Genomic DNA, 57,671 nt, shown 5'->3' on the forward strand with positions numbered 1-57,671 from the left:
GCGGGAGTTCGAGGGGCGCGGCGTGTGGTATTGGGCCTCGCCCATCGAAGCGCGCCTGTGCCGGAACGAGGAGGTTGCCCTTGTGGGCGGCGGCAACTCTGCCGGGCAAGCGGCGGTGTTTCTAAGGGACTTTGCCGCGAAGGTGTGGATGTTGGTCCGTGGACCCAATCTCGCTGAGAGCATGTCGCAATACCTGATTGACAGGATTGCGGCTGCGGACAATATCGAAGTGCTGACCGAAACCGAGATCACCGTCCTCTCGGGTTCGCCCGAAGGGCAACTTGAGTGCATCCGGTGGCGCAACCGCGTCACCGGCGCGGAGACGGAGAAGCCAATCCGCAACGTTTTCATCTTCATCGGCGCAGATCCGGCAACGGGCTGGCTCAAGGGCTGCGGCGTGGGCTTGGACGCCAACGGCTTCGTTCGCACAGGTGCGGCTCTCCCGGCCACCGGCATGATGGAAAAAAGCGGTCCAAGACGCCCCTTTCCGCTGGAAGCGGAAGTCGCCAATGTGTTCGCGGTCGGTGATGTTCGGGCGGGATCAGTTAAGCGCGTCGGTGCCGCAATTGGTGAGGGAGCGGCGGCGGTAGCTCAGATCCACACCGTTCTCTCAAATGCATCTGTGCCGCCGCCTGCGGCAAGGGAGCGGAGAGCGCGAAGCTGATGAACGCCAGCTTGCCCCAGCTAATCACACAGGCACACTTGCCGGGCCCTTGTGAATATGTCCAAAGGCCTCAAACGAGACCATTGCGGCGCGTTTTATGGCGCTCCTCGATCAGGGGACGGCAAGTCTGCTCGATGGCCTTCACCGCCAGATCAAGCCGCCTCCTGAGAGTGTCACCGTCCCCTTCGCCCCAGCCAATCGCCGCTTCCCATTGGTTGCGCCTCGCTTTCTCCGAGCCCGTCGGCTCCTGGCCGTAGGTGCGGATCAGGTTGTGGGCCGAGTCGATGACCTCGCTGTGAATGGCCCGGATCTCCTCGAAGGGCCGGGCGGCCTCCTCCCCAAAATAGGCCATGAAGCGGTACCGACTCGCTTGGAGCTCGGAAAACACTTGGCTCTCCTTGGTCAGGCGGTCGACGGGCGTGAAGATCTCGCCCAGTTCAAGCTCCTCGTCCGGTCCCGCTCCGGGTCGATCATCCTCCCCACCGTCGTTGTCATCCGAAGCGGGAAAGCGCGCCCATGTTAGGATGTCCCTGGCCCGGTAGAACCCCGCTAGCACCTCCTCGGCGAGCTCAGTCTTGCGCCGGCCGACCATCTCGGTCCGCCAGGCATTGAGCCCGCGGACGCCGGCCCAACCGGCGACGACGGCTGCTAGGCCTGTCATGAGATTGGCCAGCGCCGAGATCCAGTCAGGCGACAAGATCGCCTCCGTCAGGGACGAGAAAGAGGTGGCTCCGAAGCCGCTTCGGCGCGACACCTCCAGTTGCCCCAGAGCTAGATGGCGTGGGATGGGAGCCGGGCAAGCCGCCAGACTGCCGGAGACCGCGAAAGCAACAACGTCACAGGACGGTCTGCCGGCCTCTTCTGAGTGAAGCACCAGCTTGCAAAAGAATCACTTTTGCTTCTTGAGCCTGCGGAATTCACTTGGGAGAACACCGTACGCCGTTTTGAAACGGCGGCCGAAGTGGGTCATGTCCGAAAAGCCCCAGCCGGCTGCAATCTCAGTCACGGTTCGATGGGCCTGGAGCGGGTCCTTGAGAGCTCTGTGGCAGCGGTCCAGCCGTCGGGACTGGATGAGGCGCGCAATCGATGTCCCCTCTTGAGCAAGGAGCGCGTTCGCGTACCGCACGCTCACGCCGGCGGCGGCGGCAACTATTTCGGCATCGAGCCGGGGATCGGCGAGACGCGCCTCTATGGCGGTACGCACATTCATCAGGGCCGATGCCTTGGCCGACGAGAGATACGGCCTTGGCCTCTCCTGCATCTTTGCCAGCGAAATGGCCACCAAGTCGAGCGTCTGGTCTTTAACCGTCTCCGTAGCTGCCTTGCCTAATTTACCCGCGTAATCCGGCAGCATCGCCAAGAACCCTGAGGCCAGGCTGTGTTCCGCCTCGATTGGTTTCATGGATCGAATGATCATATCTGCTGTTTTGCCGACACGCGCCTCCAAGGCTCGTCTAGGTGTCTTAAGAACCAGCAACTTCGCGCCCGTGGAAAACGATCCTTCATAGGGCAAGAGCGGGTCGAGCAGCGTCAGATCGCCGGCCTCCATGACAACCTCGCGGCCAGCCTGCTCCAACACGAGTTGCCCTGACATCAAGCGGCAGACAAAAAGCTCATCCGTCCGCATCTGATCACAATGGCGCCGCGTGTGAAAGACCTTCATGGGCGAGCTCTCGAAACGGACAAGCCCAAGCTCCGCCAGGGAACCCGATTGCATTTCGGCTTGGAAGCTGTAGCGGCACTCGGGCTTGGAGTCATGGGCGATGAGATTTCTGCACGCAACGCTGTGCCAATAATCAAATCGGTCGCGCGGGTGAACTGCGTTCGTCGAGAACAGCGTTTCCATCATCTAAATCCCAGCGTCGTGTTGAATTGGCCGAGAGGTTGTTCCTGTCCAGCCGATCCTTGCAGTGCGCCCACAAGTATAAGCCAACGCTGCTATCATCCTACACCAAGGGTAAGTTGAAAAGCCATGAATAGCCGCAGTTTCACCCTTTTCGATCCGTCTCCCCGTGCCGTCATGAAACATAGAACCTTGTGAATCGATCCACCCATGTCTTCCCGTTACTATTTCAATCTGACCGACGGGAATCAGATTATCTGTGACGACGAGGGTCTCCAGCTCGCAGACATCAATACAGCCGTCGGCTATGCCACCAAGGCGATCGAGGAACTCAGGGCAGAGGCCCCGTCGCCTTCGGAAGAGTGGCTCGGCTGGAGAATGGAGATCACCAACGGCACCGGTGAGGTGGTCTGGGTGATTCCCTTGGAACCATGGCCCTTGAGGGCGTGCTCTTTGCATTAGAAGAGCCGCCCTCACTCCCGTGCGGTATCAAGGGCGTCTCGGATGCCCCTGCTTTCAACTTGCTGGTTGCTACAGAGACATACTGCTCAATCAGGCTCCGAAAACTTAAGGCGCCAGGCTGCCAAAGCTCAGGCCCCAAAGCAATATCCAGTCAGCAATACGATATGAAAAGAATCGCTTTGGCTCTTTCGGCAGCCCCTATCCTAGGAGCGTGTACTGATAATGGGCAGTCTTATTATTTGGAGTCTCTCCACTTAGAAAAAGACTACGTCGCCTGCAAAAGCCGCGACCTCATCAAATTGATTGCCCGCAACTATGGAAAGCCCAAGGAGTTCGATGAACTCGTAAGGATGGGCTTGGAAGACAAAAACTGCCGTGTATTTAGAGCTGGAGAGAAGGTTATGGTTTCCATCAACAAACAGTTTGGACGAATAGAAACAATCAATGATCATGCTTCCGGAGAACATTACGCTACATTTGACCCGGTTGATTAGAATTTTCCGTCTGAATTATCGGGCTATTCTGGTTCCAGTGAACTAAGCCCCGCAACGGAGGCGTAATACTCATCAGATTTCACCGAAGATGCTGCTGGGAATGCCTTTTCGACACTGCTCCTAACCTTCCGGTCAACAAAGTAATGGCCCTTGATCCCCGCACCTTAGGCGCTGCATTCGTGCTGCTTTCGGCCATGCTCGGAGTGCTTTTGCTCTTCGCTTGGATGCATAACCGGAAGGTCCATTCGCTGGCATGGTGGGGGGCCACCTTCAGCCTGTTTGCTATCGGGATTGGTATGGCAAACCTCGGACGAGGGGCACCGGGCTATTTCGCGTTGCTCGTTGCGAATGCTTTGGTGGCGCTCGCCTATGGCGTTCTGTACGCGGGCTGCCGGACCTTCAATGTCCGCACAAGCTGGCCTTCCGCCATCATCTGTGGCGCTGTCGCCTGGATTGCTGTTTTCCCCATCATTCACGAGACGGCAAATGCCAGGCTTCTGCTTCTGTCGCTGATTGCCGGCGGGTACGCGGCCCTGTCTGCCTGGGAGCTTTGGAGGCATGCTCCGCAGCGTCTGACGTCACAAAAGGTGGCCGTCATCCTTCTGTTCGCCTTGGCTGCCTTCAATCTCGTTCGCGGACTGCTTGGGCCGAAACTGACCTCGATCGTCTGGATAGATGCGTTTGCCAACAGATGGTCAGCGGAGATGGCGCTGGTGCTGGTGGTCTATGCCCCTGCCCTGGCCTTTGTCTTCCTGTCCATGGCCAAGGAGCGCATCGAGTTCGACTACAAGAAGGCTGAACAGGCCTTGCGCGAGAGCGAGGAGCATTACCGCTATTTGGTCGAGCTGAGTCCCCATATCCCCTGGGCTGCCGACTCACACGGACACATTATTGATGCATCCACACGGTGGTTCGAGCTGACGGGCACGCCTGTAGAAGAGGCGCTTGGTTCGGGTTGGATCAGGTTGCTCCATCCCGACGACTTCGTGCATGCGCGGCAACGATGGCAACATTCCGTAGCGACCGGCGAGCCTTTTGATACGGAATACCGGGTACGCCGGGCCGAGGGGAGTTATCGCTGGTTCCGGGCCCGGGCGGCCGCCCGGCACAACCCGGACGGAACTGTGCTTCGCTGGTATGGAACCCTGGAGGACATCCACGACAGGAAACTCGCGGAGGAGCATCTCCGCTGGGTAGCCTATCACGACGATCTGACTGGATTGCCCAACCGCAGGCTCTTTCGGGAGCGCCTCCAGCAAGCGCTCGACCATGCCGATCGGACGGGAGATCAGGTCGGCCTGCTGATCCTAGATCTGGATGATTTCAAGCAGATCAACGACCGGTTTGGGCACGATGCCGGTGACAGGCTTCTGAGAGCATTTGGCGAACGGCTGGCTCGCCTCGTGCCTCCGGGGTCCACCGTTACCCGCTTAGGCGGCGACGAGTTCGCCGTCATCGTAACCGACATCGGCGGCGAGGCGGAGGTCGCGGCGACGGCCGGAGCCATTCAGACCGGCATGCTGGAACCTCTCAGGCTCAGCACCGGAGCACAAGAGTGCCGCACCAGCATCGGAGGCGCTGTCTCCGGCGGACCTAGTACCAGTGCGGAAGACTTACTGAAACGGGCAGATCTGGCGCTCTATAGCTGTAAGGTGGCGGGACCTGGCGCAGCCATGATGTTCAGACCGGTCATGCGCGAAGAGGCCCAGAAAACCGCGTCGGCTATGGAAGTCGCCCGCAAAGCGCTGGCGCTCGACTGGATCGTGCCGTTCTACCAGCCGAAGGTGGCGCTGGGGTCGGGCGCCCTGGTCGGTTTCGAAGCGCTCCTGCGCTGGCACCACCCTCGCCTGGGCCTCCAAACTCCCGAGACGCTGGCACCCGCCTTCGGCGACACGGAGCTCGGCACGGCGATAGGCGAGCACATGCTCTCTCGTGTGCTCGCCGACATGCGCCGCTGGCTCGATGCGGGGCTCGATTGCAGGCGGATTGCGATCAATGCCTCGCCCGCCGAGTTCCGCCGCGACACCTATGCCGAACGGGTACTCGAGCTTCTCCACCAGGCAGATGTGCCACCGCGCTATCTTGAGGTTGAGGTGATCGAAAGTGTGCTCCTCGACCGCAGCGCCGCGAATGTCGAACGGACGCTCCGCACCTTGAGCACAGCAGGCGTGACAATTGCATTGGACGACTTCGGCACGGGCTATGCCTCGCTTACACATCTCAAGCGGTTTCCGGTAGACGTGATCAAGATTGACCGCTCATTCATCAGCGACATGGAGAGCGATGCGGACAATGCCGCGATTGTCCAAGCGGTGCAAAGCCTCGGTCACAATCTCGGCATCGCGGTGGTGGCTGAAGGGGTGGAGAACGCTGCCCAAGCATCGCTCCTGCGATTGTCTGGCTGTGATGTCGGGCAAGGCTATCACTTCGGACGCCCCATGCCTGCCAGAGACATCCCGCAGTTCGTCGCTGCATGGACGCCCGGTACTCTCCCTTAGAGCCGCCGGCATGCGCGGATGCACCGATTGCGGTGCATTGCTGGGCACCATGTCGGCCTTGTGCAGCCTGAGCAGCCCCCGCTCCTCGCCAGCCGGACAATGGGGGATCCTCCTCAGGTAGATGAAGACCTGCTCGCTTGTGGATCTCGCGGGCAATCTGCTTGATTGTTTTACCGCGCACGAAGAGCTCGCGCCGGATCCGTGCAATCGTGTCCGCGCCCTTCATCCCCTGCCACCCATCCTGACCCAGGACAGGCAGCTTGCGTGCCTGACAGCCGCAGGGGTCAATTTGGGGTACGCCGAAACACAATCTCGTTCCAGGACATGCCGTGGGCGCGGTCCTTGACCCTTCCGATCACTAATTCCACCGTATCGTGAGCACAGATTCAGAGGATGGTGAGCAGCCGTTTCAGGTGATCTTGAGCGCCTTTCACGAGCACTGGGACGCTTCGGCCGACAATCCCCTCTGGTCTTCGCCCCAGAATGCTATCTGGTTTCCCGAAGAACGCGGGAGCCGACGCGGTTGTCCACCGGCCTCACCATCTCCATTGGGTCCCCGCGGGTCGGCGCCTTCGCCACGTTGTCGGCAACAAGCTTTAGCTGCTGATACCAGTCCAACAGGTTGATCAAAGGATGCTGGTTCACGATCGCGGCCATGTCGCCGGAAATGGTTGTCTTGCCGGCGAGCCGGAACTGGCGCGCCAGCCGCTCCGCCGTGTCGAACAGGTGCTCGTGCCCTTTCCTGGTTCCGAAAATCGCGGCGACTTCCTTGAAGAGCTGACGCCTGCGGCGGGAGCGCTCCTCAGGCGCCAGGGGCCAATCGTCATAGTAGCCTTGCTCGATCCGTTTCCGAACCTCCCAATAGAGACCAAGCCTTGGCTCAGTGGGGGCGAGCCCGTAGATGTTGTACGGGTTGGCGCCGAGAACGCTGGTGCCGGACGGGAAATCATACTGGACAGCGGCGACGAACTCGGCCTCCTCGCGCGTGCCAGCTTCAACGACTACCGACGACGTACCGCAGTTCTTCGGCAGGAGAAAGTGGACACGGAATTCCAACCTGGTCTCCACACGTGTGAGCACAGCTTCAAAACCAGACTTCGTTCGCCCCTTTGCCACCGTCTGCCGCTCCGATCCTGCCGCCCATGGATTGGCGGCGGCAAGCCGGCGGCGCGGCAGGATGCAAGGTCATGAGAAGATGCCGCTGCGACGCCCCTTTACGCCAGGACGAGCACCTTGTTGAGCGAGTCTCCTTCCGTGTCTCCCGACCAATCGCAGAGTCCTAGTGATCACTCTGCGACGGCTCCAGGCCTGCGGAACCCTGACCACAGTGTCTCTCAGCCGGATGATTGGGAGTTTCCTCTCCGACCAGGTGTTCTCTCCGGGGCCCGCATTCTCGCCCGCTCGGCCATAGGTCGTGATCCGCCGCATCTCGGTTGAGCCACTCTGCTTTCACGGGAATACCTACTAGGAGCTCCTGTATTGAGCCGTCATGTCCGCAGCTTCGCGGCCTGCTCGGGCTGCGCCGTGGCAGGCTGTAGCAGTGTCGGATCGTAATTCTGTTCTCCCAGACTGCGATCATGGGTCCAAAGCGCTCGGACATCCTCGGGAAGAGCATCCCGCACTTTTCCAAGCTGACCTTCCGGAACATGATGAGACAGCACACTGAATACGGCTTGTGCGGCATCGCGAGGATTGACGGGCCGAACGGGCCCAATGTTCTCGGCAACACGCGTGAGGAACTCGTCTTCGGAGCGATAGCGCTCGGGTTGCACCTCGGGCCGCCATTGATCGTAGTAGATTCCGCGCACTAAAATCGGCAGTTCTGCTCCGAGATGGACGGCGAGCTCCAGCGGAATACGATCGCGCACGGCTCGCAGCACCCCACCCAGCACATGCCAGGCAACCTGCTTGTCGGGCCCCACGAACTCAGTGATCTCGTTCAGCCAGAGATGGGTGATCTGAAGGGTCTTGTCGAAGACATCGAGTCCGTTCGCACTCATGATGAACCTTCCCTGTTCAAATAATCGCGGGCAGTAAAACGCCCTGATCTGTGAGGGCCCCGCCGGCATAGAACTGAATGACAAGCGCCGGGATGACGTTCCTACGGGCTGTCCCTGAGGAAGCACCCGGTCTGCCCAGAAGGTCGTCTCCAGTCCAGGGGCCGGAACAAGATCAGCACTCAAACGATGGGGTGGATGGCTCCCGCTCCCAACGGTGCCAAGATGAGCCCGTTTAAGGTGGACGAGAGGGAGCGGAGATTATGGGAGAGATCACAACAGTTGGCTTGGACTGTAAATCGGCTTGGAAACATTGACCCCTGTCAGAACGAGCGCAACCTGTAGAGGATGCGAAACAAGCGCCAACAACAGAAGGGTCACAGTCGGCGCCGGTCGCGACCCTCCCGATCTGAGCAAAAACCTAAAGCAGCTCAGAAGTTTAGACCGAGCAAGAGATGGGGTCTCGGTTCCAGGCCGAATTACATGTAGCCACCACCTCAGGTGCCGTTTTGGCGCTGTTGCATGCTCCTTAAGTAGTTGATTTCTCAGTCGCTGACCTTCGAAACTTTGTTGCCAATGACGAGTAAAAAGCGAGTTTGCAACAGATCCACAGAGCCTGCATGCCTTCCCTGCCGCCACCACGGTCAGCCGTCGTCCATGTGCCCCTAGTGCCAATCCGGGCCCGCCCTACTGGGTTGGTTGCGATCTGAGCTCCGCCTGACCTCGACCGAAGATGCGAGCGGTTTGGTCTTCTCCGTCTGCGCCGCCTCCTGTGCGTTGGGGCCATCGACAATGAGGCGGGCACCTCGCTGATACGTCAGATAGTTCCAGAACCAGTTGAGGGCGACGACGGCGCGGTTGCGCAGGCCAATTAGGAAGTAGACGTGTGCAAAGCCCCAGAACAACCAGCCCAAGAAGCCCGTCAGGTGCATGTGATCGAGCCTCACCACCGCAGCCTTGCGGCCGATCGTGGCGAGGTCGCCTTGATGACGGTACCGGAACGGCCCGAGGTTGGGTCTTCCTGTGATCCTTGCCGCAATGACATCCGCTACGTAACGGCCCATCTGCTTCGCCGCCGGAGCAATGCCGGGCACCATCCGTCCGGTCTCGTCGGCCGCCGCCGCGGTGTCGCCGACCACAAATATCTCAGGTCGGCCAGGAACCGTGAGATCCGGGCTGACCTTCACCCGCCCGGCCCGATCTCTCTCCGCCCCGATCCACTCGGCCGCCGGCGAGGCGACGACACCCGCAGCCCACACGATTGTACCGGCCTCAATCCGCGATTCCTCCAGATCGACCCCACGTTCGTCGCAGTGCGTCACCCGGGCCTGGGTCATGACCTCCACCCCCATCCGCTCCAAGGCCTCCCGCGCATAGGCCGAAAGATCTTCGGGAAAGGTGGGTAGCAGGCGCGGACCGGCTTCGATCAGGATCACGCGGGTGGCGTGCGGGTCGATGCGCCGGAACTCGGCGGGCAAAGCATGATGCGCCACCTCGGCGATGGCCCCGGCCATCTCGACGCCCGTGGGACCGCCGCCAACCACCACAAACGTGAGCAGCCCCCGCCGTTCCTCGACATCTTCGATCAGTTCAGCTTGCTCGAAGGCTGTCAGGATCCTGCGGCGGATGGCAGTCGCGTCCTGAATCTGCTTCAAGCCTGGAGCAACGGACGCCCACTCCGGGTGGCCGAAGTAGGAGTGCGTGGCACCCGTGGCAAGAACCAGGTAGTCGTAAGGCACGGTCACGGGCCCGGCATGAACAAGCCGTTGCTCCGTATCGATGGCGGTCACGTTCGCCATCAGGACGGTTGTATTCGTCTGCCGCTTGAGGATGCCGCGGATCGGCCAGGCGATGTCGGCCGGCGACAGGGCGGCTGTCGCGACCTGGTAGAGCAAGGGCTGGAAATAGTGGAAGTTATGACGGTCGATCACGGTCACCTCGACCGGGAGCCGCGCCAGGGACTGGGCGACCGTCAGCCCGCCGAACCCTGCTCCAACGATCACGACCTTCGGCACAGTGTTGGTCATGGTGCTCCCGTTGTCTGTCGAGGTCCACCGGACGGGCGGATCCTCGCACTGCCAACCGAGGCACGGTCCCGATGTTCCCTCCACGACGGCAACGGTAGCTGCCCCCTTCAACCACTCTCCAGGTTACTTGGCCATCCGTTCATCGGGGATCTCGCCGGTGGCGGCGGAATTCGCTTCTACCACGGTAACGGGCGGAGCATCCTCCACCGTCGCCTCGGAGCGCTCCTGGCCCTGATCAGCCAGTTCACGTTCGGCTCTGAACCAATGGTCCTCGGGATTGCCGGCGCGGCCCTCACTTTCCCAGATCTCATAGGCCCGTTGTCGGATCCTGTCATCTTGGCTGGTAACGATAGCTGCGGCAGACACTATGTCGGACATGATCGTCTCCCTTGTCCTGGCACCCGTTAATGATCAGGCCAGGGGGATGTTCACCGCTTGCCGTTATGGATGTGGCTGCCGCACGCGAGGCTTACCTGCGAACCCATGAACGACGGGGAGCCACCCCCATGAACAACGGGGAGCCACCGGGGCTTTCCGGCTGGACCTTGTCTTCCGCAGCGTATCGTCTGCCCTGAAAGTCTATTTTGGTTCGCTTTTTGAAGTTCAGAATGTGGTGAGCGATGTCCGGTAATCCCTACTTATCGGACATTGCCATTGCTCCGCTGACATTTAACCCGGAGCTCACGTCGGGTGATCTATCACGAGTTGCAGTGGTTTCTCTATGCGCCTAATTGAGATTCCGGTCAGTTTAGACCCACATCACTGGCAGCATGTTAGTAGCGGCTTACTGCTCAAAATGATCGATGACATGCATTCGTGAGACGATGCAAACTTTCGTAGAGTAACCTTCGATAAACTCATTCGTGTAAATCATCGAATATGGAGCGGGCGCCTCTTGCAGATGAGGGCGATGGCGCGACCGTATAGTCATCGTCTTCCGGTGCCCATGGATTATTCTTACGATCCTCAATGAAGCTCTCGATTCTGCTCTGCGCCTCATCTATTGCTTCTCTCCCTTCCTCAAATAAGAAGCAGCGATCAAGTGCTTTGAGAGAATCTCTCAATAGACTAAGAGCCTCAGCAGCATCCTCATGATAACTGACGTTGTCTGCAGCTTCTTCAACGACACCTTCTAACTTGGGAAGCAGGTTTTCTCTAATCTGAAAACCCAATCGGACAAGCTCAAGCGGCTCAAAGAGCGAAAGGTTGAGCTCATCATCCAGAAATGTGGCGTCGCAATCATCTAAGAGAGCATCCCGCAACATGGATACACCAACTCGGCGGGCATCCTCTGGGAGCCTCCCTATCTCCTTTAACCTACGGATCAACCGGAGTAATGGGCTCCATCTAACCTGGGTGTACGACCACGTTTCCCGGCTCAGGACCTCAGGCACGTTGTCCAAGACCAAATTGAGAAACGCATTATCGGCACGTTCAGCCAGAAAATTGAAAAGCCTGCCGTTTGCGTCACGATCGCTAGGGCACCTGCGTACCCGCTCTAAGAGCAATTCATAGTACTGTGGCGGCACCCGCACGGGGAATCCGTAAACTCCTACAGATCCACATGCGACTTGCGTGAAAATATCTTCCGCTTTCGCTCCACGAAGAAAAATCTCTACTGACTCGGGATTACGAGCAACCACATCCGCATATGCATCAAAGATTGTAGGATGCTTGTAAATCCAAACAAGCTGGTCTTGATCTTGAACATTCAGGACCATGCTACCCTTCAAGTTCTGAAGAGCCGTTCTGATTTGTGGCAATTTGATATTTGTCTGCTCTTCAACCAGAGATAAAGCAGGATCGTCGCTGGAAAGCGGGGATGGCACGCGTCCGCCATGAAGGAACATCAAAGCTAGTGCTGCTCGTGCCTCAGATGGAAGTTCCTCAATGGTCCGAGCTAAGAAAGCCTTCGGCTCTGAAATGAACCGCATCAACCCACTTTTCTCGAGGCTGATCTCTCGCGTGAACGCTCGATATCCGAGCCGTCGGGCGATTTCAGGTAGAAACATATGGTGCTGGGCTACATCAGATAAAAAAGGTGCAATCCTCTTGCGCCATAATCCCGTCTGATCGCCTACCTTAATATGGTTGTAAAGGATCTGCTCTTTTTCCTCCTGAGTCAGATCAGCCAAGTTGATAGTTATTTGGCTTTCCTCACCCTCTTCTAAAGAGGGAATTGAGGAGAATCTAAGTTCTTTCCTTGCCTCATTCCAGATGTAATCACGAGTAGTAAAGACAAACCGATTGCCTTTTGACAGAGCAGTCTTCAGCTCTGGAATTCTCCTTACCCACTCATCGACATAGTCGCGACGGATTTGGTTAGCACCGAAAGCATCATCGATCCAGAAAAAGCGTTTAGTTTCATGGGGGTTCCAGCGGTCTGAAAATTCACTAGGCCTATCCACTCGGACGACATCCGCCGCTTCGTTATCCAGAGCATTTGCCGCGAGGATCGCTGCGATTGTTGATTTTCCCGATGCTGGTTCTCCAATCAGCATAACAATCCCGTGTTGATGAAGCGCTTCGACCGCCTTTCGATGAGCAGCTGTCGGAACATAGGTCGCCAGCCCATCATCACCGAGACGCTGCAGGACTGCACGAGCCTGATCAATCCGGCGGGCATCGGTTATCCATCCGAGATCCCCGAGACCATACACGCGTGGTACAAGTGCCCTGAGCTTCGGGCTCGAGCGCAGATAGAGCGTAATCGCATCTCGGCCAAGGACCGTTGGCACCCGAACGCCAAGTGACTTTAACCATTGCGAAGCCTCCGCTTCAACGGGCCCGTCAACGGTCATGTTGGTCATAAGCACGTAACCTTCTGCGAGGCCATCTCGCACGAGGTCGCGAATGCTTTCCTCTTCCCCTTTTAAATCTGACACCCGCAGTCGTCGATCTGCCTTGGAAGTGAACTTACACTGGATGGTTGAAACAGAAGGGTTATTGAGCGTCCCCGTTCCAGGCCATTGACCGAGAAATGCAGCATCTCGGCCCCCATCCTGGGCTGGACGGAAAATTGTCACCACTCGCCCGAGAACTTCGCGCGCAATTTCTGCACATAAATCCTGGAAGGCTTTCCACCCAAGTGTGTGCAGCGCAAAATCAACCTCTTGAGCCTGTGGTGTCCGGGCAACTTGGCTGCCCGCGGTATTTTCAGGTTGGCCGACGTTCATTTCTCACTCACGAGTCTAGGCTCAGTATTTATGTGCAGCTCGATCTATATCAGGCACTAGTCTCGAATAGCGGCAATTGCCTCAACTATCGAGGCAAGCGTCCCACTTTGGCGCCCTTGCTTTGCACAGGCTTCAAGAACCTCCTTCATAGCGCGGGGTGTCTTTTGGACGTCAGAACGTGCCTCCATTCCGAATTTAGCCCGGGCAGCCTCCAACTCGCCATCGAACAGATCAGACCCTATTTCCTCTCGAAGGGTAGCTTCGAGGTGCTGCTCAAAGCATGCATAACTCGCTTCTACCGCACTAAGAGCATCGGAAATCAGTGCTTCCGGCCGGCCTACGAGTCTCATAAGCGCTCGGTTGATATCTGCCTGTTTGACATTTTGCCCGTTCCGGTCGCAATCCCAGATAACGAATGTCGGAATCTCGAGTTCGGAAAATATTGCCGAAGGCTTATCTAATTTGGTCTTCCCATCAACTGGCAAAACGGCAATGCCAAGCGCCTCAAGATCAATACCTTTTAGTGATGCCGCGGCAAAGATCGCAGCACGATCACTTACGCCTTCAACAAGTACCACACCGTCTGCAAAGAATCCTTCAGCAACCTCCGTGTTTATTGTGTGAAGTCGGACTCGCAGGGTATCTGGCGAGAAGCTCCCTTCTGGACGTTGCCAGGCTTTCTCCAAACGTCTGGCAACTGACTCAAGCGTGGATGATGTAAGATGGCATTCTTTGTGGTCGTGGCCATCTACCCGGTGACGGCGCGCTAACCGGATTTCATCGAACCGATCAATCGAAACGAATAGGGCGGAGTGTGAGGCAAAGATTACCTGGGTTTGCGTTGCAACACCTGGGAGGCTGCCATCGCATAGACTTGACAAGACCTTCGCAAAATGACGCTGCTTGGTTGGATGCTGGTAGAGTTCGGGCTCCTCAACTGCGAGGATGAGTCCAGGCATGACATGAGATGGAAGTGGGACATCGCTCTTGATCTCACAATCTTCTTCGTTGCCTTGTTGCTCCGAGCCATTAAGCCTTGCTTGCTCTGCAGCTACTGCTTTTGTGAGGTGCTGAAGGAGTGTGAGGACGAACGCGCGCTGGAGCCCGTGCCCTTTTTTGTCAACTGGTCCCTCGAACCCGTCATCGTCGAGGAACACATCAGCGTTTGGCAAAGGCACTTCAAGCTCGTTCGGAGCCTGCCAGCGCAGTGTTACACCCGCCTCGGCGTAAAACACCTGCAGAGTTTTCGTAAGCTCACCGGATAATAGCCCGAGTTCCTGAAGCTTCGAGGGATCAGTTAACTCTCGGTACTGTTCACTAACTGTCCTCTGCCAAGTCTTGACATCCTCTCGCTGTAGGACCGCACTTCGGACCACTAACTCCATCAGTCGGGCGATGACTGCACCTTTCCCGTCAACTGCGTCCGCTGATGCGTCCCGAACGGCTGGGATAAAGACAAAGTTTGTTGACTTTTGCAGTGAACCTTTTGCTACGTTCGTGAATCCGAAGAATTGGCCATCATCTCGCTGCAACGTGAGGAGGTGCGGGTTTTGCGTTTCCCAGATCTGAAGTGCGCCAGGGATATCATCGGCTCTCCTAACTGCTGGTAATGTTTCATATATCGCGTCGCTCTCACGAGTTTTTCGATATGCTTCGTTACGGGCCTGAGCACCGTTCGCAGCCCGAATTTCTGCAAATCCAGCATGCTGCAGTGTCATTCCATAGTAGCGGCCGTTATTTCGCCCCGCGGCAGCTTCGAAAATCCGGACTACGGACATCTCATCGCAGTGTATATGGGAAGCAAATATTTCTCGCTCTTCCCTACTAAAATCTGAAAATGTAAGTGCGATTTCTATCGGCCCATCTGTCTTACGACCGAAAAAATCGTCCAGCTCTACAGTCGTCGACTGGCCGTAAAATCGATCTATCGCTCGGAGTAGCGTTGATTTACCTGCACCGTTGGCACCAAGAATAGCCGTTTGCTTGTTTATTTCGATAGTAGTCTCTCGGATTGAGCGGAAATTCTTCACGTTAACGCGCTTAAGTATCATTGCTCCCGCCCCCCAAGCGGTATTGGGAGGCTAAATGGCTGCTTCAAAGTTGGAAGCCCAAATTGGTCTGTTGGGCCGACTGTCCTCAGCTTTTCGAGACGCGATGAATTCAACATAGTGGCGTGTCGGTCCTACCCAATGTCGGACATTAAGTATATTTTGACAGACACCCGCCGAACGCGATCAAACCAAGCAACGAATCCACTCACGCAGTGAGCTTTTGCGTGGTGAGCGGCGTGCCCGCTCTGATAATCACGTGGCCAGGTCCGCGAGGGACTCTTGGCTCCTCTGTGAAGTTGGGTGCGCAGGGACAGATTGACGCGGTGATTCGAAGCAGTCGAGGCAGGGTTGTTGTATCAGCGTTGTATCACGCAGTTCCTTGAAGGCTGCGCCCCAGAGCCAATCGCTACTAAATTCTTGAATCTCATCAGAAAATTTTGGAGCGGGCGATGGGAATCGAACCCACGACATTCAGCTTGGGAAGCTAGCATACAGGCCCGCGATCCGCGCGAGCCTGTACATGTATTTGTCCGATCAAAGGTATCGGATATCGAAACGTGTCTTCAGCCGCTCAAACGAATCTCGCCTGCGAACAAGTCCGGTTAGGGTACTGATCAACTGATCTGGCCCCACCTGAAGGGCCTCTGATAGCTGATCAATGGCATCGACCAAATCTTTGATTCTCCTCCTCTGGTTGAGATCATTGTACTCGGTCAGCTCATCCTCGATCCTAAACATGACGCCCCCCATTCTTCACGTTGCGGATGTCCTTCTTGGCGGAATCTGTTCGGCCAGCTTCCGCCTCCATCAGGGAAGCAACCTCCTCTCCAGACAAGAAGCCCAACCGCTCAAGGGCGTCAGCCACCCTGTTCAGAGCGCCAAGGCGCTCGGTCAGGATCACGGTGGCCCGTTCGGCGGCTTCATCAAGCCGCTCTTTCACAGACGCTATCACGCCCGGAATTGCCGCGAAGTTGTCGGCTGCGGTCTGCTCAATGTACACGCTTCCAATCGTGCCGAGGCCATAATGCAGTTCGATCGCTCGGGCGATGGCGGTCGCCCGTGCCAGATCGGAGTCTGGGATGGCTCCTGCCCCAATGCTGACGTCGCCGATGATCAGCCGCTCGGCAACCCGTCCCGCCAATAGCAACGTCATAGCGTCCTCGAGCTTCTGCAGAGTGGCGGAACCGTCAAGATCGCCCTCAAGTTCGGTAATGCCGCCGCCATCATGAAGCGAAACCCTGATCAGGGATCCAACTCCGAGTTCCCGGCTGATGACTGCATGGCCCGCTTCATGTACCGCAACACGGCGCCTAACCTCCTTTTTCATCGGCTGCCGCTTGGCCCTGATTTCGGCAAGCACATCATCAATCGAGAGCAGGCGCTTGGCGCGTCGGGCCGTCCCCTTGGCTCGGCGAACGAATGCCTCAACGTCCGCGCCGGTCGCTCCCCGGGCTGCCAGCGCCAATGGCATCAGATCGGTATACGCGGGCAAGTCAGTCCCGATGTGATGGCGGAAGATTTTGGCCAACGTCGGCGTGTCGGGTTTGCCAATGGCAATTTCCCGATCAAGGCGCCCCGCCCGCTTGATGGCAGCGTCAATCTTGTCAGGGAAGTTCGTCGCCCCAAGCACGACGACCCCGGGCCGCTCGTCGATCCCGGCCAAAAGTTCGAGGAGCAGGTTCACGATCTGCGTCCAGTATTCGACGTAGTCGCCTTGCAAGCGGGCGCGATCGGATATGCCGTCGAGCTCGTCGATGAACAGGATGCACGGTGCCAGACGCCTTGCCTGACCAAACGCATTCCGGATTGCCTGGAGTGTTCCGGACAAATAGCTGGCCGCATTCCAGTCAGCAACGCTGGTTGCGACCAGCGGTACCCGTGCGGTCTTGGCAAGAGCCCGGGCATATTGGGTCTTCCCTACCCCTGGTGGCCCAGAGAGGAGCAGCCCCTTATGGTCGACAAGCGACCAGTCGATCCGCCCTGCCTTCAGATCGGCAAGGTCGGCCGCCAGCTCCAGCCCCCAGGTTTTGGCCTCACCGTAGCCATCGAGCTCCTCCAGCGATGGCCCCTCACCAAGATAGTCGGCCTTCTTCGCCACCGCGGCCTCAAGGAGAGCGATGCAGGCGTCGGCGGATCGGTCAGACCGGAGAGCCAGGGGAAGGTCGGAAATGTCGAGGATGCGGAGGACATCGGGATCGATGTGCCGGGTTGGAGTCTCGCCTGTGACCGCCTCGACAACAAGGCGCAATGCGCTCTCGTCGAGCTGGGGCATCGCGAGTTGGTATTCGGCCGCACGCATCAGGTCACGAGGCAGGTGACGCCGCGGGTCAGGCGCCACCCCGAGGATCGGTAGCCGCATGTGCAACGCGAGCGCAACCAGATCATTGTGTTTGTCGGGCCTATCGTCTTTGTCCGTGCCGTCGCGGGCCAGCAGAAATGCCGCATTGTCTCCATTTCGATTCCTCAGGTCAGTCCCGTAAACCCTCATGTCAGCCGGTAAGGCGCAGGCCTTCAGGATCGCTTTGGTCGTGGCGACGATATCCGGCGTGTGGGTGGCGAGAACAACGACCGGAGCCTCCCGACGCAGCCGCCGCACGAGGCCGGGTTCAGCCTCGATGGCGCGAGCTGTTAAAACCGCAACCGCAGCGAGGTCGGGTCGCAGCGAGGTTTCAGCCTGCGAACTCGCTATGTCCGACAGATCGTCGAGAAGTCTCTCGATTGGGTCGTCCGGGTCCCCAACAGATCGAAGCATAGGCTTGATTTTAGCCCCCTCGTCTCGGGCCAGAATATCAATGAAGGCCCGGGCGAGCAGATCCGGAGCGTCTCTTCTCTGGGGCGATCTGATGGTGTCGGATGGTGACGATAATTGCTGCGTCTTCGTACGACGGGACATAGTGATCTCCTTGGCGCCGTTGCGCCTGCAATGTGCTTGAGATTCGGAAGGTCACGACGCGGGTTGCTGGCTAAAGCCAAGACAATCAAAGGCGCCGGTTTCGAGAGATCATGCCCGTCATGCACGATGAGCTAGTTACTAGAACAAAACAGGAACTTAAACAAGCTATCCGTAACGCGGGTGCCGATTTACCCACAGCCACAGTTCAGTCCACCTGAAGCCGAGGTTTGCGATGTGTCGATCAGCGCCGCCGTGGTCTCATCTCACCCTAGCCCTCCTCCGTGGGCCCGCGTGTGGTTTGTCCCCTACGCGCATAGGCCGCAGATCAACTGCCCTGCGGACCTCCTAAACGGTTGGCGCTACCGGCCGTACATCCAGCGAAATGATCCGCATTCACACGCTGTGTCGTCACCGGCAAGGCAGCAACCAGCATGAATTAATCTGCAGGATGCACCGGCTAATCCTGCACTCTTCCTGGATTAAAAGTCGTCGAAATTGCCTATTCCAAGGATTAAATCTAGTCTTATACCAACATCCCACTACACCACATAGAATAGCTGATTGGTCACAAAACATACCTGCCGCGCTCATGTGATACCTTGTGAGTCATTCTACGACGATTAACCATGATATAGTGGCATCGTAATCATCTGCTTGACGATCGGGCGCTATATTGCTGTGTTTTATTCAGATCGATGAAGGCGGTCTCTGGTAAGACAAATGGGGAATATTGCTGCAATCTGCCTATTCAGACGAAACCAGGCCAACTCCAATAATGTGGTCGATAGGTCCGAAGACTGCAGCGCAATTAGAGGATCCGCCCATGCGACGGATGGCGTGCAATATGTCGGGTTCGACCTTAGCCGAAAACCGCCCCGGCTTCTCATCGTTCAAGACCGGCAGCGACCCAATTCACTATCAGCACAGATGGCATCGTGATGCGCTGATCCAGTTGACCCTTGATCCCACGATCACAGCTCTTCGACGTATCTCAGATCCGGTTTCGGGCCTGCCCAGCGAAATCTCTGGTGCGCTGATCGCCTTCCATGGATCCGCCCCCGTGCTGGTTGGACTTGCGGATCAGGCCATCGAGGTGAAGCCCAGCGTCGTGAGCGGCTTGCCGTTTGTGGCCCTTACACGTCAGGAGATCCGCACGGACCCTCGGGTGACGACGGCGCGGACAATCTGGTCCACCCGGGCCATTCAGGTCGCCCCTGGCGATCGCATCCGCATCCTCCAACGGCTCACCAATCAGCCGGCCGGACTGCCGATCCTGACCTTACAGGAGGAAGTCCGATCATCTGCCGAAGATCCGATCAACTGCATCCTTGCCCTGGTCTGCGATGGCCTCCTCTCGATTGATGCGAGCAGGCATCTCACGCCAGAAACGATCGTCAGCCGCTGTGAAATGCCCTCACGAGACCACACCGGCGCCGGCCCCTGAACTCTCGAAGCCTAGAACTTTCTTGGTCTGGAACGAGCGGTTGTAGCCATTGGAAGCTAAGCATCCGATCTGCATGCACTCCACCGCTATCGCAGAGTCCAAGTGACCTAGCGTTTCAGGTTCAATCCGGCAGACAGGGGAAGAAGCAGGCTACAACCTCATCCTCTACCCGACGGCACGTGATCGCATGTTTGTCGGAGCGCTTCGAAGCCAGGAACACGGCCAGAAGGCACTTCGGTAGTGGCATACAGCTATCTTCTCCGTTGGGGTTACTGACTTGCCTTGAGCGGCGCAGCACCAGCCAGTGCCGCTCATTCAACCTACAATGCTCGATCAGTCACCACCCACGACCTGCTACGCCCACGTGCAGGCTCTATTTGCCAGGTCCCCTCCTGAATAGAACGGCATCGGCAGTAGCGTGAATCGTCTTCGCCCGGGCCGCCGTTGAAACAACTGCAGTGACTGGTAGCCAACGCCTTCTCAGACCGGTGATCGTGATTGTGCCAAGCAATGCGATGGTGCCCCGAGACGGCCTCGTAAAGCAGTTCCGCCCGACAGCACTGCGGTATGCCGCGCCGCAAATTCAGCCGGCCCAGTTAACTTCAATTTCTGTGGAAAGCGGGGTCTCGCTCTAAAAGATCTCTTAATTACCAAGAGGTTCGTCCGTCGCCTCGATGTTGAACTGTGGAGAAGTCACTTGAATGTGCGTCCGATTGGCACTCGGAGGAAAGGCTTCCTTAACGGGTCGCGAATCGAGCCATCTGCGAAAGCATTCGTGGCTGCTTCCGCAATTTCCATGAAACCCAAGGGGTTGTGCATGATCGCCCCTCCCATCTGCACTTTTGTTACGCGAGCAAGGACTCAAAATGTGGAACGAATCAAGTCCGATCCTAAGGAAATTATCCGAGCCCAGCACAGGGAAAATTAGCGAATCGATGTCACATTAACCCGACTAAGTGACTCAAAAGACTCAGCTTTTCGAATCCAACGCGAGACAGCCATTGCCCCGGCGGTGGCACACCAAGGAGAACTAGTATGCGTATGGGAAGCGCCCTTCCCCAAGGCCCATAGGACGCACAAAACAAAACGCGCGATCCTGGCAGACCGCGCGCTTGCTTTAGACTGATCCCCTCCGAAGGCCAACAGGTTCGCAGCCAAAAACCTTCGGAGAAAACCCCAATCCTTCTGGTTTGCTTAACAACCTGGAAGGGTGATGCGCGGGCATTGCTCGCGAATCCACCACAGTGTTCCACGGATCCTTGCGGCCTGCAATTGGCATCCCCGGACACGGATCGGTCTGAAGATTCCCTCCCCAATCAGAGATCGCAACACCCACTGCCGTGCGGGTGAACGACCTCGCATGCTTAGAAGTCAGACATGATCGAATTTGATACTGAATGCCGGCACCTGCCGGAACCCAGCCGTGCCACCCGCACGATTCCGGCAAGTTCAAGAGGATCCCTCGTTGGCGAATTGGTCGCCGGAACGGGCGTTGGACGTGTAATGGTGTATGAGAGCGGGCTTGAGTTGAAGACCCTGCTCCTGCTCATCACGGACCCCGATGTCGTCGATGTATGGGATCAGCCTCCTGCAGTCTCCTATGTTGACCCTGCGGGAAAGGAGCGCTCGCACACCTTCGACTTCTTGGCCACCATGATCGACGGCTCCAAGAGAGCCATCGCCGTCAAACCGTATGAGCGTGTTCAAAAGATCGACTTCGAGTCGACACTGCGCCTGATTGGGAGACAGTTGCCAGACGGCTATGCTCACCAGATTTGTCTTGTAACGGAGCAGGAGCTTGACCCGATTGCCGTCCATAATGCGGAACTGTTTCACGACTACCGCGAACCCGACAAAGAGGCCGACCAGGCAGCCCTTTCCGTGACAGCGAAGTTAGTGGGCGCTGCCCGCCTGGATGAACTCAGCGCCTTTATAGGACTCGGCCCTCGGGGTCTGCACGCCCTCATCCGTCTCATCAAAAGCCGCCGTCTTCTCCTCACCCACCACGAGCGCATCACCCCGCGCACGTTGGTCAAGCCTGTGGAGATGCACTAATGAAACTGCGCCCGGCACCCCGTTATCATTTTGATCCGGACGACCGGATCACTATTCATGACGTCCAGTACAGGCCGCTCGGCTCAAACGAAGCAGGCCATGTCCTTATGCGCCTTGTGGAACCGCTCATCGCCGAGTCACACACGCATGAAGATATCGCGCGATTGATCGACACGCCGCATTTCCATGTTGAGCACCGATACTTCAGCCCTCAAGCAGCTGAACAGCGCCTGCGTGACGATACGGCACTCTTCTCGACCCGGCCTGAGTCGGTTCAGAAGCGTGCATTCTGGCGTGAGCTTTGGGTCGACGCATTCAATCTTCTCTATGAAAGGAAGATTGTTAAGAAGACTGGGTCATCGATCGACGAGCACAAGCTTCTACTAACCGGTACAGTCGTCCAGTTGCTCAAGGAGCGTCGCGGAAGCAATAAAAGATCTCATACCTTCAATTCTCTTCAAATGCGGGACCCGCCGTCCGGCAAAAGTATCCTGGATTGGATGCGCGACTACGAGGCAGGCGGTCTGCTCGCGCTTTGCGATGACCTTCCGAGGTCAGGCAATCGCAGGGAGCGATTAGAAGATGAAGAAGCCGCCCTTCTTGCGCGCGAGGTGCGTGGTTACATGAAGCGTGGTGGGCCCGAAAAGTCGCAGATCCTGAAAAACGTCAAGAATGCCTTTAACGCTAGAAATGAGGAACGCAAAGCACAGGGACTGCCCCCACTCGCAATTCCGTCTAGAAACAAGGTCTACGCAGAGATCAACGCCCTTGATCCATTCCAAGTCTGTTGCGCCCGCTATGGCCTCGAGAAGGCTCTCAAAAAGTTTCGACCGGTGGGAAAGGGGCTAGAAGTCACCCGTCCGCTTCAGCGTGTCGAGATGGATGAGTGGCAAGTCGACCTAGTCACGCTCGCGATTGAAACCGGCGTTTATGAGATCATGTCGCCGGAGGAGAGGAAAAAGATCGAAAAAGTCCGACGGTGGCTGACGGTTGCGGTTGATTGTTGCACAGAAGTGATCCTCGCAATGCGCCTCTCGCCGACCCCTTCGGCAGCAGTTTCAATCGCTACCCTCGAAATGATCACCGAAGATAAAGGCCAATGGGCTGATGCGGTTGGAGCACTCACACCCTGGGGTCACAGTGGAACACCGATGACTGTTGTGACGGATGGCGGCGTTGGAAAATCCTATGAGTTCCGGCAAAGAGTGACGGATCTCGGTGGCCGGGTTGAGCGCCCGCCTGCGGGTCAACCCAGTCTCAGGTCACGCGTAGAGCGAACTTTCCGCACCGTCGGAACAGACTTGGTGCCTCGGCTTACTGGGCGTACCTTCTCTAACGTCATTCAACGCGATGGCTATCCTTCGGAAGACCGCGCGGGTCTCTTTGATGACGATCTCGCCTTCGCCATCATCCGGTGGGTCGTTGATATACATCACAATCGGTCCCATGAGGGGCTGAATGGAGCGACGCCTTTCAACGCTTGGCGCAAGGCGGAGGCTGAATGGGGCACTACCCCTCCACCCGATGCTACGAAGCGTAGGCTTGTTTTCGGGACGCGACTGAAGTCAACCGTCACCAACGGAGGGATCACTGTCCTAGGCGTTCAGTACCACTCTGAAGCCCTGCACCGCTGGGCTATCCATCAGCGCAAACGCGAGGTGCAGGTTCGTTGGCACCCCAATGATATTGGCGTCATCTCGGTCGAGTTCGACGGCGGCTGGCACAATGTCGGAGCCGTTCACGAGACATTCCACGGTGTCAAGGCCGACGAGTGGCTTCCTGCTATCAAGGCATTGCGTGCGAACAACAAGCTCGAAGCTGAGATCGCCGAACCGATCGTCCGCAAGGCGATCCAGGCAATTCGCGACATGAATGCCGCGGCCGAGAAGCGGGCCGACCTCTCCGTGCCGGACTGGTCTGCCGAGCGCCTTGAGCGCGAGGAGAACTCCCTCTTCATCGGGTTTCATGTGGCGAAGCTCGGCGGAGACGCCACGAGCCACGTCAGCGCTCAGCCTGCTACCGGGCTTTTCGCGAACACAATCGAGATCACGCCTCAGTCGATTACAAACTCAATTCCGAACTCCGACAATTCCCCTGAAGCAGTTCGGCCGAAGAAATCTGGCAACTGGACGCTGGAGTAAGATCTAATGACCAATTCACCTCCCCCTGTCGAAGTCATGCAGCGCGATCCCGCTGCTGTCATGGAACATCTCCGTGGTCGCTATGTCCGCACTGATTCCGACGAAACTTTACGTAAGGCATTTGACCCCCTGTTCCGCAGGAATGAGTCAGGCGCAGTGATCCCTGAACCTATGCTCTTTGGCATAGACCAAGAGACTCGCGGCATTATCGTCACAGGGGCCACCGGAGCAGGCAAATCTACGTTGCTGAAGCGGCTGCTGTCCGAGCATCCAGCCTTCCCCGGCTTTGGTGTTAAAGGTGCAGAGTGCCGTATCCTGAGTGTCAAGGTCCCTAGTCCCGCGACCTTGAAATCGCTTGGCCTTGAGATCTTGAAGGCTACGGGATGGAACACCCGGACGAACAGGCCCGAGTGGGCCATTTGGAACGATGTTCACCACCGGCTCATTGCGCTCGGGATCACCGTTCTGCACCTCGACGAGGCACAGAATGTTGGGCTGAACCGTAGCACGGACGCAATCAAGCAGATCTGTGCCAATTGGACCAGCCTCCTGCAGCAGCCGAATCCGATCGTCCTAATCCTCTCGGGGGTCGAGGAGCTCTTGGATCTCACAAGAACGGACGGCCAGACGTTCCGGCGTTTCCGTAAGATCCACCTCGGGCCGATTTCGGCAGCAGCTGACGCGAAACGTATGAGTAAGATTGTTTCTGACTATGCTAAGCTGGCCGGGATTGTCCCTCCGTCTGAGGAAGGAGATCTTATCGCTCGCCTCATTCATGCTGCCCAGTCGCAGTTTGGCGTTGCGATTGAGATCGCAATCGACGCAATCGAGCAGGCATTGTTCGATGAACAGACATTGTCTGATGAGCAAGCATTGCCCCCCGGCGACACCCAGCTTTCTGTATCTCACTTCGCTGCTGCTTATGCTCGGCGCGAGGGCTGTGAAATCAAGGACAACGTATTCCTAGCGCGGAATTGGGCGTCGATCCGCGTCAACGCCTCTCATAATGGAGGCGAAGGAAAGCCGGAAGCGAGTGCAAGCCGCTCGAATAACAAGAAGAAATCTCAATGACTCAGATGAATACTTTGCGCCTCACCCTTGCTTTGGGTGAAGACGAGTCCCCCTCTTCATTCGCATCGCGCCTCGCCGCCCTGAATACTGCTGGCGGCATGGCCAACTTCCTCCTTGATTTAGGCCTCACCTCCCGGTTCGTTGCTGATGGATATGATTGGGCGCTGGATGACTTGGCTACCCTCGCTGGGATTTCATCAGCATCGCTCGCGACACACGCCGCACGCCGGATCGGTGGCGGCGATTACATGATCCGTGAAGAGCGCGTTCCGAGAGAGTTTCTGCGCCGCTCGCGCCTTCATGTATGCCCCGCCTGCCTGCAAGACGACTTCGCCTGTGCGGCTGGACCGCAGATCATGCGTCGCCCGGAACTCCATGCATATGGGCGGATGGCTTGGTTGCTGCGTCCTATCCGGACTTGCGCCAAGCACAATCTCGGGCTCGTAGAGATGTTCAATACGACTACGACGCGGCCATCGGAGTTGTATGATTTTGCTCACGCGATACGGACGGAATGGCCGCGTATCGACACGCTTCTCGCCATTGCGCCGCGTCGAGAGCCATCGGTGCTTGAGACCTATATTCTCGATCGGATTCGAAATGGACGAGGAGCGGGATGGCTCGACACCTGCTCCCTCTACGGCGTAGTGACGATCTGTGAGTTAGTGGGAGCCGTTTCACTCCAGGGTCCGACTCCTAATCTCAAGCTCTTCAGTGAGGATGAGCGGGCGGCGGCGGGTGCCGCAGGTTACGCCATCGCGAGCCAGGGCGAGGAGGCTCTCCGACGATTCTTCTCTTCCCTTCAGGAAACGTGCCAGAGCCAAGCTGGCCAAGCTGGTCCCCAAGCTATTTATGGACGTCTTTACCAGGGGTGGGGTTACGGGGGGAAACGCTCTGAAGCTAGTCCCTTACGTGACGTCCTGAGGCAACACATAGTCGAGACCACGCCCGTTGGCCCAGGTACCAGTGTTCTTGGTATGATCGTGGAGAAGCGGAGCGTTCACTCGATCTATACGCTTTCAAGGGCTACCGGGCAGCATCCGGCGCGTTTGCGGAAAATCCTCATAGAGGCCGGGCTCGTGCCTGAAGATGCGACTGATGTTGTCGACAACCGGATCGTCTTCAACGCTGAGGAAGCCGAGCGGCTCGTGCGTCGGCTCGATACTTCGGTTCCCCTCAAGGACGTGGCAGGTTACCTGAATTGCCCGCGAGTGCATGCCCGCCTCCTCTACGAGCGCGAGTTCCTCCGCCCCGTGGTCGATGCCTCGGTATCCATGGCATCTGGCAAACACGCCTTTGCCAAGGAAGATCTCGACGATTTCCTTGAGCGTCTCCTGCGGTCCGCCACCCCGATGTCCTATCGCGAGGCTGGGTTTTCTGATCTTCCCGGTGCTGCAAAGAAGGCGTGTTGTTCGGCGATGGAGATTGTCGCATTGGTGCTAGAGGGCCGACTAAAGCGTCTGGGACGCGATTTGAATCAACAAGGCTACCTTGCCCTCCTCGTTGACGTTGAGGAAGTGCGAGCCTTAGTACGGCTCAACATCAAGGCCCAAGGAATGACCCTCCGCGAAATAGAACGTCGGATCGGGACAAACACCAAGGTCGTCGAGGCACTAATCCGAGCTGGCGACGGACCATTACCGACATTGACGGTTGTAAACCCTGTCAATCGCTGCCCACAGACGGTAGTGCCGTTCGAGGCTCTGGACGCCTTTGAGCGCGAGTACATCGGGCTCACGCATCTTGCCCGGGAGCGTGGAGTTCATCACATCGTGTTACGTAAACAACTCGATGCTGCCGGGGTCGTGCCGGCACTCAGACGAGAGAAGTTTGGTGCAACATTCTACCGAAGAATCGAGTTGCCCGTGCCGTGAAAGCAACTGAAGGCTATATCGAAAAACCCGCCTCTTATGGCGGGTTTTTCTTTGTGCGGGGTTATCAAAGCTTGGGGTGCAAGCGCAATTTCCAGAGGAAGAACTTTGGCTTGCAAAATGGAAATCCCGGGGACTCCCCTCAAAAAAGACCAATAAAATCAATGCTATTTTAAGCTAGAAAGGCAACTCTATGGCTGTCGCTACAGAAGACGTTGAGTGTAGTTCTCGAAGTTTTCAGCAACACTCAATGCCTACAAAAGATTTATGGCCGCCCTACAGGGCGGCCATTTCCTTTCCAGCAACGAACACGTTGAGATAGCGACGCAACATTACTCCAAGGCATCGGCAGTTTATCAAACCTGACCGCCTTCATAACGTTATCAATACAAACGAACCTTGACCTGATTATCCCATGAACGACGTTAATCCCTCCGAAAATATCACAGCCGATGAACTAAAAGCATACAATTCCTTCGGCCTCGATCTCATAAGAAGTATTCAGCCGCGCACAAGCGACGTCTTGCCACGAACACTCTGGCATTACACTTCAGGTGACACTTTCATCCGAATTATTGAGAGCGGCGCACTATGGTCGACGCAGATTGCTTGTTTGAACGACCACACAGAGTTTGGCTATGCCATCAACCTGTTGCGGAGCGCTATACGTGATCTTCGCACGCGTCTCTCGGATAACGAGGCGATACGTCTTTGCGAGTTGCTTGACGAGAGACTTGGCACTGCAGACACCCACTCTACAGGGTATTTTGTGGCATGCATGAGTGCCGAGGATGATGACCTAAGCCAATGGAGAGCATACGGCGGCGGAGAAGGAGGTTTCGCGATTGGGCTCGACCCGGCCCCCCTATTTAAGGCCAGCGCCGAGGGGCAGGGCTTCTTAGTACAGGTGCTTTACGATTTGAGCCATCAGAACTCCTTGATTGCGCGAATTGCGGAAGCCACGGTTCGCTTTTATTGCGAAGGGTTGAGGCGGCGCCCAGGAGTGGATCGCGAGAAGTGGCTAACTTGCTTTCTAACTACGTGGGAAGTCGTGGTCTCTCCGTTCGCTGTGATGCTAAAGCATCCGAAATTTAGTGGGGAAAAGGAATGGCGGTTTGTTCGCACGCTTCAAGCCGAAGACGTGAACAATCTCCAGTTCCTCCAGCGCAGAACACTTATGTCCCGCCATCTTCCACTCCGATTTCCTAGCGAGAGAGAACCGGGCCTTCTTCCGATAACCCATGTGAAGGTTGGTCCATGTCGCTATAAGCAGATTTCACGGATTAGCGCAGGCGACCTTCTATTGAAGAAGGGTTACGACGTGGACGGGATTCTGTTTGAAGAGTCAGAAGCACCGTTTCAGATCACGTGATCGTCGTGCGCATCTCTCAAAGAGTTTTACAAAGGTTCTCTCACTTAGCTCTATCCATTGGCTTGAACCTCCCCGTCATGGCCGGGCTTGTCCCGGCCATCTCGACCCGAAAGGCGCAACGCTCTTCAAATCGGGATCACCGGCACAAGGCCGGTGATGACGTCGAGGAAGTTGGGTTGTCTTCACTCCTCTGGCCCTCTGAACACACCGCCGATCACCTGCCCTCGCCCGATCAATTCCGGCGGGTTGGTTCGGTCGATCGGCTCTAGCCTGCGGTCATGCCGGTAGATTATCCAACGTCCGTGCTCGTCTTGGTAGACGCCATCGATCAGGTGAGCGCGCCAGGGGCGGCGCGAGGTGAGCGCGAGGATCCGGGTCAGGCCGGGCATCGCAGCCTAGGTGACGCCGAGCGCGATCGCTTCGATCCATGCTTCATACCGTCTCTTGGATGACCGGGTTAAATTCACGGGCCTGCCGAATTGCCCCTTGGTCGCCATCAGGTCGCCGTCTGTTTGCCACCGGGATTCCGTCATATCCGCTGGCGGCCGGATACGCATGGCCGCCTGCACCCATAGCACGCCGCTATGGGCCGTCATTGGTGCTGACAAAGCCGAGGAGGAACCCCATGTCCACGGCGTTTCGCGTCATTCTCGAAGGTACCCAGGAAGTCCCCCCGAACAACTCGACTGCAAGCGGCTTTGGGACTGTTATTTTCGATAGCACTGCGGTAGCCGCAAGCTACACGTTCAACATTGAGGGTGTTGATTACGGCCCGATCCTGGGCCAGCCGGCTCAGACGCCGACCGTCAACGACGACGACGTCACCAGCATGCATTTTCATAACGAGGTGAGGGGCGAGATCGGTCCCATCGTGTTCGGGCAGATCAATCCGGCTCACGACGCGGACGACTTGGCCATCGACCTGAATGCCGACGGGTCATGGACCGTGAGCGGAACCTGGGAAACGACGGACCCGGCCAATGTGCCGATCACGAATTTCGCCACGATCCTCGGTACGGCGCCCGTGGGAGCGGAAATTCCGATCTACTTCAACGTCCACACGGTCGAGTTCCCCGAAGGCGAGATCCGCGGCCAGCTGGTCGCCATTTCCGACGACAATAACAACGTGGTCACCGGCACGGCAGAGGACGATCTCCTGCCCGGGCTCGGCGGCAATGACATCGTTACCGGCCTGGAGGGTGACGATACCATCCAGGGTGGCGACGGCGACGACGTTCTCCTCGGCAACGAGGGCAACGATGACATCAACACGGGAGCCGGCAACGATTTCGTGGTTGCGGGTGACGGCAACGACACCATCGGCGGAATGGCCGGGAAAGACATCGTCTTGGCCGGTGAGGGTGACGACCAGGTCATCTGGAACGATCCGACGGGAGACGTCGTCTACGGGGATGACGGCAACGACTTTCTCCGCGGCGGGGACGCGGCCGCCGACACGATCGCCGGCGGCAATGGTAACGACTTTCTCCGCGCCGTCGCCAACCCGTCCTTGGCGACCCACGCATCGGATGCCCTCTTCGGCGAGAACGGCAACGATGTCATCAGCGGCGGCAATGCCGCCGATACGATCGAGGGTGGGGCCGGGAGTGACATTCTCTCCGGCCTCGGCGGAGCCGACCAATTCGTCTTCCGCGCCTTGCCGGGCGATCCCACGACGCCGGACAGCGATCAGATCACCGACTTCGTGACAGGCGAGGATACGGTCGTGCTGAATGGCTTCGGGGCTGACTTCGATCCGCTGGAAAACCTCAGTGCAGGGAGCACCGGCGCCGTGCTCGACCTGGGCGACAGTGGTCAGGTGGTCTTCCTTGGCAGGTTGACCAACGAGTTCACCGCGGGAGACTTCCTCGTGATCGCATGATCGGCAAGCGGGCAGGCCAGCTCCATGGCCTGCCCCGGCCCCTCGGCGCGAGAAGACGTGGATGCCCGCAACAGGCGCGGGCATGACGGAAGGGCAATGGGCCCCAAGAACCTGGCCCGTTATCGTCGCGTCCCCGCGCCTCGATTCACTCCCTGCTCTCGATCTCACGCCCGTTTAGCCTCAATCCCCGCCGGGTGAGCACGAGGTTGAAACGTCGGAAGAGCTTGAGGAATTCGTCGAGGGATACGTCCAGCTCGACATTCTTGAGGGGCAGCTGATTGGAGCGGTCCTCGATGCGTCTTGCTGCGTCGTCATAGCTGGCGGTGCACACGACCAAGGCCTTCATCGAGACCGCGTTCCCCTTGCGCGCGGAGGTCTCGGGAACGGAAAGCTCCACGCCGATGACGAATTCGCTTTTGCGATTGAGCAGACCTTTCGTCTCGAGGAAATGGATGAGGCCCTTCTCCACATTATCGGCAGCGACCGTTCCGTCCCAGTCGTTGTATTGCGCGCTTGCAGTCAATGCTCTCATCAAAGCCCCCATGGGTCTGCTGTGCAGGGGCGCATGTTTACACCAGTTTTGCAACTTTTGGTAGAAGAATTCGCGAAAGATATCTTGAACCTTAAGTTGTACCTCGTCCACTCCTCCTGTGTCGGGGCACGCCCTGGCCCCCCTGCCCTCGCCCGATCAGCTCCGTCGGCGGGTTGGTGCAACCGATCTCCTGCGGCGCGGCACAGAGTGCAGCTCGACAGGCACAAAAACGAAAAAGCCCGCCCCAGGGATGGAGCGGGCTATCGCTTCCGAAAAGAATGGATGATGGGCGGCCGCGGATCAGGCGGCCTTCACGCCCTGAAGGAAGGTCGAGACCTCCTGCCCCAGATCGTTCGAGTGGCGGGCCAGGTCCTGGGCGGCGCCCAGCACCTGGGAGGCCGCGGCCCCTGTTTCGCCAGCGCCCTTCTGGACATCCTCGATGTTGCCGGTGACCTGTTCGGTGCCGCGCGCGGCCTCCTGCACGTTGCGGGCGATCTCCGCCGTCGCCGCGCCCTGCTCCTCCATCGCGGCCGCGATGGAGATCGAGATCTGCGACATCTCCGCAATCGTCCGGGCAATCTGCTCGATCGCGCTGACCGCATGCCCTGTCGCCTGCTGCACCGCGCCGATCTGAGCCGAGATTTCCTCGGTCGCCTTGGACGTCTGGTTGGCGAGCTCCTTCACCTCCGTCGCCACCACCGCGAAGCCCTTGCCGGCCTCGCCGGCGCGCGCCGCCTCGATGGTCGCGTTGAGCGCCAGCAGGTTCGTCTGCGAGGCGATGTTGTTGATCAGCTGCACCACGTCGCCGATCCGGTCGGCGGAGGTCGCCAGGGCCTGCACGGTCTCGTTCGTGCGCTGGGCATCGGCAACCGCCCGTTCGGCGATGTGCGAGGACTGACTGGCCTGGCTCGCAATCTCGCGGATCGAGATCGACAGCTCCTCGGTGGCGGCTGCCACCGTCTGCACATTGGCCGACATCTGCTGGGCAGCCGAAGCGACCGTAACGGACTGGCCGGTGGTCTGGTCGGCTATCGCTGTCATCGACTGGGCGGTCGCCTCCATCTCGGTCGCAGCGCTCGACAGGCCTCGGGTCAGAGCGGACACGTTCGCCTCGAAGCGTCTGGTGAGATCGTCGAGCAGCTGCGCCCGACGCATCTTGGCGTCCGCTTCGAGAGCGGCGGCTTCGTCCGCTTCCTTCTTGGCGACGAGCGCGTCCTTGAAGACCTGCACCGCATCCGCAATCGTGCCGAGTTCGGTCTTCTGGCCACGAAACGGGATCTGCGCGCCTAGGTCGCCACGCGCCAGCAGATCCATCGGGCGCGTGACGGATGCAATGCCGCTGGAGATCGAGCGGATGATGGAAAAGGCCAGAGCGACGGCGAGGATTGCGCCTGCGGCGAGCACGCTGATCGTCAGTGTCTGCGTCGTCGCGTAGGTGTCGGATGCAACCTTCTGAGCCGCCTCGGCGCCCTTGCTGTTCCATTCGCTCAGCTGCGTCAGAACCTGCCCCGTCCGCTGCGCGAGAGGGATCACCTTCTGGTTGTTGTAATCCCGGGCTGCGGCCGCTTCACCCTCATTGGACATACGAATGACTGCTTTCACCTCCTTCAGATAGGAGGCCCACAGCTGCAGAAACTCGCTGAACTGCTTGCGATCCTCGTCGAGAACGATCGTCTTTTCGTAGGCTTGCACTTTCTCCGCGATGGTCTTCTCGCGATTGACCATCTCCTGTTCGATGGCCTTGGCTTCGGCTTCTCCTGCCAGGATGTGCCGCAGGATCATGGTTCGGTACACCGCAACCTCTCGGTTGAGCCCCCCGATTTCCCGCACGGCAACGAGCCAGTTTTCGGCGATTTCGACCGTTTGCATGTTGATCTGCTGCATGCCGCGAAGACCCAGCAAGCCGAGACCCACGAGCATCAGGACAAGGAAGGAGAACGCGCCAATGAGCTTGGCGCGGATGGATAACGCTCGGATAGACATTTTCGATTTTTGCAACCTGCTCGCATGGCCGCGAGGGGCCCGCATCCCAATGATGCGATTCACCAGATCGGCGTGGGATATCGATCCAGGCTTGCCTGACGCTTTCCAAATCCGTGCCCCGTCGTGCAGCTGAGCACGTGAGGTCCCTGGGGCATCGCCCACGTGAATCCGACGGACGATCCTCGGAAGTCCCAGTAGACGGGACGCAGCGCATCGGCATCGACAAGGCCGACGTGGAGACACGAAGTTTGCGCGCAGCATCATCGCCCGCTTTTTCCGGCAGGCCGATGATGCCGCGCGTTCGGTTCGACAGCGACTGTTGCAGACGCTACTGCGTCAGCTTGCTGTACTTGCCGTCCTTCCAGACATTGATGTCGTAGCGCGGGTTCTTGACGTCACCCTTCTCGTCGAAGCTGACGGGGCCGACAACCGTATCCACGCTCGATGTGCGTAAGGCCTTCGCGACGGCGACCGGGTCCGTGCTGTTCGCCTTGGCGATGCCGCCGGCAATCGCCTGGATCACGGCGTAGGAGAACAGGGTGAAGCCCTCGGGAGTGAAGTTGATCTGCTTGAACTGCTCCAGGGCGGTCTTGGCGGCCTCGTTCTCGCGGGCATCCGGCGGGAAGGTGAACAGGGTGCCCTCGCCTGCGGGTCCGGCGACCGACCAGAATTCGGGCGTGGCGAGGCTGTCGCCCATCATGAGCTGGAATTGGTAGTTCTGGTCCGCCGCCTGCCGTTTGATCAGCCCGGCCTCGGTGTGATAGCCGCCGAAATAGAGGAATTCGACGCCCGCGCTCTTCAGGCGGTTCACCACGGCGGTGTAATCCTTCTCCCCGGCATTGATGCCCTCATAGAGCACTTCCCGGACGCCGGCCTTGTTGAGGTCTTCCTTCACCACATCGGCGAGGCCTTTGCCGTAGGCGCTCTTGTCGTGCAGGATCGCGATCTTCTTCGTGCCGTACTTCTCCTTGATCCACGGCCCGATGAAGCGCCCTTGCGCGTCGTCGCGGCCATAGAGGCGCAGGATCGTCGTGTAGCCGTTCTTCGCCGCATCGTCCGTGAGTTTCGGGGCGCTCGAGGCCGGGCTCATCATGAGGATGTTGTTCTCGCCATAGACTTCCGCCGCAGGGATGGACGAGCCCGAGCAGGCATGCCCATTGACGAACTTGATGCCCGTCGACAGGATGCGGTTGGCAATGGCGACGGCCTGTTTCGGATCGCAGGCGTCGTCCTGGATCGAGATCTTGATCGTCTTGCCGTTGACGCCGCCGTTCTTGTTGATGGCCTCGGCCGCGAGTTCGGCTCCACGCCTGATCTGCTCGCCGATCGACGCGACGGCGCCTGTCATCGGCCCCGCCACCGCAACAGTGATGTCCTCGGCGCGAGCGACCCCGGTGGCCGTCAGGAGAGACAGGGCGGACAAGGACAACAGCGGCCTGACATTCATGATATTTCTCCCGTTCGTTGAGCAGCGGCGACGGACTTCTCGATGTCCGAAGCAGCCGTCCAGTGGCGTTGGATCGAGGAGGAACTAGGATAGGGCCCCGGATCGGGAAGCCCGCGTGAGGGTGGAAAATCCACTCACCCGCTTTGGCTTTGGCTGCGGCCGGGGCTGATGCCAGACCCGGCCTGCTCTCGCATGCTCCTGGAATTCACCGAGGAATCCTGAAGCGCCTCTAGTTGTTGGGCTGAGTGGCGGCAGCGTCTCCGCCGGCAGGAGCCTGGGCAGGGTTGCCGAAGCTGCCCATCCGGCGGCTGCGGGCTTCCTCCGCCTGCTTCTGAAGCGCCTCCTGCACCTTCTTCTGCTGCTCGGCCAAGACCTTCGGGTCGATCGGCGGTCCGTCAAAGGCCTTGCCGAATCCCTCGGCCGGGATGGTAAAGGCCACTTCCCGGCCAACCTGGTTCCGGGCGCTGATCGTCAGGGTCGTGCCTTTCTTCAGGGCCGTGACGAAATCATCCTTCACCACAGCCTCGACGAAGCAGCCGTTGGCCAGGCAGCTCGCGTAGCGACCACCGACCGGCTGGCTCTTGTCGACGACGATCCGAACGCCGGGCGGCACAAGGAAGCCAAGCGGCATCATGATCCGCATGAGCTTCTGCGAGGCCTTGCCCTTGACGTCATAGAGGGCCACCGCAACGATCCGCTGCCCCTTGTCCGTGACGAAGTCGCGCGTGGTGTAGCAGACCTCCGCCTTCGCCGCCTCGTCCTTCCCGCAGGCCTTGGTCCATTCCGTCTGGGACGGCTCCGCCTTCAACGCGACGGTCACGGGTCCGGCGTTCTGGGGTTGGGTCTGCTGCGCCTGAGGCTGCTGAGGCTGGGCCTGCTGGGCTTTGGGCGCAGCCGGCTTGGGTTTGGGAGCCTGCCCGGACGTTTGAGCAAGACCCGGCCCGGCACTGAGCGCCAGCACCGTGGCAATCGCAGTGCCGGCAAGGCGGGAGGTAAATGACATCTCGGGAGCTCTCCTCTCGTTGAGACCTAAACGCATCGGGGTGGGCAAATCGGGAGTTGCTTACCCCAGTCTGGTGCCGTTGTTCGAAGCGGTGAGCTGACGCAGTACAGGTGAACAGTCGCTTAACGAAGGGGTCTATTCCCCTGCTCCTGCTCAAGCGGATGCCAGACGGAACCCGCTCTGGGGACAGACCGTCTATCAGAAGAAGGCTGCGTCATCGCTTCCATGGCCCTACCAGGAGTGCACTTGGATGTACAAGGGATTTGGCGTCACCGTGACGGTGACACATCCGGACCATCGGGCGCCGAAAATAGCCCCTCTGGTGGTCGTTGCCCGCGACGAACGCGACGCCGAGCTGATCGCGGCGCAGGCCGCTGGCCCGAGCGCATCCGCCGAAACGCTGCGTGAGCTCACGGATGACGAAGTCCTCGCCTATGGTCTCGACCTGCAGGACCACGGCAGCGCGAAGGTCTTGCCGATCCTCAACCTGTAGCGATCTCAACGCCTTGGACAGCATTATCGCCTACTCAGCATAATGGATAGACAGCGGATGCACTGCCGCCGGAATGCTTATTTTCCGTGCTGCCCGCCCAGAACTCAGGCACCCTTCGCATAGAAATAGAACATCCACCCTTGCGACATGCATCGTACGCATGGCTAACATTCGCCGACCCTTCTTTTGCAACGCACCAAAATAAGCATATTCACTTAGACGAAAGTATTAAACTGGCTTGACCAGAATTAAGGTGAAACTCGATGAGCACGTTGCAGATTAGCGCTCCCACTGCCGCCAATTCTTCCGTTGCAAACCCGCAGCGGCCCGGCCCTTTGCTCCGGGCTCTTCATGCGGTAATCGCCGCGATGGCCGAAACCAACCGCCGCAAGGCCGAGCGTGAGATTGCTCGGGTCGCCCGCATCTATAGACTCGACAACGCCGATCACGCCTGAGCTGCCGGTACGTTTCAGGTCCTCCCCAAATCGAGATCGATCCCATGCTGATGTCCATGATCCTCAACCGTCTGGCTGCTTGGCGCCGCTATCGTCAGGCCTTTCGCGAGCTGGACGGGCTCAGCGACCGCGAGCTGGCTGAACTCGGCTTTGGCCGTCGCGACATCCGCGTCCTCGCCCGCGAGACTGCCGCCCTGTGAGCTGTCCCGGGAACCTCCTGGGACAATCGGCTCCAGCTCTGCACGCTCGACACGCCTTGATCCGGCTCAAGCCCCCGTCTGCATGAAGCGGCTAAGGTGAAGCACCTCAAAAGGTGCTTCCATGCTGAAACTTGCCACCCTCATTTGGATGATCCCCGGCACCGCGCTTGCCGGAGCCTTCGTGATCCCGGTCCTCGCTGTCCCCTCCCTTGCCGATCAGGGCATGACACTCATTCCCTATGCCGCCGGAGACGGGTCCCTGCTTGCCTTTCCGCTTGCCATCCTGGCCGCGCGGAAGATCTATGCGGCGACAGCAGCACGACGCACAGCCTGAGATAAACCGAGGAACAGCGCCGTCCGCGTGTGTGTTCCGCCCGTGAGACTCCACGGTCGGTCCGGATGGCGTAAACCTAGCCCCATCTCTCATCATGGCGGTTCCTGGACGTGATCCGGGATCAGCCTTGGCCCGCTAAGCGTGTTCGCCCATCAGCCCCCTTGTCATGGCCGGCTTTGTGCCGGCCATCCCCGTCCTTTTGCCCTGTGCCGTCTTGCTGTGTCCCGTCTCTACCTCATCATGGCCGTCCCCGGACGTGATCCGGGGATCAGACCCGGCCATCCCGTCTGCTTGCATCGCCAACGACACCCTCCGCGTCATGGCCGCACCTGTTGCGGCCATCCACGTCTTCGGAGTCTTCGGAACCGCAGTGGTTCGAAGCCGTGGATCCCCGGCACAAGCCCGGGCATGACGGCGGAGGGTGCTCCTAATCGCGGAGGATAGTTCCCACTTTGTTCTTGACAATGTTCCTAAGCTGGGCCATGGTCAGGCTGTCCTGCCGAGGGGCGCGCTCGCGAGGCGTCGTGACTGCGGGGTCGGGAGCGGTCTCGTGCAGGAGCCCGACGCAGGCTCGTGTGACGGGAGGCCCAGGCTGCGGCGCGGGCTCCCGGCTGGTCGCAGGCCGGCTGCTCAGACGGGCAGGGTCCGCTTGCGGCAGTCGCTGAGCCAGGGCTCGCCTGTCCGCCTCAACAAGCCGTGCGCGAGGGGCCGTCCGGTTCCTCTCACACCTCAGCCATCGAGCCGGACCGCTCCTCGCGCCCCCTCGATCCCTCACCCTCGGAAGCCGCACCGGCCCCGAGGCCGCTCCCGCTCGCCCGCAGGCTCTTTGACATCTCACTCATCCCTCTCATGCCGATCAGAACCGTCCTGCCATCCTGGCTGGCGAGTGGGACTGCAAGCGCTTCAGCCCCGGCAGAAGCGCATTCAATTATCCATGTTTTAACCAAACCATCGTCTAATCGGTCCTGAGTGAACGTGTGTTTGCGCGCATGACGGTTTCATTACTCCCGATGTCTTGTGCGCCAGAGTTGTTGCGTAGAGTCCGCCATGGTGCACTATCGTCATCCGTCAGGCCGCCGAGTCCATCGGAAGAACCGGCGCAATCTTTTTCTGACGGCAGCTCTCGTGGCGATCTCCATGAGCCCTGTGGCCTTCTACGCCAACCTCCAGGTTCAAGGCCCCACACCACCCACCATCGAGACTTCTGGCAGCATTACGGACGCCCCACCTGCGCAAAGCGCGGTAGCAACAGCTTCCAGCGATGACGATGCGTTGATGCTGATTGATCCCAAGCCTATGGGGAACCCCGAGGCACTTGGGTCGGCGCACAATGCGCCGCTTGGCACAACGCTCAAGCCGTTCTTCACGCCGCGCGCCGTGGCCAGTGCTATGCCGCCCGTGCAAGAGGCCGTTCGGGAGATCGAGCCGCCTCCAGCCGTCACGACGGCTGAAGTCATTCAGCCGTCACCTGTTCCTCTGCCTGTGCCGCGCCCCGCCGAATTCCGCTTCGCCAAGGTACCCGAAACCCCGAAGCCCGTGGCGCCGAGATCGGTGAGCGCGGCAGCCCCGGCGGGCGCCAGGACAGCCGCCTTGCAGGCAACACAGACTCCAGCCCCCAACGAGCCTTCCTTCTTCGAGAGGCTCTTCGGCATCAAGCCCGCGACCCCGCCTGACAATACCCTCAGCTACGCAGCACTGGGCAGCACCACCGGCAGCATTGCGCCGAGTGTGCGCTTCAGCCCTGCTCCGCAGGTCGACGACAGAACCGCTGTCTATGACATCAGCGCGAAGGTCGTCATCATGCCTAACGGCGAGCGTCTGGAAGCGCATTCCGGCCTCGGCGACAAGCTCGACGATCCGCGCTTCGTCAATATACGCATGAAGGGCGCGACGCCGCCGGGCACCTACATCCTCACCGAGCGCGAAGCGCTGTTCCATGGCGTGCGCGCCCTGCGCATGCACCCGGTGGGCGGCAGCGCCGCCATCTATGGCCGCGACGGCATTCTCGCCCACACCTACATGCTCGGGCCGAACGGGGACTCGAACGGCTGCGTGTCCTTCAGGAACTACGACCGGTTCCTGCAGGCTTATCTCAGAGGAGAGGTGAAGCGCCTGGTCGTCGTTGCCGGGAGCAAACAGGATCTTCTGCCCCGTATGGTCAACCGGAGCTAACGCCTCACGAGGCCCAAGCGCGAGACCTGAGCATCCGAACGATCTTGCACGGCGCTTCTCTCGGCCGAGGCTCCCTTCCATAGAGAACGCATCGTTCTTGCGGAACCGGAGGTCCGCATCAGAGACCCGAAGGGCCAAGTCACTGAAAACCGGGTCCACTTTTCCGCACGATGCGCTAGTTCATGGTCGAACAGGGAGGACGGGATGAAGCGCACTCTGGGATCGTTTGTGCGATGGGCTGCACTCCGGCCTCCTCGCATTCCGGCAAGAAACTTTCTCGCCACCGCGACCCTTTTCGGCATGCTGGCGGCGGCAACTCCGGCCGTCGCGCAAGGCGGGACGGGCTATCTGGTCCCCGCTCCTGCCCCGGACAATCTTCAGAAGACGCCGCGATACGATTGCGACACGCCCGGCGAGCCGCTGGTCTCGCTCGATGTGAAGAGCAAGTACAAGCAGGACGATGCCAGCCGCTCAACCATCGACGAGGATGCCGAAGAAGCCTATTCCGAAGCCGTGGAGCCCCTGCGCGATTACGGCAGAGCGCTGGTGAAGGTTTCGAATGCCTATGTGAAATCCGATCCTAAGAATACGGCGGCTGCGGCCTGCGCGCTCACTTGGCTCGACACTTGGGCGAAGGCGAACGCACTCACCGATATGCGCTCCAGGCAAGCGAGCCACAATCAGGGCCAAGCCGTTGGCGGGATCGCCCTGGCTTATCTCCAGATCCGTCATGCGCCCGGCCTGCCGAACGAGCAGAAAAAGCGCGTCGAAGCCTGGCTCAATAAATTGGGGCATCAGGTCGCCGATGCCATGGACAAGAACGACGGCGTCTCGGGCCGGAACAATCACCGCTACTGGAACGGCCTGAGCGCAATCGCCGCCGGCATTGCCACAGGTGACCAGAAGTTGATCAAATGGGGCGCCGAGAGCGCCCGTATCGGGATCAGGCAGATCACCAAGGACGGCACTCTGCCCCTGGAACTCAACCGCGCGAAGCGGGCCCGCGATTATCACGGTTTCGCCGCCGAGCCGCTGATCGCCACAGCGGAACTCGCACGCACGCAAGGCATCGATCTCTACGCCGAGAACGACAAGGCTCTGTCGCGCCTCGTCAACCGCGTGGTCGAGGCCTTTACAGATCCATCCTTCTTCGAGAAGGCCACGGGTTCCAAACAGGAGCCCTATCCCGGCGACGGCACCGTGCCGGACTCGCGCATCGCATGGCTCGAAATCTACCAGAGCCGTTTTCCTTCGGAAAAGGCCGAAGCTCTATTGGCCTCCAAGCGCCCGGTCGCCTCAAGCGGCATCGGCGGGAACACGACATTGCTGTTCCGCGGCAAGGACTGAGCGCCGACAAGGCTTAGAGCCTCGGACGAGAAAAGTGGAATGCACTTTCGGGATTCGATCCGATGCTCATTCTTGAGAGGAGCGCATCGTTGATGTGGAAAACCGGGTCCACTTTTCGCTGACGCGGCCCTTCGGGTCCGCACGATGCGCTAGGGCTGTCCGCTGCCTCCTGTCGCGCCATAGACCTGCCCCGTGGCGTAGCTCGCGTCAGATGCGGCCAGCTGCACATAAATGGAGGCCAGTTCCACCGGCTGGCCCGGACGTCCGAGCGGCGTATGGCCGCCGAATTGCTGCAGCTTTTCCTGTGTGGCACCGCCGCTCACCTGAAGCGGCGTCCAGATCGGGCCAGGCGCGACACCGTTCACGCGAATGCCCTTGGGGCCGAGCTGCTTCGCGAGCGACTTCGTGAAGTTCATCATCGCAGCCTTGGTCATGGCGTAATCGACGAGATTAGCCGACGGATCATAGGCCTGCTCCGACGTGGTCTGGATGATCACCGAGCCGGGGCCCAAGTGAGGCAGCGCTGCCTTGGTGAGCCAGAACATGGCGTAGATGTTCGTCTTCATCGTCGCGTCAAAATCCTCCGACGTGATGTCGAGAAGCGATTGCCGCTGTTGCTGACGCGCAGCGTTGTTGACGAGAATGTCGAGACCGCCGAGTTCGCGCACTGCATCGGCAACGATGCGCGTGCATAAAGCCTCATCGCGAATATCGCCGGGCAGAGCGACGGCAATGCGGCCTCCCTTCTTGATGAGCTCGATCACCTCGCGGGCATCCGGCTCCTCATCGGGATGGTAGCTGATCGCCACGTCGGCCCCCTCTCGAGCATAGGCGATCGCCGCCGCGCGGCCCATGCCGGAATCGCCACCGGTGATCAGGGCTTTGCGTCCCTGCAACCGGCCAGAGCCCTTGTAACTCGTTTCGCCGTGATCGGGACGAGGATCCATCTTGCTCGCCAGGCCCGGCCAGGGCTGCGATTGGGAGCGGAATGGAGGCTTGGGATATTTCGTGGTCGGATCATCCCTGGCTATCGCACCGCTGGCACTTCCTGGCTGCGCCGCCGCAGACGCCAAGCCGGTGGCCGCCCCGCCAACGACACCCTGCCGCGAGATCGAATCGTCATCGTCTCGATGCATATCACTGTCCTCTCATCGGATGATTCAACCGACTAACGGGCTTCCGGAGCATGGGTTCAGAAGATGCTTCGGCCTCGTATGGCGGCAAGGCGTCACCGGCAAGCTCCGATCCTCCGGCTTTTCCACCTGCTTCCCAGACCTGCCTCGGAACCTTGACAGCGTAAGGATGTTCCATGTTCAGGCCCTGCCCAAGGACCATGAGCAACAAAGCCGTGTGATCTCCGCCGGCTGATCGGGCTCTTTCGGGTCCTGTCTCGGCGGTGGGCGGATCAGGAGTAGGCAACCGGTGGACGCGCTCTTCACTCAGGCAACGGTTGGCCTCGCCGAGTGCGATCTGCACGGATACCTCCTGCGCGTGAACGATTATTTCTGCACCATGCTCGGCCGCAGCCGAGAGCAGCTTCTTGGATGCCACCTCAGCAAGATAGTGCACCCGGATGATCTTCCGCGAACCGAAGCATTGCTGACGGGATTGATGAAGGACGATCGCTACGAGGTCGAGAAGCGCTACCTCCGCCCCGACGGCTCAGTGGTCTGGACCCGGACGGCAGCGACCCTCATTCGCGATGAAACAGGCCGACCGGAAAAATCCCTGGCCGTTTGCATCGATATCACCCAGAACAAGCGCCACGAGGACATCCTGCGGGAGAGTGAGGAACGCTTCCGCCTGCTCGCCAATTCGGCGCCTGGAATGGTCTGGATCACCAACGGCGAAGGTGAAGTGACCTATGCCAACGACCGATGGTCAGAATACACGGGCCGCCCTCTGTCAGAGGTTCTTGGGTTCAGCTGGCTCAACACAGTCCACCCAGATGATGTGGAGGGTACGCTTCGCATCTGGACCGATGTCCGGATTAAGGGAATCCCCTATGAGACGGAGTTACGCTATCGCCGGCAGGACGGCGTCTACCGTTGGCATGTCGTCAGGGCCAATCCTTATCGACATCCCGGCTCTGACAAAATCACGGCCTGGTTCGGCAGCTCGACGGATATTCACGAGCTCAAGACCGTCGAGGCCGCCCTGCGTGAAAGCGAGCAGCGGCTCAGGGCAACCTACGACAACGCGGCTATCGGGATCTGCGAAGTCGACGGGAATGGCCATTTTCTGCGGGTCAATGAATGGCTGTGCACGATTAGCGGCTACGAGCGGAACGAGCTGCTCGCAATGACGATAAGCGACATCACTTTTCCGGATGACCAAGCGCACGACTTGGAGCTGTTCCACCGGCAAATGGCCGGTGAGATCGATGTCTATTCCTTCGAGAAGCGCCTTCTGCATAAAGACGGGCATCTTGTCTGGGTTGGTCTTTCTGCGTCACGTGTCGATGATCTGGCCGGTCGCCCTCTTTATGGCATCAGAGTCCTGCGCGATATCTCCGCCCGTAAGCGCGCGGAAGAAAGCCGCAATCTCCTCATCAACGAATTAAATCACCGGGTGAAGAATACCCTGGCAACCGTACAGTCGATTGCACGGCAAACCTTGCGCAATGCCCGCTCACCACAGCAAGCCGAAGAGGATCTGGAGGGTCGTCTACTGGCTCTCTCCCGGACGCACGATGTTCTCACACGGGAAAACTGGGAGCGCGCCGGACTCCCCGACATCGTGGCCCAAGCGATTGCCCCCTATCTGAGCCGAGGCGAGCAGCGCTTTGAAGCGCACGGGCCGGGAGTGAACCTGACCCCTCAGCAGGCACTATCAATCGCAATGGCCCTTCAGGAACTCGCCACGAATGCGGTCAAGTACGGCTCGCTCTCGAACGAGACAGGTGTGGTTTCCATTGAATGGTCCACGACGCGCTCCGATAAAGGCTTATACCTCCGTCTTGTCTGGAAGGAGAGTGGCGGCCCGCCAGTGCAGTCCCCTACCCGCCGCGGCTTCGGAACGCGCCTCATAGAAAGAGGCCTCGCCAGGGAGCTGGAGGGGCAGGTCAAGATCGACTTTCTCCCCAGTGGCCTCATCTGCACTGCAGATATCCCTTTGAGATGAGCATACTTCTCGAAGGGCCTTCACCAAAGTCATCCGCAAAGCGGATCCATGTGGACCGGATTACCGGCTTTCCCGCCACCACGATCCAGAGCGGCCAACTCCTGCCGAAGGACCCGGTAGAGGAGGCTCTATCCTTTTGCCGCTCTCTCCAAGGGACACAAGATGACAACCTCGGATTTCTACGTCATCTAAGGGATCCCCTTTCTGGAGATTCCCATGGCAGAGTTTTCCGCCTTCCCCATCGCCAAACGCTGGCCTGCATCCCATCCGGACCGGCTGCAGCTCTATTCGCTGCCGACGCCCAACGGGGTGAAGGTGTCGATCATGCTGGAGGAGATTGGCCTGCCTTACGAGCCGCATCTGATCGATATCGGCAACAACGAGACCTGGACAGAAGAATTTCTCTCGCTCAATCCAAACGGCAAGATCCCGGCGATCATCGATCCCAATGGGCCGGATGGAAAGCCGTTAGGGCTCTTCGAATCCGGCGCGATCCTGCTCTACCTTGCGGAGAAGAGCGGCCAACTCCTGCCGAAGGATCCGGCGCGGCGCTACGAGACCATCCAATGGGTGTTCTTCCAGATGGCCGCCGTGGGCCCGATGTTCGGCCAGCTCGGCTTCTTCCATAAATTCGCGGGCCGCGAGATCGAGGACAAGCGGCCGCTCGAGCGCTATCGCGCGGAGTCGAAGCGCCTGCTCGGCGTGCTGGAAAAGCGGCTCAAGGGCCGCCAGTGGATCATGGGCGACGAATACACCATCGCCGACATCTCCCTACTTGGCTGGGTGCGCAATCTCATCGGTTTCTATGGGGCCGGCGAGCTTGTTGAATACGACACGCTGAAGGATGTTCCTGCCTGGCTCGAACGTGGCCTCGCTCGCCCTGCCGTGCAGCGCGGTCTTGAAATCCCGAAGCGGGCGTGACCCGCAATTAGGCGCTACTTTTCCCAATGTCCTGTTAGCCACAACCGTGAGGGCATCCTCCCGGTTATCTGCATGGTCCCGCCTCAGAGCGACGCAGAACAATCTCGCATCTGCCAAAAAATTAACACAGATTAATAAAATCAATAGCGACGTGCTCTTGTCTCAGTTCTCGCAAAGAGGAAACCACAGAGTAAGCTGTGCATTAGGGCGCCAGAGAAGCAGCCTGGCTGAGAGCATGTCTATGCGGCCTCACCTCCGATCGTGTTTCGGTCGAGGGTGGAGCCTTGCGGCTCTGATCGACATAGATCGAGCCAGTAGTGCGCGTTCAAGTGAATTGAAACCACTCTTTCAACAGTAATGAGACACGATGCCCGCTAGCAGACGCTTCAGTCAAACACCGCCAGACAAGGCAAACGAGTTCTTCGAAAAGCTCCTTGCGACGTCCGATAATGCTGTCAAGACACGCGAACGTCTCTTCGCAGATCTCAAGGAAGAGCTCGAACTCTTGGCAACTCTCCAAGAGCAGCATCTCTTTCCAGTTCTGATGCGGAACGGAATGCACGATCTCGTGCAGATGGCCGTCAACGACAACCAGGAAACTGTTGCGCTCCTAACACAGCTGGAGCACATGCCCAAAAACAGCAGCGAGTTCCTCGATCAGGTCGCTCGATTGAGGAGAATTTTCCAACAGCATATCCGGGATGACAAGAAAGAACTTCTTCCAGCCGTGCTCGAGGTTCTCAGCGAGGAGGAGATAGACGCGGTGATCGAGAAGGTGGAGGATAAGATGGCCAGTATTGACGAGGCAAAGCGGTTTGAAACGCAGCATAGCCGTGAGCAGGCCGAGACCGTCCAGCGTGTCGCGATTGATGTCGCCGATACAATGCGAGCAGGAGTGGAAAGCGCCCAGACTCTCGCCCGTACTTTACAGGAAGCCGTCGAGAGCAGCTTCAACACGTTCACCGAACTGGCTCGCCAATCGACAGGGCAAGCCATGCAGATGTTCAACCGTCCCGGCGGAGAGACACAGGGACTCACGGCACAAGCTTCGCAAAACTTCCGGATTGCCGCGCAATCCGGTTCGGCTCTGGCACGTGGGATGCAAGACGTTTCCCGCGAATGCTTTGAACTGAGTCAGAGGCGCTTTCAAAGAAACCTCGAAGGCTTGACCGCCTTGGCCCAATGCCGGTCTATGTCCGACTTCATTGCAGTTCAGAGTTCCCTGATCCGGGACAACGTTGAGCAAACCGTTGACAACAGCCGGCGCATTGCCGAGCTCACCCTCCAAGTGGCGGACGAGGCCACTCGCACTGTGACCGTTCAGGTCGAAGGATCCGAAAAGACAGCCCAACGTGTCAGCCGCGCAGCCTGAGGGTTAGAAACTGTCCAAATCGGGACGCTCCTGGCTTCGAAGCCAGGAGCGTCTGCACGCATCAAGTCGAAAAGCGGCACAAGGGCAAGGGATTTATCCTACCAAATCCCGCAACGTACGCATGAAAATTCGCGATCCGATCGCAATCAGATCGTCCGGAAAATCATAATCCGGATTGTGGAGCGCTGCGTGATCCTCACCAGCACCGAGAAAAAACATCGCGGCCGGAGCATTCGCACCCAACTGCCCGAAATCTTCGGACGGGCGCATGGGCAGATCCCCCCTGTCATGCGGCACGCCTTCGGCATCGAGCGCACGGCGTAAGTGTGCCACCGCTTCGGGAGCGTTCTCGCAATGGCGGAAAACGTCGCTGTACAAGATCTCGACGGATAAACCGCTATCCCGCGCGGCATCCTTGGCCATTTGCTCGGCCTTGGACACGAGAGCGTCCATGCCTGCGTCAGTCATCGTCCGAAGCGTTGCCCAGATCTCTCCGTGAGCGGGAGCAATGCCGAAGGCCGGCTCGCCGATCTGCGCGTGCGTCACGGTCACCATGGCGAAGCTCTCGCTCATGGGACCGCCGCTGCCTAAGGACGTGAGCGCCGGCATGAGCTGCGCGATGGCATTGACCGGCGACACTCCCGTCTCAGGCATCGAGGCATGGGCTGTCTTGCCCGTGAGCACAATGCGCATACCGCGTGAGGCACAACTCACCGGTCCCTCGATGAGAGCGACCTTGCCGAACTTCATGCCTGGTAGATTGTGAAGCGCGAACACGAAGTCGGGCGCGATCTCGCGAAACTTCGAATCCGCTACAACGGCCGCGGCTCCCGCTCCCGTCTCCTCGGCTGGCTGGAAGAGCAGGATAGCACGACCATGTTGCGGACGTTGCCGGCCCAAGCCCCGGGCGAGAGCCGCGAGGATCGCCATGTGCCCGTCATGTCCGCACAAATGCGCCTTGCCCTGCGCGCGTGAGCGATGAGGCGCTGCGGAAATTTCCCCGATGGGCAGGGCATCGAGCTCCGCGCGAAACAACACCGTGGGGCCGGGCCCCCTGCCCTCGAAGATGCCGGCCACGCCATGACCGCCGAGGTCCGTGACGATCCGATCGGCGCCAGCGGAGGTAAGCAAGGTTTGAACCGCTCGGGCGGTTTCAACCTCCTCTCCCGATATCTCGGGATGGCGGTGCAGCCCGCGCCGCCACTCGGTTAGCTCGACCACGTCTTGGTTGGTTAAAAACATGGGAAGGAACTCTGGCCCATCATAAGAACAGGATGGTCAGATTGCCCCAATTTGCTCACCCACGGCAATCGCCTGTTCCACCAATCGGATGGCCGAGGCTCGGGAACGGGCTCCGCAGATGAAACCGCTCGGATGGCAAAAGACGCCATCCGGAATGCCTGCAACCCTGGAGAAGGCTTCCTCCTGCAGGCCTCGCCAGACTTCCGGTAGGGACAGTCGCTGTCCGAAGGAATTGGGCTCCGGCGGAATCGTGCGACAGTACCAAGAAGTAGAATCCTCGTTTGGATAGATGACGAAGAGCAAATCTTTCAGGCCGCCTTCGAACACCGCCTTTTCCCAGGGGAGCTTTCGATCGAGCACGATTACGCGCGGATCTTTCGTCTCCCGAGCCGCGGTTGCCACGAAGGACACGGCTTTAGCCTCCGCATAGGCTTGGCGGCAGGCGCGCAGCAGAATGCCGTGCGCCACGACAGCCGCCTCCGCAAACGCTTCGTCAAAGGTTTGGGTGCTGTCCCACGTGGGGTTGAATGCCTCGATCAGTAGGGCAAGATGCCCTGGGCATGCGGATGAGACGCCGTTGTCGGCGAGATCGATGGCGAGAATGAGCCCCGCATCAATATCTTGCCAGACGACCTCGCGCGTATCGTCTCCAATTTCCGGCACGAAATGGTTGAGAGCCTGACGCCCATAATCGCGCCAGATCAGGCCGACCGAGCTGTAGGGCGTGCCATCCTCGCGGCGCGGCAGGTCGCGCATATGATGGTCATAGCGGTTCCTCGCAGGCTCATAGACGCCGCCCACGTCGAACACGATATCGGCTGCAGCAATCAGAGCAGGATCGCGGGTGCGGATGAAATCGAAATCCCCAAGGGCCGCACGCAGGACAGCGGAGGCGAACACGTCATCCGCATGGAATGTCCCGCTATGAGTCACGATCTTCATACTGCCCTTCCCGTCAAATCAATCAAACCCCTGTCGTCTCCTCAGGAGCCAAGCTATGGCGAGGCATATAACCCTATTACGAGGGAGCAGAACAGGGCCGGCATGGCTGAATAGCGTTTTTCTTGCGGCTAATTGAACCTTTCTTTCGAGTTAGGGCAGCCGGAAGGCTGGCCGCCATCGCTTGACCTTGCCATGGTAGGAAGGTCTAGACAGCCGAGGATCTTGGTTTACGGGGAAGATCCGAACATGCATCGATTCCACATTTCCGGCATGACCTGCGGCGGCTGCCTCGGAGCAGTGACAAAGGCAATCCTGAAGCTCGATCCGCAAGCGCGCATCGAAAGCAACCTTGAAAAGCGCACGATCACGGTCGCAACGGATAAAGCCGAAGCCTCCCTGCTCGCCACTCTGGAGAATGCTGGTTACCCAGCTCAAGCAGTTTCTGACGCCAGATGAGGCTGCAGCCTTATCTCTTTCTGGTGCAGCCCTTGCGCCTCCCGCCCCCCAATCTTTAGGAGATTGATCATGATCCTACGCTCTTTGATCATGGCGGGCAGCGTCGCCGCTCTTCCGACGCTCGTACTCGCGCAAGGAACCTCCCATAGCGGCCATTCCACGCCGATGCAGACGCAGCAATCCACGGACACGCCGGCCACGAAGGGCTACCGCGAAGCCAATGCGAAGATGCATCGCAATATGGATATCCCCTATACCGGCGACTCTGATGCAGATTTCGTACGCAGCATGATCCCGCATCACCAGGGCGCCATCGATATGGCGAAAGTCGCTCTTCAGAATGCCAAGGATGAGCAGGTTCGCAAATGGGCAACCGACGTGATCCGCGAGCAGGAGCGCGAGATTGCGGAGATGCAGGCTTGGCTGAAGAAGAAGGGTGTACAATAAACCAAACGGCCTTGCCTTGAGTCCGGCCTTTTGTTTCACTTGAGTCCGGCCTTTTGTTTCAGGTGTGCTCGTGAACGACCTGAGCTTCGACCTTGCTATCGAAGATGTGGGGTCGCACGGTGCGGGTGAGCACCTGCCTCAGCTTGATGCGGCATCCAGCGTGCCGATGCCGACGAATCCCGACGAACGGAAGGTGTCGCCGCTCTGAATCAAGGCGACCTTCTCTGCCGCGCCGGTGATCTTGTCACGCGTGGGCCCTCCCCTCCCTTTAAGATGCAATTCCTCACTAGGCTTCCAAGTGGTTGTGTGGATTGCTGTTTCGTGAGGATCGGATCATCCTCACCTTGGCAGTGTCAATATGGCCTGGGAGCGTGTAGAGGATCGGTGCTGCGCACTTGTGGGGAGCACCATGCTTCGAACGAGAGGGCTCGTGCGTTAACGGGTATCCCTTGCGGGCGACAGGAAAGGAAAAACCATGTTTACGCTTACAATCAGCGACAAGCCGATTGCCATCACCAATGCCGATGAGGAGGAAGCCCGCGAGCTCCTCATGAGCGAGGATTTCAAGGAAGACCTCAAGTACTTGGAAAGCGAAGGCGCTCCCATCTGGGACGGCTTCGCCACTCTCAATGTCCGGCCAGCCACCGAAGAGGAAAAGGCCGAATTCGAGGGGGCGGATTTCGATGATGAAGAGGACGAGGACGACGATGAGGAGGATGGCCCCTACATCATGTTCCTGGTCGACGTGACGGACCCGGATGAGGCTGACGAGGACTAAGTCCTTTCTTCAGATTAGTTTTAAGAAAGCCGAGCCCGCTGTTTCCGGGCTCGGTAACCAGGACGCAGTGTCTCCGTTTCCTGAACGGGACATCTCCACCCTTCACGTTCTTGACCTTGCCACGGTGGGAAGGTGCAGACCCTGAGCGACATGGCTCAATGGAGTTCAACCATGCGATCCAACCTGATGATCAGCCGAAGAGCGTTGCTGACGGTCTTCATCGCTTCTCCCCTCGCGACGCGAACGGCGTCGGCCGAAGCGCTGCCAAAGATGGTGGTGACCAAGGATCCGACATGTGGATGCTGTGGTGCCTGGGTGGAGCATGTCCGCTCAGCAGGCTTTACGGTCGAGGTTATTGAATCGCCGGAGATGAATCGCGTGAAGGCGCGCCTCGGTGTGCCGCAGGATCTGGCCTCCTGCCATACGGCGGAGATCGGCGGCTATGTAATCGAGGGCCATGTGCCTGCGGATTCGATCAAGCGCCTTCTTGCGGAAAATCCCAGCGCCAAGGGGCTGGCCGTCCCCGGCATGCCGGCAGGCTCGCCTGGAATGGAGGTTGCAGGTATGGAGCCTGAAACCTTCGAGGTGGTGCTCTTCGGCCCCTCGGGCCAGCGACCCTTTGCCCGCTACAAAGGTGGCAGGCCCGCCTGACGCGCACGGGAACACCGGACGAGCCGGGCCGTTGGCCCTCCATGTCCTGGCTTGTTCAACCCCGTCTTGTGAACGACCCCTTCAGCGATCCAGGCGTCTACCTTGACTTCCGGTATGGCCGTCGGGCGATCCTTTTCGATCTTGGCGATGTGAGCCCGTTGTCGTCGCGCGAGTTGCTGCGGGTCAGTCATGTCTTCGTCTCGCATACGCATGTGGACCACATCGCCGGCTTCGACCGCCTGTTTCGGCTCTGTCTCCATCGCCCCTCGCCGCTCATCCTGATCGGACCATCCGGTTTTACGGATCAGATCGAGCACCGCATCCGCAGCTTCACCTGGAACCTGCTGGACGAGAACTCAGTCGATTTCTGTCTGCGTGCAATGGATTATGATGGCGTCCGCCTGACGAAGGCTGCCGAATTTCATGCCCGTGAGGCCTTCGCTCGACGCGAGGTGCAGGCACCGAACTTTCCGGAAGGCCTTGCATGGGCGGAGGCGGATTTCAGGATCGAGGCCGTTGCTCTCGACCATGGCATTCCCTCCCTCGCTTTCGCCTTGAAGGAAGTCATGCAGGTCAATGTCTGGCGCGGCATGCTCGCGGAAATGGGGCTTCCACCCGGACCATGGCTCAATGAGGCAAAGCGTGCCGTCCGTCGCGGGCTGCCGGACAATCATCCAATCTCGGTTTCAGATCATGGAACGATCAGGCTGAGCGAGCTGAAGCACCGCGCCCTGCGCGTCGCTCCGGGACAGATGGTCGCCTATGTCACCGATGCGTCTCCGCATGCGGCAAACCGCGCCAGGATCCTGCAACTCGCCGATAAGGCGGATCAGCTTTTCATCGAGGCGGTGTTTCTGGAGAAAGACCGGCACCTTGCCGAAGCCTCGCACCATCTCACTGCCTGGGAAGCAGGCGCCATCGCTCGAGAAGCTGGCGTCCGCGCCGTGACTCCGTTCCACCACTCCGCCCGTTATCTCGGCGAGCCCGAGGTTCTGCGGCAGGAACTGTTCGAGAGTTTCAGACCAAACGAAGCGCAATCCTTGATCGCTTGAGGCAGTTCACCGCGCAGCGAACACAGTCTTATAGATCTGTTCCGGCTCCGGCCTCCTGTTGGACTGGTATCTCAGTACACGATAGCCACAGGATTTGAGGATCTGGTCGCGCCTGGCATCGCGCTTTGCATCATGGGAGCGATCGTCGAGCTCGACCACCGCGATCACCTCCATGTCGCAGGCGATCACCCAATCGACGCGCATGTTGGAGATCTGCTTGAACGCGACCCAGAACGTGCGGCTGCCCTCCTTCGCATCGGGCCGCAGGAGGGCCAAGATCGGCACCTGGGGCCAAATCTCGCAGTCGGGAAACGCCTTCAGCAGGCGCTGGTAAAACTCTCTCTCATTGGCTGTCATGATCGGCGTGCGGCGATAGCGCACGCGGCGCGCCCAGATTAGCGCAACGATGAGCGCCAGAGCGAGCAGGACAATGCCGGCGAGCCATGTCCAGGACATGTTTTCGATGATCATGCGACTCGCCCTCTCGTGGCCTCCAGTCAGGCTCCATGAAACCGAGCCGTATGGTCCTGCGTCTTCTTATTGCCAGGTTAAAGTTTTGGGGAGAGTGAAGATGGACCTCAATCGTCGCGCCTTTGTCTTAGGTCTTCCGGCTGTCGCCGTTTGCTCCACCCTGCCAACCGGTTCGAGCCTTGCGCAGATGGCGATGTCACGTTCGACCTATCAGGCGATGTACGCGCCGATCGATGACGATCTCTACCCGATCCCGGGCGTCGATCTCTCGAGAATCAACCAGAACTACCTGCGCAAAGTCGTCCCGTACGAGACGAGCGAAGCGCCCGGAACCATCGTGATCGACCCCCGGAGCCGCTATCTTTATCTTGTCTTGAGAGACGGCATGGCAGTCCGCTACGGCGTCGGCGTGGGTCGCTCCGGCTTCAGCTGGTCCGGTACGGCGGTGATCAAGGACAAGCAGGAATGGCCGGATTGGTATCCGCCCAAGGAGATGTTCGGGCGCCAGCCTGAGCTGATGGAGCAGATGGGTGAGTTGCCTGGTGGTGCTGGAATGCCGGGCGGGCCCGGCAATCCTCTCGGCGCCCGCGCCATGTATCTCTGGCAGGGCAACAAGGATACGCTCTATCGTATCCATGGCACCTTCGAGCCCTGGACCATCGGCACCAATGTTTCGTCCGGCTGCATCCGCATGATCAATCAGGATGTGATCGACCTCTACAATCACACCCCTCTCGGCACGAAAGTCGTGGTGCGCGGTTCTGCAGGATCCAAGCGTAACCAAGCTGCACCTCGATCCTGAGAACGAAGTATTAAGCCTATTTTTGCCATGGTTGACCGCCACACCTGTCTTAAGGGAAGCGGGATAAAAGCAATATGCGGGACATCATGGCCGGACCGGAACGGTCGCTCGGCAAGCATACGACGCGATGTGTGCTTGTGAACAATTGCGAACAGTCCAGGAAAAATGTCCTTAAGATTACATATCTTCTTGCCGGTATTGCTGGACTTGCTGCCATGATGCCATGGAATACGACGGTACGCGCGGATGGCGAGACGCGAACCCTGAGCTTTGTTCATACCCATCGACAGGACAGCACCACCATCACCTTCCGGCGGAACGGCCAGTATGACGAGCAGGCCCTGAACCAGCTCAACTGGTTCCTGCGCGACTGGCGTAACGACAAGCCGGCGCGCATGGATCCTCGCCTGTTCGACATCCTTTGGGAGGTCTATCGCGAGTCCGGATCGCGGCAGCCCATTCATATCATCTCGTCCTATCGCTCACCTGAGACCAACTCGGCCCTGCGTCGTCGGTCGAGCGGTGTTGCCGAGAACAGCCAGCACATGCTCGGCAAGGCCATGGACATTCGCCTGCCCGACGTTCCCACCGAGCGTCTCCGCGAGATTGCCATGCGCATGCAATATGGCGGCGTCGGCTATTATGCGTCCTCCGATTTCGTGCATGTCGATACGGGTAACGTGCGTGCCTGGCCACGCATGTCGCAGCAGCAACTTGCACGTCTCTTCCCGAGTGGGAACACCGCCCACCTTCCTGCCAACGGCAAGCCCCTTCCTGGCTATGAACAGGCCAGAACTCAGATCGCTGCCCGCAACGCTGCCCTTGCCACGCAAGCCTCGGCGGGCGGCGGCTCCATCGGCACTCTGCTCGCCAATGTCTTTGGACGGAAGACGCCAGCACAACAGCCGGCGCCCGTTCAGGAGCCGACAGTGGTTGCCTCCGTGGCGCGTGCGGAGATCAAGGCACAGCCAGTTCCGCTACCGCCGCAGCGGCCGCAGGACGCGGTCACCCAGACAGCAAACATCGAGGCACCGTTGCCGCCTGCCAGAATCGCGCTGGCTCCGGCTTCGCCCAGCAAAGCACTCGCCTCTTTCGAGCCTATTCTGGGATTCGATGTAAAGGCAGCCGTAAAGTCGCTCTTCGAGCCCAAGACCGCCCTGCTCGATACGGGCTTCTCTTCAGGTACGCTGGATGACTTAAGCCATACGCGCTTCACCGGCCCCGTAACCAAACCCCTTCCGCGGCTTGAGCAGGAGCCGTCTCCCCTCGGCATGTGGGCAAAGGCCGGCTAGCCCGCCGTTGCAAAGATGATCAATGCAAACACCGCGAAGGCGAGCATCCCGGCTGCTGCGACGATCCAAGGCGAAAAAGAGGTTTCCTGCGTTTCGGCTTGACGCGGCTCAGGGAGAGCAGGTTTCGCCGGCTGCAGGGGTTTTGCTTTGGAGGGTTTGCGGCTCGCGCGAGGCCCCGGGAAAGGAATGATCTCGGCGCTCTGGCGCGGCATCGCCACAGGCTTAGGATCAGGCAAGAGCAAACTTTCCTCAAGCTCGACCGGAACGCCCGTCTCTTCCAGATGAACTACGACCAGCGCGATCTCTTCCGCGCTCATGCTCTCGATGGGAAGGCTCGCTCGAAGGTCTTCGGTTGTGAGATGTCCCCTCTCGCGCCCAAGGGAGATCAAACGGTCCAAGGTATTACTATCGAGTGCCGGCTGCATGAGGGCATCACCTCAACGTTTGACAAGGCTTGTGAGCCTAACGCGGCAGTCTGGTAAGGTGTTGCACTGGCTCTGCATCTGTCCGGCAAGTTTTTTTGAGGACAGGCACTCAGGCTCTCGAGCGCTTCAGTTCTTCGTCGCGTTGGAGGCTTCCTTGAGTGCCTCCTTCTGCTGCCGAACTTGCTCGGAAAGCTGCTCGGCGATGGCTGCCAATCGGGCGGCTGCCACCTCCTTGCCGAGCACCTCGACCTGACCGGCCAATCCCACGGTGAGGAGAGACTCGAAGATGATGTCGGCGGGCAGGCCTTTCTTGATCAGCTCGATGGCGAGCTTCTGCCATTGATCGGCCAGCTGGATGCGGAGGGTAGCGTTATCGTCAGTCATATATCGATCCATACATGATCCAGCAGGGTCTGTCCCGGCAATTGTGCCAAAGCTCAGAGCTGTCACTTAGCTTACATAGAACCGTTCTAAGGCGATTTGGTCCCTCATAATGGAGAAGCCAAATGGACGAGCACAAGGTTCGCCTTCGCGCCAGCGAATTGGAAGATTCCGGCGATGTCGGCATCAACCCGACGGAAAACCTCACCATGGGCGAGATCATCGCCACTCGCTTCAACCGGCGTGATCTCCTGCGCGGCTCGCTTGCCGTTGCCGCCATCTCCGCGACGGTCGGCACGCGCGCTCTGGCCGTGAACGAGCAGCCGGCAAAGAAGCCAATGGCTGCCTCCTTCGACTTCAAGGAAATCGAGGCCGGTGTCGACCAGACCCACCATGTGGCAGAAGGCTATGATGCCCAGGTGCTCCTGCGCTGGGGCGACCCGATCTTCGCCGATGCCCCCGAGTTCGACCCCGTGAACCAGACCGCAGAGAAGCAGGCGCGTCAGTTCGGCTACAATACGGACTTCATCGGCTTCATTCCGCTCGACGGCTCGGCCGATCACGGCCTGCTCGTGGCGAACCACGAGTACACCAACGAGGAGCTGATGTTCCCGGGAGTCGGCGTTCAGGATCCCAAGGACGCGAACTTCGGCAAAATGACCAAGGAGCTGGTGGATATCGAGATTGCGGCCCATGGTGGTGCTGTGGTCGAGATCCGCCGCGTCGACGGCAAATGGCAGGTCGTCAAGGACTCCAAATACAACTGCCGTATCACGGCCGATACGCCGATGGAAATCACAGGCCCCGCTGCCGGCCATGATCGAATGAAGACCTCCGCCGATGCCACCGGCCGTAAGGTAAACGGCATGGTCAACAACTGTGCTGGCGGCGTGACACCCTGGGGCACCTGGCTGAGCTGCGAAGAGAATTTCAACGGCTATTTCTGGGGCAAGGTCGCCGAGGACCATGCCGAGGCCAAGAACTACAAGCGCTACGGTATCGGGACGCCGGCCTATGCCTGGGGCAAGTTCTATGATCGCTTCGATCTCGCGAAAGAGCCCAGCGAGGCAAACCGCTTCGGCTGGGTGGTGGAGATTGATCCGTTCGATCCAAATTTCGTACCGAAAAAGCGCACTGCGCTCGGCCGCACCAAGCATGAAGGCGCGGCCGGCATCACGAACAGCGATGGCCGCTACGTGGTCTATCTCGGTGACGACGAACGCTTCGACTATGTTTACAAGTTCGTCACAGCCGGCAAGGTCGACACGCAGAACCGGGCTGCCAATTTCGGCCTCCTCGATGAGGGCACCCTCTATGTCGCCAAGTACAATGCGGACGGCACGGGCACCTGGCTGCCGCTCGTTCATGGCCAGGGACCGCTCACCGAAGCCAACGGCTTCAAGAGTCAGGCCGACGTGTTGATCGAGACCCGCCGCGCGGCCGACCTTCTCGGCGCGACCAAGATGGACCGTCCCGAGGACATCGAGGCGAACCCGCAGACCAACCGCGTCTACGTCATGCTGACGAACAACACCCGGCGTAAGGAAGATCAAGTCGACGCGGCCAACCCACGCGCCAACAACGCCTTCGGGCACATCGTCGAGATGATGCCGGAAGGCGGCAACCATGCTGCGATAACCTTCACTTGGGAGGTCCTGGTGAAGTGCGGCGATCCGTCTGTTGCCGCGGTCGGCGCGACCTTCTCGTCCGAGACCACCAAGAATGGCTGGTTTGGCATGCCGGATAACTGTGCCATCGACAGCCAGGGCCGCCTCTGGATCTCCACCGACGGTAACAATGCCAAGGCAACCGGTCGTGCCGACGGTCTCTGGGCTCTTGAAACCGAAGGAGAGAAACGCGGCACCTCGAAGCACTTCTTCCGCGTGCCGGTCGGCGGCGAGCTGTGCGGCCCCTCCTTCACGCCGAACGACGAGTCTCTTTTCCTGGCCGTACAGCATCCCGGCGAGGCGGAGGAAGGCGCGACATCGACCTTCGAGCATCCGATCACCCGCTGGCCGGACTTCAAGGACAACATGCCGACCCGTCCCTCGGTGGTCGTCATCACCAAGCAGGGCGGCGGCAAGATCGCCTGATCCGAACGGCCCTCGATCTCAACCGGCAAAGGAGCTCCTGCGGTTCCTTTGTCTGTTTCAGGAAGCAGATGCGGTTCAGCCGCAAGGCTGCGCAGCAAGATTATTTCTTGAGAGGGAAAGTGGCGCGGGCGACGGGGCTCGAACCCGCGACCTCCGGCGTGACAGGCCGGCACTCTAACCGACTGAGCTACGCCCGCGCATTTCGTCTTCATCGCGTTCGGCCCGAGGCCTTTAATTTCTGCGATGGAGGCGCGCTCGTACCGGTGATTTGGCGGGCTGTCAAATGTTGTTTTCGCCATCCACAGCCCTGGCCGGCTTTCCCGGACAATAATCCTCGTCGATCAGTCCCGTGTGCTGACGGAGAACAGCTCGTGCCCTGCCCCGTTCAGCACGCGCACGGCCTCGATTTCGGGATCGCGGGATTGCGGACGCCGGGCGAGTGCGAAGACCTTCAGGGCGCGCTCCTTCGCCTTCTCCAGAGAATCGGTGCGGACCATGATGCGGCGGATAACCCCGCCGCCCGCCTCTTCCGAGGCAACGGTCTCGATGCGGTAGATTTCAATCACGAAGGGGCAACTCCACTTGGATTTGGCTCCATATCACGCCCTCAGGCGCTGGAGCTTGTCGAATTTCTTGATCAGGCGATCCCTCTTCAACTTCGACAGGCGGTCGATCCAGAAGATCCCGTCGAGCTGGTCGATCTCATGCTGGTGACAGACGGCCATAAGCCCCTCTGCTTCCTCCTCGTGCTCCGTACCATCGAGATCCTGGTAGCGCACCCGCACCCGAGCATGCCGTTCGATCTCGTCCGTCACGCCAGGCATCAAAACGCTTCCCTCGACATGACGGATCATCTCAGACGAGGACCGGACGATCTGCGGGTTCACGAAAACATGCGGCGAAGCATCGGTTTCGAGCTGGATCACCACGAGACGCTTGAGCACCCCGATATGGGGAGCCGTGATCCCGATGCCAGGAGCCGCCCGCATCGTTTCCGTCAGGTCCTGCGCAAGCGTGCGCAGATCATCGTCAAAAGCGCCGACTAGCTCGGCCTTGAGGCGCAGGCGCGAATCCGGAAAGCGGACGATGGGACGGATCGGCACGGGCAGGCTCCTGCACTTGGGATAGCTTACTTGTAGCGCCCGCCGCGCTGCAGCACTTCGATCTTGTAGCCGTCCGGATCCTGGATGAAGAAGAATTTCGCCAGAATCTTGCCCTGGTGCATGAATTCCTTGATCGGCAGAGGATTGAGGCCAAGGCCAGTCAGACGGGTATGCTCCGCCTCCAGGCTATCGACCGACACGGCAAGGTGCCCA

The 57,671-nt window shown here is 59.2% G+C and carries 52 protein-coding genes and 1 tRNA gene (2 of these 53 running past the window's edge); 29 read left to right on the forward strand and 24 right to left on the reverse strand.

The genetic code is table 11. The annotated features are described in order from the left end of the window. A protein-coding gene (locus tag AA309_RS11040; protein WP_047189067.1) for an FAD-dependent oxidoreductase crosses the window boundary here: on the forward strand, positions 1-664 show its 3' end. Its footprint begins 1,043 nt before the window's first position; the window shows 664 of its 1,707 coding nt (coding positions 1,044-1,707); the start codon falls outside the window, past its left edge; its stop codon occupies positions 662-664. Positions 665-734: 70 nt separating this feature from the next. Here the strand turns inward: AA309_RS11040 and AA309_RS11045 are convergent, their stop codons facing one another. Both AA309_RS11045 and AA309_RS11050 read right to left on the reverse strand, forming a co-directional pair. Then, a complete protein-coding gene (locus AA309_RS11045) occupies positions 735-1,361 on the reverse strand; it encodes a hypothetical protein (RefSeq protein ID WP_150117495.1) in 627 nt (208 codons plus the stop codon). A 192-nt stretch (positions 1,362-1,553) separates the two neighbouring features. After that, positions 1,554-2,513, reverse strand: a complete 960-nt coding sequence (locus tag AA309_RS11050; protein WP_052954630.1) for an AraC-like ligand-binding domain-containing protein — start codon at positions 2,511-2,513, stop codon at positions 1,554-1,556. A 204-nt stretch (positions 2,514-2,717) separates the two neighbouring features. Here AA309_RS11050 and AA309_RS11055 point away from each other — a divergent pair, with 204 nt between their 5' ends. From AA309_RS11055 to AA309_RS11065, 3 genes are all read left to right on the forward strand, one after another. Beyond that, on the forward strand, positions 2,718-2,969 hold the full coding sequence (locus AA309_RS11055; protein WP_047189069.1) for a DUF6894 family protein: 252 nt from the start codon (positions 2,718-2,720) through the stop codon (positions 2,967-2,969). A 164-nt stretch (positions 2,970-3,133) separates the two neighbouring features. After that, positions 3,134-3,463: a hypothetical protein gene (locus AA309_RS34195; RefSeq protein WP_150117496.1), complete on the forward strand. Its 330-nt coding sequence runs from the start codon at positions 3,134-3,136 to the stop codon at positions 3,461-3,463. Positions 3,464-3,606: 143 nt separating this feature from the next. Then, positions 3,607-5,961: a putative bifunctional diguanylate cyclase/phosphodiesterase gene (locus AA309_RS11065; protein WP_052954631.1), complete on the forward strand. Its 2,355-nt coding sequence runs from the start codon at positions 3,607-3,609 to the stop codon at positions 5,959-5,961. Positions 5,962-6,447: 486 nt separating this feature from the next. Here AA309_RS11065 and AA309_RS11070 read toward each other — a convergent pair whose 3' ends face one another. From AA309_RS11070 to AA309_RS11110, 7 genes are all read right to left on the reverse strand, one after another. Beyond that, positions 6,448-7,017, reverse strand: coding sequence for a hypothetical protein (locus tag AA309_RS11070; protein WP_047189071.1), 570 nt, complete (start codon positions 7,015-7,017; stop codon positions 6,448-6,450). Between the two features lie 431 nt (positions 7,018-7,448). Next, complete coding sequence (locus AA309_RS11075) at positions 7,449-7,961, reverse strand: DUF2267 domain-containing protein (protein WP_084731091.1); 513 nt, start codon at positions 7,959-7,961, stop codon at positions 7,449-7,451. A 662-nt stretch (positions 7,962-8,623) separates the two neighbouring features. After that, positions 8,624-9,985, reverse strand: coding sequence for an NAD(P)/FAD-dependent oxidoreductase (locus tag AA309_RS11080; RefSeq protein WP_047189072.1), 1,362 nt, complete (start codon positions 9,983-9,985; stop codon positions 8,624-8,626). Positions 9,986-10,108: 123 nt separating this feature from the next. Then, positions 10,109-10,363: a DUF2934 domain-containing protein gene (locus AA309_RS11085; RefSeq protein WP_047189073.1), complete on the reverse strand. Its 255-nt coding sequence runs from the start codon at positions 10,361-10,363 to the stop codon at positions 10,109-10,111. Positions 10,364-10,842: 479 nt separating this feature from the next. Beyond that, positions 10,843-13,161, reverse strand: coding sequence for an nSTAND3 domain-containing NTPase (locus AA309_RS11090; RefSeq protein WP_052954632.1), 2,319 nt, complete (start codon positions 13,159-13,161; stop codon positions 10,843-10,845). A 56-nt stretch (positions 13,162-13,217) separates the two neighbouring features. After that, positions 13,218-15,212, reverse strand: a complete 1,995-nt coding sequence (locus AA309_RS11095; RefSeq protein WP_047189074.1) for an ATP-dependent nuclease — start codon at positions 15,210-15,212, stop codon at positions 13,218-13,220. A gap of 730 nt (positions 15,213-15,942) precedes the next feature. After that, positions 15,943-18,105, reverse strand: coding sequence for an AAA family ATPase (locus AA309_RS11110; protein WP_084731093.1), 2,163 nt, complete (start codon positions 18,103-18,105; stop codon positions 15,943-15,945). An 823-nt stretch (positions 18,106-18,928) separates the two neighbouring features. Here AA309_RS11110 and AA309_RS11115 point away from each other — a divergent pair. The 6 genes from AA309_RS11115 to AA309_RS11140 all read left to right on the forward strand — a co-directional run bounded on the left by AA309_RS11115 (position 18,929) and on the right by AA309_RS11140 (position 28,059). Beyond that, positions 18,929-19,549: a hypothetical protein gene (locus AA309_RS11115; RefSeq protein WP_150117497.1), complete on the forward strand. Its 621-nt coding sequence runs from the start codon at positions 18,929-18,931 to the stop codon at positions 19,547-19,549. A gap of 1,377 nt (positions 19,550-20,926) precedes the next feature. Then, positions 20,927-21,604, forward strand: a complete 678-nt coding sequence (locus AA309_RS11120; protein ID WP_052954633.1) for a TnsA endonuclease N-terminal domain-containing protein — start codon at positions 20,927-20,929, stop codon at positions 21,602-21,604. Beyond that, positions 21,604-23,745 (forward strand): Mu transposase C-terminal domain-containing protein, encoded by a 2,142-nt coding sequence (locus tag AA309_RS11125; RefSeq protein ID WP_052954634.1) that lies wholly within the window; start codon positions 21,604-21,606, stop codon positions 23,743-23,745. Before AA309_RS11120 ends, AA309_RS11125 begins: the two co-directional genes overlap by 1 nt. Before the next feature lie 6 nt (positions 23,746-23,751). Further along, a complete protein-coding gene (locus AA309_RS11130) occupies positions 23,752-24,816 on the forward strand; it encodes a TniB family NTP-binding protein (protein ID WP_084731095.1) in 1,065 nt (354 codons plus the stop codon). Then, positions 24,813-26,690 (forward strand): TniQ family protein, encoded by a 1,878-nt coding sequence (locus AA309_RS11135; protein ID WP_052954635.1) that lies wholly within the window; start codon positions 24,813-24,815, stop codon positions 26,688-26,690. The genes AA309_RS11130 and AA309_RS11135 overlap by 4 nt, the downstream gene beginning before the upstream one ends. 412 nt (positions 26,691-27,102) lie before the next feature. Continuing rightward, complete coding sequence (locus AA309_RS11140; protein WP_047189078.1) at positions 27,103-28,059, forward strand: DUF2971 domain-containing protein; 957 nt, start codon at positions 27,103-27,105, stop codon at positions 28,057-28,059. A gap of 182 nt (positions 28,060-28,241) precedes the next feature. Here the strand turns inward: AA309_RS11140 and AA309_RS11145 are convergent, their stop codons facing one another. Then, positions 28,242-28,448: a hypothetical protein gene (locus tag AA309_RS11145; protein WP_047189079.1), complete on the reverse strand. Its 207-nt coding sequence runs from the start codon at positions 28,446-28,448 to the stop codon at positions 28,242-28,244. 236 nt (positions 28,449-28,684) lie between these two features. Here AA309_RS11145 and AA309_RS31885 point away from each other — a divergent pair, with 236 nt between their 5' ends. Beyond that, positions 28,685-29,941 carry a CHRD domain-containing protein gene (locus AA309_RS31885; protein ID WP_052954636.1) on the forward strand — a complete coding sequence of 419 codons (1,257 nt, stop codon included), beginning with the start codon at positions 28,685-28,687 and terminating at the stop codon, positions 29,939-29,941. 145 nt (positions 29,942-30,086) lie between these two features. Here the strand turns inward: AA309_RS31885 and AA309_RS11160 are convergent, their stop codons facing one another. The 4 genes from AA309_RS11160 to AA309_RS11175 all read right to left on the reverse strand — a co-directional run bounded on the left by AA309_RS11160 (position 30,087) and on the right by AA309_RS11175 (position 34,906). Beyond that, a complete protein-coding gene (locus tag AA309_RS11160; RefSeq protein WP_150117498.1) occupies positions 30,087-30,473 on the reverse strand; it encodes a hypothetical protein in 387 nt (128 codons plus the stop codon). A 300-nt stretch (positions 30,474-30,773) separates the two neighbouring features. Beyond that, positions 30,774-32,456, reverse strand: coding sequence for a methyl-accepting chemotaxis protein (locus tag AA309_RS11165; RefSeq protein ID WP_047189082.1), 1,683 nt, complete (start codon positions 32,454-32,456; stop codon positions 30,774-30,776). 328 nt (positions 32,457-32,784) lie between these two features. Then, entirely contained in the window at positions 32,785-33,903 is a 1,119-nt protein-coding gene (locus tag AA309_RS11170) for a branched-chain amino acid ABC transporter substrate-binding protein (protein ID WP_047189083.1), read from the reverse strand. Between the two features lie 229 nt (positions 33,904-34,132). After that, the gene (locus AA309_RS11175) at positions 34,133-34,906 is read right to left on the reverse strand and encodes an invasion associated locus B family protein (RefSeq protein WP_047189084.1); all 774 of its coding nucleotides are present in this window, start codon (positions 34,904-34,906) and stop codon (positions 34,133-34,135) included. A gap of 250 nt (positions 34,907-35,156) precedes the next feature. Here AA309_RS11175 and AA309_RS11180 point away from each other — a divergent pair, with 250 nt between their 5' ends. From AA309_RS11180 to AA309_RS11205, 6 genes are all read left to right on the forward strand, one after another. Then, a complete protein-coding gene (locus tag AA309_RS11180) occupies positions 35,157-35,399 on the forward strand; it encodes a hypothetical protein (RefSeq protein ID WP_047189085.1) in 243 nt (80 codons plus the stop codon). A 263-nt stretch (positions 35,400-35,662) separates the two neighbouring features. After that, on the forward strand, positions 35,663-35,854 hold the full coding sequence (locus AA309_RS11185) for a hypothetical protein (protein WP_047189086.1): 192 nt from the start codon (positions 35,663-35,665) through the stop codon (positions 35,852-35,854). A gap of 44 nt (positions 35,855-35,898) precedes the next feature. Further along, complete coding sequence (locus AA309_RS33015; RefSeq protein ID WP_084731099.1) at positions 35,899-36,054, forward strand: DUF1127 domain-containing protein; 156 nt, start codon at positions 35,899-35,901, stop codon at positions 36,052-36,054. Positions 36,055-36,175: 121 nt separating this feature from the next. Further along, positions 36,176-36,388: a hypothetical protein gene (locus AA309_RS11190; RefSeq protein WP_047189087.1), complete on the forward strand. Its 213-nt coding sequence runs from the start codon at positions 36,176-36,178 to the stop codon at positions 36,386-36,388. 1,047 nt (positions 36,389-37,435) lie between these two features. Next, positions 37,436-38,560, forward strand: a complete 1,125-nt coding sequence (locus tag AA309_RS11200; RefSeq protein ID WP_052954637.1) for a DUF2778 domain-containing protein — start codon at positions 37,436-37,438, stop codon at positions 38,558-38,560. A gap of 204 nt (positions 38,561-38,764) precedes the next feature. Next, positions 38,765-39,907, forward strand: coding sequence for an alginate lyase family protein (locus AA309_RS11205; RefSeq protein ID WP_047189089.1), 1,143 nt, complete (start codon positions 38,765-38,767; stop codon positions 39,905-39,907). A gap of 149 nt (positions 39,908-40,056) precedes the next feature. Here the strand turns inward: AA309_RS11205 and AA309_RS11210 are convergent, their stop codons facing one another. Then, the gene (locus AA309_RS11210; RefSeq protein ID WP_047189090.1) at positions 40,057-41,043 is read right to left on the reverse strand and encodes an SDR family oxidoreductase; all 987 of its coding nucleotides are present in this window, start codon (positions 41,041-41,043) and stop codon (positions 40,057-40,059) included. A 286-nt stretch (positions 41,044-41,329) separates the two neighbouring features. On the opposite strand from AA309_RS11210, the gene AA309_RS11215 reads away from it, so the two are divergent. The 3 genes from AA309_RS11215 (at position 41,330) to AA309_RS31890 (ending at position 45,323) form a co-directional block, all read left to right on the forward strand. After that, positions 41,330-43,030, forward strand: coding sequence for a sensor histidine kinase (locus AA309_RS11215; protein ID WP_052954638.1), 1,701 nt, complete (start codon positions 41,330-41,332; stop codon positions 43,028-43,030). A 216-nt stretch (positions 43,031-43,246) separates the two neighbouring features. Beyond that, positions 43,247-43,951 (forward strand): glutathione S-transferase N-terminal domain-containing protein, encoded by a 705-nt coding sequence (locus AA309_RS11220; protein WP_047189091.1) that lies wholly within the window; start codon positions 43,247-43,249, stop codon positions 43,949-43,951. Between the two features lie 367 nt (positions 43,952-44,318). Further along, complete coding sequence (locus tag AA309_RS31890) at positions 44,319-45,323, forward strand: phasin family protein (RefSeq protein ID WP_052954639.1); 1,005 nt, start codon at positions 44,319-44,321, stop codon at positions 45,321-45,323. Positions 45,324-45,416: 93 nt separating this feature from the next. Here the strand turns inward: AA309_RS31890 and AA309_RS11230 are convergent, their stop codons facing one another. Continuing rightward, on the reverse strand, positions 45,417-46,565 hold the full coding sequence (locus AA309_RS11230) for an amidohydrolase (protein ID WP_047189092.1): 1,149 nt from the start codon (positions 46,563-46,565) through the stop codon (positions 45,417-45,419). A 36-nt stretch (positions 46,566-46,601) separates the two neighbouring features. Beyond that, positions 46,602-47,507, reverse strand: coding sequence for an MYG1 family protein (locus tag AA309_RS11235; protein ID WP_047189093.1), 906 nt, complete (start codon positions 47,505-47,507; stop codon positions 46,602-46,604). Between the two features lie 246 nt (positions 47,508-47,753). Here AA309_RS11235 and AA309_RS11240 point away from each other — a divergent pair, with 246 nt between their 5' ends. From AA309_RS11240 to AA309_RS11260, 6 genes are all read left to right on the forward strand, one after another. Next, positions 47,754-47,963, forward strand: a complete 210-nt coding sequence (locus tag AA309_RS11240) for a heavy-metal-associated domain-containing protein (RefSeq protein WP_047189094.1) — start codon at positions 47,754-47,756, stop codon at positions 47,961-47,963. Between the two features lie 69 nt (positions 47,964-48,032). Continuing rightward, entirely contained in the window at positions 48,033-48,410 is a 378-nt protein-coding gene (gene copM, locus AA309_RS11245; RefSeq protein ID WP_047189095.1) for a CopM family metallochaperone, read from the forward strand. Positions 48,411-48,480: 70 nt separating this feature from the next. Beyond that, complete coding sequence (locus AA309_RS35165) at positions 48,481-48,618, forward strand: hypothetical protein (protein ID WP_160310440.1); 138 nt, start codon at positions 48,481-48,483, stop codon at positions 48,616-48,618. A 267-nt stretch (positions 48,619-48,885) separates the two neighbouring features. Then, positions 48,886-49,188 carry a hypothetical protein gene (locus AA309_RS11250; protein ID WP_047189096.1) on the forward strand — a complete coding sequence of 101 codons (303 nt, stop codon included), beginning with the start codon at positions 48,886-48,888 and terminating at the stop codon, positions 49,186-49,188. 171 nt (positions 49,189-49,359) lie between these two features. Next, positions 49,360-49,839: a DUF411 domain-containing protein gene (locus tag AA309_RS11255; protein ID WP_047189097.1), complete on the forward strand. Its 480-nt coding sequence runs from the start codon at positions 49,360-49,362 to the stop codon at positions 49,837-49,839. 41 nt (positions 49,840-49,880) lie between these two features. After that, positions 49,881-50,891, forward strand: a complete 1,011-nt coding sequence (locus AA309_RS11260; RefSeq protein ID WP_047189098.1) for a ribonuclease Z — start codon at positions 49,881-49,883, stop codon at positions 50,889-50,891. Between the two features lie 6 nt (positions 50,892-50,897). Here AA309_RS11260 and AA309_RS31895 read toward each other — a convergent pair whose 3' ends face one another. After that, complete coding sequence (locus AA309_RS31895) at positions 50,898-51,362, reverse strand: DUF2726 domain-containing protein (protein ID WP_052954640.1); 465 nt, start codon at positions 51,360-51,362, stop codon at positions 50,898-50,900. Positions 51,363-51,462: 100 nt separating this feature from the next. Between AA309_RS31895 and AA309_RS11270 the strand changes: the two genes are divergently transcribed. Next, the gene (locus AA309_RS11270) at positions 51,463-52,164 is read left to right on the forward strand and encodes a L,D-transpeptidase (RefSeq protein WP_047189099.1); all 702 of its coding nucleotides are present in this window, start codon (positions 51,463-51,465) and stop codon (positions 52,162-52,164) included. Positions 52,165-52,250: 86 nt separating this feature from the next. Continuing rightward, positions 52,251-53,456, forward strand: a complete 1,206-nt coding sequence (gene mepK / locus AA309_RS31900) for a peptidoglycan L,D-endopeptidase MepK (protein WP_084731105.1) — start codon at positions 52,251-52,253, stop codon at positions 53,454-53,456. Here the strand turns inward: mepK and AA309_RS31905 are convergent. Continuing rightward, positions 53,453-53,881, reverse strand: a complete 429-nt coding sequence (locus tag AA309_RS31905; protein ID WP_052954642.1) for an RNA polymerase sigma factor region1.1 domain-containing protein — start codon at positions 53,879-53,881, stop codon at positions 53,453-53,455. The genes mepK and AA309_RS31905 overlap by 4 nt on opposite strands. A 126-nt stretch (positions 53,882-54,007) precedes the next feature. Continuing rightward, positions 54,008-54,265: a hypothetical protein gene (locus tag AA309_RS11285; RefSeq protein WP_047189100.1), complete on the reverse strand. Its 258-nt coding sequence runs from the start codon at positions 54,263-54,265 to the stop codon at positions 54,008-54,010. A 122-nt stretch (positions 54,266-54,387) separates the two neighbouring features. On the opposite strand from AA309_RS11285, the gene AA309_RS11290 reads away from it, so the two are divergent. Beyond that, positions 54,388-56,355, forward strand: coding sequence for a PhoX family protein (locus AA309_RS11290; RefSeq protein ID WP_047189101.1), 1,968 nt, complete (start codon positions 54,388-54,390; stop codon positions 56,353-56,355). Between the two features lie 120 nt (positions 56,356-56,475). Here the strand turns inward: AA309_RS11290 and AA309_RS11295 are convergent. The 4 genes from AA309_RS11295 to AA309_RS11310 form a co-directional block, all read right to left on the reverse strand. Then, positions 56,476-56,552: transfer RNA gene (locus AA309_RS11295), tRNA-Asp, on the reverse strand. Positions 56,553-56,696: 144 nt separating this feature from the next. Continuing rightward, the gene (locus AA309_RS11300) at positions 56,697-56,921 is read right to left on the reverse strand and encodes a hypothetical protein (RefSeq protein ID WP_047189102.1); all 225 of its coding nucleotides are present in this window, start codon (positions 56,919-56,921) and stop codon (positions 56,697-56,699) included. A gap of 33 nt (positions 56,922-56,954) precedes the next feature. After that, positions 56,955-57,458 carry a peptide deformylase gene (locus AA309_RS11305; protein WP_047189103.1) on the reverse strand — a complete coding sequence of 168 codons (504 nt, stop codon included), beginning with the start codon at positions 57,456-57,458 and terminating at the stop codon, positions 56,955-56,957. A gap of 26 nt (positions 57,459-57,484) precedes the next feature. Then, on the reverse strand, positions 57,485-57,671 hold the final stretch of the coding sequence (locus AA309_RS11310; RefSeq protein ID WP_047189104.1) for a VOC family protein. The gene runs 209 nt beyond the window's last position; only the last 187 of its 396 coding nucleotides appear in the window; its start codon lies beyond the right edge, outside the window; its stop codon occupies positions 57,485-57,487.

This window comes from Microvirga vignae (genome assembly GCF_001017175.1).
GTDB classification, from domain to species: domain Bacteria; phylum Pseudomonadota; class Alphaproteobacteria; order Rhizobiales; family Beijerinckiaceae; genus Microvirga; species Microvirga vignae.

What these genes read in the sequence shown, in the direction of transcription:
- AA309_RS11050 (WP_052954630.1), bottom strand. Translation starts at nt 2,513, where the DNA reads ATGATGGAAACGCTGTTCTCGACGAACGCAGTTCACCCGCGCGACCGA.
- AA309_RS11055 (WP_047189069.1), top strand. Translation starts at nt 2,718, where the DNA reads ATGTCTTCCCGTTACTATTTCAATCTGACCGACGGGAATCAGATTATC.
- AA309_RS34195 (WP_150117496.1), top strand. Translation starts at nt 3,134, where the DNA reads ATGAAAAGAATCGCTTTGGCTCTTTCGGCAGCCCCTATCCTAGGAGCG.
- AA309_RS11065 (WP_052954631.1), top strand. Translation starts at nt 3,607, where the DNA reads ATGGCCCTTGATCCCCGCACCTTAGGCGCTGCATTCGTGCTGCTTTCG.
- AA309_RS11075 (WP_084731091.1), bottom strand. Translation starts at nt 7,961, where the DNA reads ATGAGTGCGAACGGACTCGATGTCTTCGACAAGACCCTTCAGATCACC.
- AA309_RS11080 (WP_047189072.1), bottom strand. Translation starts at nt 9,985, where the DNA reads ATGACCAACACTGTGCCGAAGGTCGTGATCGTTGGAGCAGGGTTCGGC.
- AA309_RS11085 (WP_047189073.1), bottom strand. Translation starts at nt 10,363, where the DNA reads ATGTCCGACATAGTGTCTGCCGCAGCTATCGTTACCAGCCAAGATGAC.
- AA309_RS11090 (WP_052954632.1), bottom strand. Translation starts at nt 13,161, where the DNA reads ATGAACGTCGGCCAACCTGAAAATACCGCGGGCAGCCAAGTTGCCCGG.
- AA309_RS11095 (WP_047189074.1), bottom strand. Translation starts at nt 15,212, where the DNA reads ATGATACTTAAGCGCGTTAACGTGAAGAATTTCCGCTCAATCCGAGAG.
- AA309_RS11110 (WP_084731093.1), bottom strand. Translation starts at nt 18,105, where the DNA reads ATGTCCCGTCGTACGAAGACGCAGCAATTATCGTCACCATCCGACACC.
- AA309_RS11115 (WP_150117497.1), top strand. Translation starts at nt 18,929, where the DNA reads ATGCGACGGATGGCGTGCAATATGTCGGGTTCGACCTTAGCCGAAAAC.
- AA309_RS11120 (WP_052954633.1), top strand. Translation starts at nt 20,927, where the DNA reads ATGATCGAATTTGATACTGAATGCCGGCACCTGCCGGAACCCAGCCGT.
- AA309_RS11125 (WP_052954634.1), top strand. Translation starts at nt 21,604, where the DNA reads ATGAAACTGCGCCCGGCACCCCGTTATCATTTTGATCCGGACGACCGG.
- AA309_RS11130 (WP_084731095.1), top strand. Translation starts at nt 23,752, where the DNA reads ATGACCAATTCACCTCCCCCTGTCGAAGTCATGCAGCGCGATCCCGCT.
- AA309_RS11135 (WP_052954635.1), top strand. Translation starts at nt 24,813, where the DNA reads ATGACTCAGATGAATACTTTGCGCCTCACCCTTGCTTTGGGTGAAGAC.
- AA309_RS11140 (WP_047189078.1), top strand. Translation starts at nt 27,103, where the DNA reads ATGAACGACGTTAATCCCTCCGAAAATATCACAGCCGATGAACTAAAA.
- AA309_RS11145 (WP_047189079.1), bottom strand. Translation starts at nt 28,448, where the DNA reads ATGCCCGGCCTGACCCGGATCCTCGCGCTCACCTCGCGCCGCCCCTGG.
- AA309_RS31885 (WP_052954636.1), top strand. Translation starts at nt 28,685, where the DNA reads ATGTCCACGGCGTTTCGCGTCATTCTCGAAGGTACCCAGGAAGTCCCC.
- AA309_RS11160 (WP_150117498.1), bottom strand. Translation starts at nt 30,473, where the DNA reads ATGAGAGCATTGACTGCAAGCGCGCAATACAACGACTGGGACGGAACG.
- AA309_RS11165 (WP_047189082.1), bottom strand. Translation starts at nt 32,456, where the DNA reads ATGTCTATCCGAGCGTTATCCATCCGCGCCAAGCTCATTGGCGCGTTC.
- AA309_RS11170 (WP_047189083.1), bottom strand. Translation starts at nt 33,903, where the DNA reads ATGAATGTCAGGCCGCTGTTGTCCTTGTCCGCCCTGTCTCTCCTGACG.
- AA309_RS11175 (WP_047189084.1), bottom strand. Translation starts at nt 34,906, where the DNA reads ATGTCATTTACCTCCCGCCTTGCCGGCACTGCGATTGCCACGGTGCTG.
- AA309_RS11180 (WP_047189085.1), top strand. Translation starts at nt 35,157, where the DNA reads ATGTACAAGGGATTTGGCGTCACCGTGACGGTGACACATCCGGACCAT.
- AA309_RS11185 (WP_047189086.1), top strand. Translation starts at nt 35,663, where the DNA reads ATGAGCACGTTGCAGATTAGCGCTCCCACTGCCGCCAATTCTTCCGTT.
- AA309_RS33015 (WP_084731099.1), top strand. Translation starts at nt 35,899, where the DNA reads ATGCTGATGTCCATGATCCTCAACCGTCTGGCTGCTTGGCGCCGCTAT.
- AA309_RS11190 (WP_047189087.1), top strand. Translation starts at nt 36,176, where the DNA reads ATGCTGAAACTTGCCACCCTCATTTGGATGATCCCCGGCACCGCGCTT.
- AA309_RS11200 (WP_052954637.1), top strand. Translation starts at nt 37,436, where the DNA reads ATGGTGCACTATCGTCATCCGTCAGGCCGCCGAGTCCATCGGAAGAAC.
- AA309_RS11205 (WP_047189089.1), top strand. Translation starts at nt 38,765, where the DNA reads ATGAAGCGCACTCTGGGATCGTTTGTGCGATGGGCTGCACTCCGGCCT.
- AA309_RS11210 (WP_047189090.1), bottom strand. Translation starts at nt 41,043, where the DNA reads ATGCATCGAGACGATGACGATTCGATCTCGCGGCAGGGTGTCGTTGGC.
- AA309_RS11220 (WP_047189091.1), top strand. Translation starts at nt 43,247, where the DNA reads ATGGCAGAGTTTTCCGCCTTCCCCATCGCCAAACGCTGGCCTGCATCC.
- AA309_RS31890 (WP_052954639.1), top strand. Translation starts at nt 44,319, where the DNA reads ATGCCCGCTAGCAGACGCTTCAGTCAAACACCGCCAGACAAGGCAAAC.
- AA309_RS11230 (WP_047189092.1), bottom strand. Translation starts at nt 46,565, where the DNA reads ATGTTTTTAACCAACCAAGACGTGGTCGAGCTAACCGAGTGGCGGCGC.
- AA309_RS11235 (WP_047189093.1), bottom strand. Translation starts at nt 47,507, where the DNA reads ATGAAGATCGTGACTCATAGCGGGACATTCCATGCGGATGACGTGTTC.
- AA309_RS11240 (WP_047189094.1), top strand. Translation starts at nt 47,754, where the DNA reads ATGCATCGATTCCACATTTCCGGCATGACCTGCGGCGGCTGCCTCGGA.
- copM (WP_047189095.1), top strand. Translation starts at nt 48,033, where the DNA reads ATGATCCTACGCTCTTTGATCATGGCGGGCAGCGTCGCCGCTCTTCCG.
- AA309_RS11250 (WP_047189096.1), top strand. Translation starts at nt 48,886, where the DNA reads ATGTTTACGCTTACAATCAGCGACAAGCCGATTGCCATCACCAATGCC.
- AA309_RS11255 (WP_047189097.1), top strand. Translation starts at nt 49,360, where the DNA reads ATGCGATCCAACCTGATGATCAGCCGAAGAGCGTTGCTGACGGTCTTC.
- AA309_RS11260 (WP_047189098.1), top strand. Translation starts at nt 49,881, where the DNA reads ATGTCCTGGCTTGTTCAACCCCGTCTTGTGAACGACCCCTTCAGCGAT.
- AA309_RS31895 (WP_052954640.1), bottom strand. Translation starts at nt 51,362, where the DNA reads ATGATCATCGAAAACATGTCCTGGACATGGCTCGCCGGCATTGTCCTG.
- AA309_RS11270 (WP_047189099.1), top strand. Translation starts at nt 51,463, where the DNA reads ATGGACCTCAATCGTCGCGCCTTTGTCTTAGGTCTTCCGGCTGTCGCC.
- mepK (WP_084731105.1), top strand. Translation starts at nt 52,251, where the DNA reads ATGGCCGGACCGGAACGGTCGCTCGGCAAGCATACGACGCGATGTGTG.
- AA309_RS31905 (WP_052954642.1), bottom strand. Translation starts at nt 53,881, where the DNA reads ATGCAGCCGGCACTCGATAGTAATACCTTGGACCGTTTGATCTCCCTT.
- AA309_RS11285 (WP_047189100.1), bottom strand. Translation starts at nt 54,265, where the DNA reads ATGACTGACGATAACGCTACCCTCCGCATCCAGCTGGCCGATCAATGG.
- AA309_RS11290 (WP_047189101.1), top strand. Translation starts at nt 54,388, where the DNA reads ATGGACGAGCACAAGGTTCGCCTTCGCGCCAGCGAATTGGAAGATTCC.